The sequence below is a fragment of the Vibrio sp. genome (genome assembly GCF_984391705.1).
In genome coordinates this window covers 1-55,045 of sequence record NZ_CFHWOM010000024.1, presented here as the reverse complement: position 1 = coordinate 55,045, position 55,045 = coordinate 1, and the positions used below count along the sequence as shown (strand labels likewise).

Genomic DNA, 55,045 nt, shown 5'->3' with positions numbered 1-55,045 from the left:
CTCTATTAATAACAAACATAATTTAACATAATATACATAATGCGCACTGAGCTATGGCTTCATTAGGGCTGCCAATCCACATGGCTAACCCCACGCAAGCTATTGATATGCTGCGTAAATTCAGCCCGTTAAACTTTTTTGCAATGTTTGCCCAAAGCGCCTGTTCTTGTGGCGTCTTCGCTTTATCTGCTGCCAAGCCGATTAAAATCGATTCTTGGTCTTCTCCAATCTGCTCAGCAATCATAAGTGCCAGATTTTCTTTAAGAAATGCTCAGCCTTTTCGAATGTCCGCTAGCATTTGGTTGCTAATCCCTAAATCCGAAGCGACTTGCTTATATTGGATGTAATTCATGTGCTTTAGCATCCAGCGGCTGGATCATGAAGTTTCCACCTTGGTTTAGGCTCCGAGTCTAATAGATTCCATCGTCGACTTTAAAGTCATACTCTTTTAGAGCTCAAAGTCATTAAATCTACAATTCATACCATCAAACATTAATGTGGTTCTGAGATTTAATCTTCTGGGTGCGAACCTTGTACTTTAGACATGGTTTATTTTGTTCAAACCAAATGTAAACTTAGCTACTTGTAGGAGCGCGAATTTACCCTCAAAGGTTTACAATGGAACTTATCTTAAAATCAAGTGTTACAAGGTCACTCGCTTCTAGCTAATAGTCGCTCTATAGATACGTTAACTGTGAGCCACATGTTCTCTACTAATCATGCTTATACATGTGTCCATAAAACTTAGAAAGATGTTTTCAACCAATTTGTGACACTGTAATTTCATTAAACCTAGCTTTAATAGCTCATTAAAACAAGAAAACATTAGTTATAGTGCGTGATATTATGTGTGAATGGTTTGCATAACGACGCTATGCGCGTGATAAGCCGATGCTACCTGGTTGTTTAGCTCTTAGTAAATTCAATGCGTCTGGTGGCATCTGTACATGCGCAAACCAAAATGGTTTGTGTTTGTCTACAAATGCAGAGCTACGATCGAGCATATCAAAAATAGAATATGTCTGTCCCTGTGCTAACGCCGCTCCAAACTCACTTCGTTCTAGTATTGGGCGTTCTTCTAAGTCATCCAACAAAGCGTTTTTAAGGTGCACGGTGTGTGGACTCCACTCTATTTCTTCAATGACTTTACGAGTGATAACTGGCTCAAGATTGACCAGTAGCTTTGGTAACAGGTTTAGGTTGGGAGTAACTTCCGCACATGCGTAATACTGACTTCGCATGTTGTTCTCTCGGTAGTAACGCATTTTCTCTATGAGGGCATCTTCAAACAGCTGAGGAAACTGGTTTACGATTGAGAAGTTCGCCATCGTCCTAAGTACACCTAGTAATATACCCTGCTCCGGATTCTTGACCCCCGCCTGTTCTAGACGTAACCTCGTTACGTTTGCTGTTAGGATCATATGCTGCCAAAGCTTCGGCGCGATACTCTTAGTCAGCGGATTATGCCAACGTAATATAGGTTTAACCATAAGGATCGGCATCAAGAGCTTGCAATTGTCCACTCCTAATGTACCAATCGCAACCTGAGGTTCATTAATTCCGCGCGCCATTTTGCCTAAACGAGCGCAAAACTTAGGATCGTTAACAAGCGTAAGTAAGTTATTCTTTAACTGATTGTCATTTGTAGGAAGTACCGTTAGCTTGCTATAGCTGAGTGATGCAGAGTAAGCAATACTGATGAAATACGAAAAGTCAGGGAAGCGGCCAAACAGCTTTATAGTAGATAAGTTCGTTAAGGTTTCAGTAATAAGCTGCTCGGCATAGTTAGAGACATCCTTCACAACATCACCAAGGATTTTCTGTTTGTCTTCCGCAGCCTGTCGCCTTTCCTGAACGCGATCACTTTCACACTCAAGTAATAGACGCTGGTTGTTTGTGATACGCTCCTCTTCCTTTAAAATTACACTATCACAAAACTCATCTTGACGACTGAGCGTAGAATCTACATCAGACTGATCCAAAATGTACTTTTGGCTAACTAACCACTTGGCATGCCTCTCACGAGTCAGATGATTAACTTTTTGCGCAATTGCAAGTGCTTCACTGTTATATTTTTTATTTGTGACTAACAAAATGAGATTTCGGTTCAATAATCATATTAATAATTTAGCACACATTTTCTGTGCCTATTTATTCAATTGCAATATGTATCCGTAAATATTTTTCTGGCGTACGGTATTTATACTTTTCACCTTTCTTTATTGCGCTTTTGCTAGCCTTGCAAATTTTGTAATCGCCTGACGAAGTCACCTTCACAACAATTGCATACCTCTTTGTATGTTTAAGTTCAACAAAAACATTGCAATAACCAGGTAGGTTCAGATTAGAAACCTTTACTGTCGCTTTCTTTTTGAGCTGTTTAGCTACTGCGTTCCACTCTGAATCATCTTGAGCAAACGAAAGTGTTGAAAAGATAAACAATAGCGCCGTAGAAATATATTTCATATGCCACCTCCAACGTCACTGTAGCAGACGCCGGAAGTGATTCTAGACTGGATAGTTAGGACTCGAATGGGTTTGGTGAAGTTCAGTAATTAACATGTTTGTTAACCACGTTTTTTAGCTCCCTTACTCTTAAAGCCCTGATGAGGAAAGACGTTACGAATTCGCTGTTGCACCTTCTTAGGTACTTGTTTAGAGAAAACAAGCTTTGTGCCTGTACGTTGTTGATATACCTTAAGTTCGCCTGAAAATGGAGCATGTTCAGCAATATCAACAACATTGTGCTTAAAAGTTGGGGGAAAGTGTCCTTTTTCATGAGTAATCTTTCCGTCAGAAAACGTTACCTTCAGCACAGGCCTGTCTACAGCTACTAACCAAAATATAATAATTGCTGCAACTAGAATGACGTAAACCATAGATACTCCTTAGTCGAGTAATTTAGAAAGGTCTTCTTTAAGACTACTCACCGTCTTGCTTGCTTTTTCACTACGTGACGCTTCAGACAACAAGTATTCAATTGCATCCGACAATGTACACCCTAGCTCATTCGCACGATATGACAGTTTTTCCCAAACGCGGTAGTCAAGATCAATCGATTTCTTTTTAGTGTGGATTTGCTCGGCGTTGAAGTGTCTTTTTCGTTTTGCTCGTATCGCTTGTTTAAGCTTGTTATCAAGCTCAAGTGACATATGCGTTTCTATCCACTCCAAAACTTGAGTTGGTTCATGCTCAATCTTACGAAGTTCGTTCACCGCAGCTTCCGCTTCACTTGAATCAATGTGGCGAGTAATCGTTTCTCCTGCTTTCCATTTGTTGATCAAGTAGGTCCACTTCCAACCACATTCTAAGTTTTCAAGTTGCTGATATTTCATGAGTAAGAAAATTCCATTGACGTTCTAGGTGACAGCGTAACCCTAACTACCTTTGGTTACAATCCCCATTGTAATCGAAAAGCGATCCAGATCATCAGATAAAATTATCGGTATCTCATTATTGGCTTTTTCTATATAATTCAGACCATTTTGAGATTAACGAACCAATTAAATGAATCAAGAAAGCTGGTGTTCAGTAACGCCTCAGTACTCACAATTCGATGTGCTATTACAACAATTTAGCGAGCTAAAACCTGTTAGTTTCCTTGAGGTTCAGCCAAGATTACAGCAATCACTTTCTACGTTTTCTCGTATCAAGGGGTTTACACGGGCATTGATCGTTAACTCAATCGATAATTCCTTCTATCGTGAGCTAATTAAACAAGCAGTAGAGGCAGAAAATACCAAAGATCCGGTTTTCGTTACCGAATCACTCTCAGCAGAATCTCTACTGGGGTCTTATCTATGTAATGAAGAAGGTAAAATCATTACCCGTAATCAAGGCCTATTAGATAAAGCCGATGGTGGCTTCCTAATCATTCCTGTAACGTTAATTTTAGCAAACCCATCCAGTTGGCAAGCACTAAAAGCAGTATTGTTAGGACAAAGCTGCTCTCCTGTAAACGCAAATCCGCGTAAAATCGCTATTGAAGCGCCAAACCAGTTTTTTGACGTAAAGGTGATAATTGTTGGAGATCGTCATCAGATATCCGATTTAGAGTATCTCGACGATGAACTCTATGGCGGGTTAGCAATGTACACAGAGATTGAAAACGAGATTGCCTTTAACGAATCTACAGCGGAAAAACTTCTAGGTTTCTTAGCTTGGATTCTTCAAAACTATAAGCTCCCTACTCTGTCTTTCAAAGCGTTACACCGTCTACTTATCGCAGGTGCTCGTTACACCGAAGACCAAGACTACATGCCAATTGAGGTTTTATGGTACCTTGCACTGCTGCAGGAGGCGCTTTTAACGTCTGATAATAAAACCATAGATGCCAAAGATATCGATAATGCTGTAAATAGTAAGTATAACCGTGAATCCTACTTACCTGAACGCGCGCTTGCGGATATTACCGACGGCCAAGTGATTATTGAGACTCAAGGTGAATGCGTTGGCCAAGTTAATGGACTCACTGTAATCGATGTTCCAGGGCACCCAATGTCTTATGGTGAGCCGGCTCGTATCTCGTGCGTCATTCATTTTGGTGACGGTGATATATCGGATGTTGAGCGCAAAGCTGAACTCGGGGGCAACCTGCACGCTAAAGGCATGATGATCATGCAGGCGTTTGTAAGCAGCGCATTACAGTTAGATGAGCCATTACCCTACTCAGCTTCAGTTGTATTTGAACAATCATACAGCGAGGTTGATGGCGACAGTGCAACCTTAGCGGAACTATGTACCTTTGTTAGCGCATTATCCGAAATACCGATTAATCAGCAGATAGCCGTGACTGGTGCTGTCGATCAGTTTGGTCGTGTCCAAGCCGTTGGTGGTTTAAATGAGAAGATTGAGGGCTTTTACCATGTGTGTAAACACCAAGGTCTAACTGGCGAGCAAGGTGTCATTCTACCCAAATCTAACCTCAAACACTTGGCTCTGCATCAAGATGTTGTCGACAGCATTAAACAGGGACAGTTTCATATCTGGTCGGTGTCGACGGTGGATGAAGCAATCCCACTAATCATGGGTAAACCTTTCCGTGGTGACAATGAAGAAAGCGTCATCAACAAAATTGCAGAAAGAATTGAAAATTTTGAAAAACACGAACACCCGCAAGGAATTGTGGAACGCTTCAAAAACTGGTTTAGATAATGTAAATATTCATTAGAATCAGACTGGTTGGAGTTGTTTAGCGTACACGTGTTCACTAAGATGCGGCTATCAAATATTGGAGTCATTGATAATGCAAAACAAACGTGAATCATATAACCGTGAAGATCTTCTAGCATCAAGCCAAGGTGAGCTTTTTGGTCCTGGTTACCCTCAACTACCTGCGCCAAACATGCTGATGATGGATCGCATCACTAAGATGTCTGAAACTGAAGGCGATTTTGGTAAAGGTCTTATCCTAGCGGAATTAGATATCACTCCTGATCTTTGGTTCTTTGACTGCCACTTCCCAGGTGACCCGGTAATGCCTGGCTGTTTAGGTCTTGATGCAATGTGGCAACTTGTGGGCTTTTTCCTTGGTTGGGTTGGTGGCAAAGGTAAAGGCCGTGCTTTAGGTGTTGGCGAAGTTAAGTTTACTGGCCAAATCCTACCTACTGCGAAAAAAGTAACTTACGAGATCCACATGAAGCGCGTAGTAAACCGTAAACTGGTTATGGGCCTAGCGGATGGTCGTGTGCTTGTAGATGGTAAAGAAATCTACGTAGCAAAAGACCTTAAAGTTGGTCTTTTCCAAGACACATCAGCATTTTAATATAGATTTTCAAAAAGCGACTCATTTGAGTCGCTTTTTTTAACCCAAAACATTTAGTTATAGTGCATTATGTTTTAGTAATACTAGTTTCTCGGGGCGATAAAAACGGTTAAAGCCCCTTTCGGGGCTTTATTCCTATACTGTATGTGGATTTGAGTCGTTATTTGTAGAGACCAGATTGTTTATCTTCTCTGGCATCGCGCCAACCACCAAGCCAATAGGATCGAGCATCCATCTGCTGGTATGGACAAGCGTCCATAGAACGGCCATTTAGGCCTGCCTTGTAACCTTGAGATTGCGCTCTTTCCATGCGGTCACGCTTTTGTCTCTTCATAGTGTCGTCCTCATACAAGAAAGTGTTTCTAACGTACTACTATTAAACTAGTGTGGAGCTTTTATGACTCCACAATTAAGAATCGATCAAAACGGCCCTATTCTCAAGATATAAAAAAGGCACAGATCCAAAAATGTGAACCTGTGCCCTAGATTAAAAAATGAGCTATTTTCTACGGAACCCTAGAAGACCTAGAACTGTCAGAGCAAAAATACCAAAGCCCGCACCTTGTCGTTCTACTTTAGTAGTTTCACGAGGACGAGATTGGATGTCGCCAGTCGTAGCTCCATTAACAGGTACTAGTTTAACCGCCACTAAAGAAGCTCCCGCACTACAAGATGCATCAATCGCTGATGAATCAAATCCACCAGCACAGTAATATGCAGTACCAGCAATGACACCAGCATCGTTAATATCTGTAGCATCAATAACACGATAAGCATTGTTTGAAGCAATGCCGTAAGTTAGATCATCGATATACCAAGACTTGTTGCCCAAAGGTGCTTTTGCATCGTCAGACGATAACGGTGAAATAAATGCGCGTTTAGATCTCGGTTTTCCGCCATTTGACTCTTGGTGACGTTCGAAATCAATTTGGCCAACTACTTCACTATTGTTGTTAATTGCCCCCGCTAAGCCATTTGCACTAGCGAAGAAAATATCACCCGAGAAACTAGATCCACCCAGAGAACTTTTAGTTACGTCACCAACGTAGAAAAGTCGATTTGCGTATGCGCCATCGATAGGATTTCTGTACTTCACAGTACCTATTGCCACCCCTTTATCATTAACAGACGTTAATAATGAGTTGAGGTACTTTTCATCGTCGTTATAAGTGCCGACATAAGTTTTGGATACTGAAGTGCCGTTAATTTTAAACACGGCAGCAACAGGAATCTCATCACTATTCGCATCATAGCCAACAGCATATACTCCCGGAGTTTCTGCGTCGGTTACATCTGCGACATCACGCGCGCTACCTTGAGGAATTGAACGACTGCTAACACTACCACCAGATGCGATTAAAGTTTGTGTCGCGCCACCACTTGTCCAGATCGCAGCTTGAGAGCGGAAATCATTGGCTTCGCTTGTTGCGAAAGACACACTACCTACGTATAGATCTTGGTTTGGCAGCTTAGAGAACACCTTAGCTTGAACACCGGTGTCAACGACTGTCACATCCGCAAAAGGTTGTGTACGCTCTTTTAAGCTGTCGCCATAATATGTACCGATAGCGGAGTCTGTTGCAGGATCTATAATTTGATTGATTACAACGTTGTCTTTATCGCTTTGGATTTGTGTCCCTTCGATAAAAGCTAGAGAGTTGTTCAACGAACCTTCTGTAGCATAGCCACTTGAGTACTGTCTGCTCGCCCATTTCTTACATAGATCCGACGAGTAACCTAAATAATTATCACAATACTTACGGAAACCGTCGTAGCCATCTTCGAGGTACTCGTAACCATTCTCTAGTAGGAATGGCGCTTCATTACGGTAATTGAAACCTTCAGGGTTTTGCTTTTCTTCAAAGCCGATTTTATGTTCGCCCTCATGAACAATATCAATATTACAATTAATACCAGGATTAGTTGGATCATCAATATCAGTCCAACAATCACTAGAGGAGCTCTGGATGACAGAACCAAACGTTTCACCATCATTAGCTGGCTGATAGGCGTGGATCTGATAAATCGCGGCGCTTGCGCTAAATGATGCGGCAACCGTCGCCGCAACCATTGAAATCTTAAAAATCTTACTACTCATTAGACGTTAACTTTCCTGTTGCATTGCTTCGAGCTCTTCCCAGCGCTCAAAAGCAACTTCAAGCTCCTGCTCGGTGGCAGTTAGCTTATCTAAAATTGGTTGTGTCTGCTCTACTGGTTTTGAGAAAAACTCAGGATTGTTCACCTGCTCTTGCAAACTTTCAATCTCAGCTTCTAACTCTTCAAGCTTGGCCGGTAATGCCTCTAACTCTCTCTGCAGTTTATAAGATAACTTCTTTGGCTTATTCTTAACAGATGCAGTTTTGGGAGTTTCCTCAAGCTGTTTTTCCGTTTTCGTTGGTTTTTCAACCGTACGCTGGATATGCGCTTGGGCTCTTTGCTGCTGAGCGTCGTGGTAACCACCAACAAACTCCTCGATAATACCGTCACCTTCAAAGATCCAGCTCGTGGTCACCGTATTATCGACAAATTGGCGGTCGTGGCTAACTAATAGAAGCGTACCCTGATAATTGGCAAGTAAATCTTCTAAAAGTTCCAAAGTTTCAATATCTAAATCGTTGGTTGGTTCGTCAAGCACCAACAAATTGTTAGAACGCAGGAAAATACGCGCTAGAAGTAGACGGTTCTTTTCACCACCGGAAAGCGCTTTAACAGGTGTACGCGCACGCTTAGGTGCGAATAAAAAGTCTTGAAGGTAACTAAGAGCATGTCGCTGGCGCCCTCCGACCATCACTTCTTGTTTCCCATCAGCAAGGTTATCTATCACTGACTTTTCAGGGTCAAGAACCTCTCGGTATTGGTCAAAGTAAGCGACTTCTAATTTCGTACCACAGTGCAAACGACCGCTTTGAGGTTCAAGCTCATCAAGAAGTAACTTAAGTAATGTACTCTTACCACAACCGTTTGGCCCAATCAGAGCAATACGATCTCCGCGCATAATATTGAACGAGAAATCTTTAACGATGGTTTTGCCTTCGATTGCATAGTTGATGTTTTTCGCTTCAAAGACAATTTTCCCAGAACGAGCAGCATCATCAATTTGAATGTTTGCTTTACCTTGCACGTCTCTACGATTAGAGCGTTCTTCACGTAGCTTTTTCAACGCCCTTACACGCCCTTCATTACGAGTACGGCGAGCTTTAATGCCTTGTCTAATCCAAACTTCTTCTTGAGCAAGCTTTTTATCAAACTCAGCATTTTGCATCTCTTCTACACGAAGCATCTCTTCTTTTTCGATGAGGTAGTTATCGTAGTTGCCAGGGAAAGACGCAAGCTTTCCGCGATCCAGATCAACGATACGCGTCGCCATTGATTTAATAAATGCGCGGTCGTGAGAGATGAAGATAATGGAACCACGGAAGTCTCTGAGAAAATTTTCCAACCATTCAATTGTTGTAACATCTAGGTGGTTAGTTGGCTCATCGAGTAGTAACACATCGGGATCGCAAACTAAAGCACGAGCAAGTGCAGCCTTACGTTGCCAACCACCGGACAGGTCCGTTAGCTTTGTATGTCCATCAAGTTTAAGTGCAGTAAGAACATTCTTAATACGGTCCTCAAAGCGCCACGCACCTGAATGCTCGAGTTGCTCTTGGATACGAGCTAGCTTATTGATGTTCTGTTCAGAAGGGTCTGTCGCGATGAGATCTAGCTGATCTTGGTAGATCTTAAGTTGCTCACCAACTTCAGCTAAACCACCAGCAACGTAATCGAGAACTGTCCCTTCCTGGTTCCTTGGTGGATCTTGCTCTAGACGCGAAACAACGACATCTTGAGTAACAGTAAGTTTACCGTCATCCAGCAGAACTTCACCTGCTAACACTTTCATTAACGTCGATTTACCGGCACCGTTTCGGCCAACTAAACAGACACGTTCATTTTCTTGCAGCGCAAAATCTGCATGATCAAGTAAAGGGTGATCACCGTATGCCAGCAATCCATTATTGATGGTGAGTAATGCCATTATTATCTAACCAAATTTGTAATTCTTGTAAATCAAAGGGCCAGTTGATTTCACTTCCTTCGAAGTTCAGCACTGGTATGGTGACACCGTAACGAGAAAACAGTTCATCATCGAAAGCAATGTCTACAATTCGGACTTGGTCCGCAACACCAGCTTGCTGGCATAATTCAAATGCCATCTCACAAAGATGGCACCCTTCTGTACTATATAAAGTGATCACGAAACCTACTTATTCCTTGTGGGTTAAGATCCAACAGTTGTGAATGTGTTTATTGCGCGAAAAATCAAGAGGAAGCGTTTGATTAGAAATATTCTTCGCCTCTAAGCCTAACTCTTGTAGCCCTTCCATATCCATTTTGAAATGACGCTTGTTGTTTGAGAATACAATAGTTCCACCAGCTCGTAGAAGGCGTTTAAGGTTCTTCATCAGCTGGATATGATCTCGTTGGACATCAAATGACTGCTCCATTCGCTTAGAGTTAGAGAAAGTCGGTGGATCAATAAAAATAAGATCAAACTGTTCTGAACAGTTCTCTAACCACTGTAAGCAGTCTGCTTGCTCGTAGCGATGCTGACGACCGATTTGACCGTTAAGTTTCATGTTGTCTTTCGCCCACTCAAGGTAAGTCTTAGACATATCAACAGTCGTCGTTGATTTAGCACCACCGCAAGCTGCATGGACAGTACCCGAACCTGTGTAAGCAAAGAGGTTTAGGAAATCTTTCCCTTGTGCCATTTCTCCAAGCTTGCGACGGGTAATCTTATGATCTAGGAAAAGACCAGTGTCTAGGTAATCATGAAGATTGACCAACAGATTTACGCCATATTCGTTAACCTGCATGGTTTCAGACTCTTGAGATAGTTTCTGGTACTGAGAACGACCCTTTTGCTTTTCACGGACTTTTAGTACCACTTTATTTGCATCTGTACCTGTCACTTGAATAGCTGCGCGAATGATGTCTGTTAATCGACGCTTCGCTTTCTCTTCAGGGATGTTTTTCGGCGCTGCGTATTCTTGAATAACAAGGTGATCGAGGTAAACATCAATCGCCACGTTGTATTCTGGCAAGTCCGCATCATAAATACGATAACAATCAAGTTTCTCTTTACGCGCCCATTTGCCGATCTTACCTATATTCTTCTTCAGGCGATTTGAAAAGTCAGGCGCAACAATAGATTCAGTGACATTGTCACCTTTAGCCTCGACTGGGCGTTCAGAAATTGAATAATTTTTTTGGTGACAAGGTAACGCACCGTTATTCAACTTAAACTGTTTGTCCGCTCGCATACGAAGACAGCTTAATAACTCATCAGAACTCGAGAAGATTGAAGCTTGGCAACCACCGAAATGAGCTTTCAATTGAGCACCGAAGGCAGTGTATAAAGCGATCAAACCAGGGTGAGTACCAAGACGCTCACCATAAGGAGGGTTAGAGACGATCACTCCCTGCTCAAACCCAGCAGGACGAGTAACTTTAGCAGCATCACCTTCATTGAACTCAATCAGTGACTCTACACCTGCGCGACGCGCGTTATCTTTTGCTGTTTTAATTACGCGAGCATCGTTATCGAAGCCATAAAACTTAGCGTCAACTTTTTTGACACCTCTGCGAGCTTGTACTGATGCTTCAGATTTAATTTCTGCCCACAACTCAGGTTCAAAATCTTCTAACGATTCAAAGCCCCACTTTTTGCGGTTAACGCCAGGTGCCATATTTGCAGCCATCATAGCCGCTTCAATCAGCAAAGTACCGGAACCACACATAGGGTCTAGCATCGACTTAGTTTCATCCCACCCACTACGGAGAATAATGGCAGCAGCAAGTGTCTCACGTAGTGGAGCTCGACCAGACTCTGGGCGGTAACCGCGCTGGTGAAGACCGCCACCAACCATATCAATACCTAATAGAGCTTTGTCTTTATGTAGGCGAACATGAATTCGAAGATCTGCACGATCCTTACTGATCGACGGTCTTGGAAGGTTCTTCTTCTCATAACAGTCCACTACAGCATCTTTTACTTTCATTGCGCCGTATTGGCTATTGCGAATTTCTCGGTTAGTACCATTAAAATCGACAACAAACTTCTTCGAACTATGGAAATGATTAACCCAGTTAACCGAAGAAGTCGCAAGATACAGATCCATATCGTCGTTACATGTGAACTCAGATAGAACGCGAACAAAGCGTGATGCCAAACGACTCCAGAGACAGCAGCGATAAATCTGCTCATTAGATGCTTTAAAACGAACGCCTGCTTGAACAGGTTTCGCGTCGTTTATCCCTAGCTTTGTTAACTCTTCTACTAACAGGTTCTCCAAACCATTGGATGTAACCGCAAGATATTGATGCATAGTGAACTTTTATTCTGTTGAAAATGACCCCTCATTATACCTGACAACGCAACAACATCGTTAATCCAAATAGAGTTATTAACCATTTAACGAACCGTCTGTCGGTTTATTAGCCAAATATCCATTCTGTTAGTGGCTTACAGAGCATTCAACAAACCAAACCGTTATTACCGACTTTATTGGCCAGCAAGGAAAGTGAATACTTATTTACACTCAAATTGGTATATACCAGAGATGCGTTATTATGTAATTTAGTTACCAAACAAGGGTAAAATGGGGAATTTAAGTGTCTTTCAGGTGTGGGAAGGCATTAATTAGAGGGGAAACAAGAGTAAATTATTGTGTGAAAACCGAACTATTCTCACATTAGAACACTGGTTTCGCTTAAGGCTGTGAAGGAAGATTAGGGATTTTGAGCAAAAAAAATCGGCCAGAAGGCCGATGGGAAACTATAAAGGAACGAAAAATTTAGCCAACCATTGCAATTGGTTGAGCTTGAAACTGGTGGTTAATTAGCATCATACGGTCATGCATCACTTTTATAGCCTGACCAAAGCATAGTGCCTTTATACCGTTCAACTGGAACGCTTCAAGTGACACAGATGCACACAAGCTAGCGCACTCCCCGACTTCTAAAACAATAAAAGTGCTCTCGCCAGTCGAAGTGGCTAGTTGAACAAAATCTCCCTCTTCTAGCTCGAAATCACCATTCGAAAGTGATTCAAAGAACCAGCTCTTGGGTTGAACTGGCTTGTGGAAGCGCTTCGCTGCCACACAATAGAGTGCCAATTCAGCTTGACGAGGCTCCGATAGCCCCAATAATGCTATTTGTTCTTTATAAGTTTGATATGCCGATGCATCATCAACTGAAAATTCATTAATACCAATCGCACAATCGACGATTAGTTTGCGAGGAAGATTGGTCTTGAAAAGCATACCTTCACCCAAGTCGAGCATCAGGTGCCCTTCTGAGTCATCGTAGTACCAAGTCCATTTGTCACTGGGTTTAAGCATCGTTCCAATCTCTATTTAGTTTGAATGTAGGTAAAACGCTTAATTACCTTTCCAAGCAATAATCTGAATTCTATTCGCTGTTCCAATAAAAAAAAGAGGAAATGAAAACTCATTTCCTCTTCGAATATGTCAATTTTGAGTGTGATTATTTAATGTGACAATGTCACGATAATCAACACCTTATATATGGTCTTTATAGGTTTTTAACGATGTCTTTCACTAAACCTGGACCATGGTAAATGAAACCAGAATAGACCTGTACTAGTTGAGCACCAGCCATCATCTTCTCTTTCGCAGCTACATAAGAGTCAACACCACCTACCCCGATAACTGGGATCTGCTCACCAAGCTCCTCGTGCAAGCGACGAACAACTTCAGTACTACGAGACTGTACAGGACGACCACTTAAACCGCCCGCTTCATTAGCATGCTTCATCCCTTCAACGACGGTTCTGTCTAAAGTAGTGTTAGTCGCAATAACCGCATCAATCTTGTTCTTTAATAGTGATTCGCAGATCTGTTTGATCTCATCATCACTTAGATCCGGAGCGATCTTTAGAGCAAGCGGTACATACTTACCATGTTTCTCTTCAAGCTCTGCTTGTTTTTCTTTTAACTCAGCAAGAAGCTCATCTAACGCTTCACCATATTGAAGAGAACGAAGTCCTGGCGTGTTTGGAGAAGAAATATTAACCGCAATGTAGCCCGCGTATTCATAGACCTTTTCCATACAGATTAAGTAATCTTCTGCACCCTTTTCAATTGGCGTATCTTTGTTTTTTCCGATGTTAATACCCAGTACACATGAGTACTTTGAATTTTTAACATTCTCAACCAAATTATCAACGCCTAAGTTGTTAAAGCCCATACGGTTGATAATGCCTTCCGCTTCAACTAGACGGAACAAACGCGGCTTATCGTTACCTGATTGTGGTCGAGGTGTCACTGTACCGACTTCAACAAAGCCAAAGCCCATTGCGTCAAAAGCTTCAATACACTCACCATTTTTATCCAAACCAGCCGCTAATCCCACTGGGTTACGGAAAGTCAGTCCCATACATTCGACTGGGCGATGAGGTAATTGTTGGCGATAAAGAAGATCGACAGGAGTACCGGTGAAACGTTTGAAGTTTTGAATTGCTAGATCATGTGCCTTTTCGGCATCAAGTTGGAAAAAGCCAGCTCTGGCTAGACGGTAAAGCATTGTGCCTCCGAAAGAAAAAAGCCCCGTGTAAACGGGGCTGTATTATTAAGGGTTTTACCGAATAATTCAATTAATTATGGCAAACGTTTACTCATTTGCTGAACAATTCAAGTTTAGCAGCATAAGTTCACGCAACGCGACCGAGAATTTAGCGAACTCATGCACTGAACCAATCTTGAATTCATTCAAAATATTCTCCCAACGATGCAGTGACGTTTCATTGGTTGAGATCCAATCATCAAGCGCCTTCATCACATCAAGATCTTCTGGCGCGCAACTACAACTTAGCACTTGGCCAGTAAGTTGGCGTTGTTGCCAATCGAGATCTTCTCGGAAAGCAGCTCTTGCTAGCGCTTGCCAGTGGTTGTCTACCGCCTGCGTATTGATTTGTTTTAAGAACCAATGCAGTGATAAACGATCGCCTAAGTTATAGTACAGTTTAGCGCTCTGCTCGATAGATTTGCCCTTTTCACGAGACACTGTGGATATATCCAGTACTGAGTACAGACTTGATAAACGAGATACGTAGCTAGCAAGTTCAGGAGTAATCCCCTGGTCAATCCAAGCTTTCGCCATTTCGTTATGTTCTTCAACCTCTGCAGGCACTAGCATGTCATCGAGATTTGCCTTAATCACTTCTACATCTGATTGGTAAAGATCAATTAACGCCTTAACGCATTGACGACCATTACGATTACGAAGCAACCAACGAGACAAACGACGCAGTGTACGACGAACATAGAACATCATGTCGTATTGAGCTTCAGTTGTTGCTTGGTTATCTAAAGAACGAAGCTCTTCAAATACTTTACCTAAACCAAAGATCTCGCGAGAAGCAACATACGCATTGGCAATATCAACCACATGTGCACCTGTCTCCTCTTGCAGGCGAGTCACGAAGTTACAACCCATCTCGTTAACCATTTGGTTAGCGAGTGCTGTAGCAATAATTTCAGCACGCAGTGGGTGGTTATCCATCTGCGATGAGTAGTTACGGCGTAACTCTGTTGGGAAGTACTGAGTTAGTTGCTGCGCATGGAAGTCATCGTTAGAAATGTCTTCGTGTACCAACTCTTCCTTTAGAACCATCTTGCCGTAAGCAACAAGCACTGATAACTCTGGACGAGTCAACGCCATACCTTGTTTTTCACGCTCAATAAGTGTTTCATCATCTGGAATGTATTCTAGAGCTCGATCTAAATGACCTGCTTTTTCCATCGTATGAATAAAGCGGATCTGCTCTTTCACCAAAGATGTACCTTGCTGCTCAGTCACAGAAATGGATTCAGATTGGCAGTAAGCGTCATCAAGAACGATCTCACCTACTTCATCTTCCATTGATTCTAAGATCTGATTGCGCTGCTTAACGGTAAGATCGCCATTTGCTACTAAGCCATTTAGGAAGATCTTAATGTTGACCTCATTGTCTGAACAATCCACACCACCCACGTTATCAACAAAGTCGGTGTTAACTCGGCCACCAGTCAGGGCGTATTCAACACGACCTAACTGAGTCATACCTAAGTTACCACCCTCACCAACAACTTTGGCGCGAAGCTCACGACCATCAATACGAAGAACATCGTTAGCGCGGTCACCAACATCAGTATGTGTTTCAGATGAAGACTTCACATATGTACCGATACCACCATTCCAAAGAAGATCAACTTCCATTTTCAGGATCATTTTAATCAGATCATTCGGTGCCAGTGACGCTTTCTTTGTGCCTAGCATATTCTGAATTTCTGGAGTCAGGGAGATAGATTTAGCTCGGCGAGAGAAGATACCACCGCCTTGAGAAATCAGCTCAGCGTTATAATCTTCCCAACTTGAACGAGGCAAATTAAATAAACGATTACGCTCCTCCCAACCTGACGCAGAGTCTGGATTTGGGTCAATGAAGATGTGCATATGGTTGAAAGCTGCTTGTAAGCGAATATGCTTAGACAAAAGCATACCATTACCAAATACGTCACCCGCCATGTCACCAACCCCAATTGCAGTGAAGTCGGTCGTTTGACAATCAATCCCCATTTCACGGAAGTGACGCTTCACAGACTCCCAGCCACCTTTCGCGGTGATACCCATTGCTTTGTGGTCATAGCCATTAGAACCACCAGAAGCAAACGCATCGCCAAGCCAGAAGTTGTACTCTTCAGATACAGAGTTTGCTAGATCTGAGAATGTTGCCGTACCTTTATCGGCTGCAACAACCAAGTACGGATCGTCTTCGTCATGGCGAACAACACTCTTAGGTGGGATAACTTCCCCCTCAATGATGTTATCGGAAACATCAAGTAGCGCCCGAATGAAGCGCTTGTAACAACGTTGACCTTCAGCGAAGATCTCATCACGGCCACTAAAGTTGTGCTGGCGTTTACAAACGAAACCACCTTTCGCACCGACAGGAACGATTACCGTGTTCTTAACTTGCTGCGCTTTTACTAGACCAAGGATTTCTGTACGGAAATCTTCTTGACGATCTGACCAACGCAGACCTCCACGTGCTACCTTACCACCACGTAGGTGTACACCTTCAATATCCGGTGCGTAGACAAAGATTTCAAATGCAGGCACTGGTTGCGGAATCTCAGGGATTTCGCTCGGCTTCATCTTAAGTGACAACCACGGTTTTGGTAGCTTGTTACTGTCTAGCTGATAGTAGTTAGTTCGCAGCGTTGCAGAGATCATTTCTACGTAACGACGAATAATTCGGTCATCATCCAAGCTTTCAACATGATCAAGTTGTTCAGTGATCTTCTTAACGAGATCAGCTTGGCCCTTCTGGCTACCTTTGAACTTAGGATCAAAGCGTTTAGCAAACAGACCCACCAGCGCTTTAGCCAAATCAGGATAATGACTAAGTGTGTCTTCGATATATTGTTGACTGAATGGGAAACCAACTTGACGCATGTATCGCGCATATGCACGTAGAATTGAAATCTCGCGACCTGTTAATGATGCGCCAAGAACCAATCGGTTAAAGCCATCACTTTCCAAATCACCAGCCCAAATTGCTGCGAATGCTTGTTGGAAACGATCTCTTGCTTCACGAAGATCTACCGTTTTCTCACTCTTATGTAGCATCGAGAAATCAAGGATCCAATACACTTGGCCGTTGGCTTTGCGTACTTCATAAGGTGACTCACCAATCACACGTAGACCTAAGTTTTCCAGCATAGGCATGACGTCAGAAAGGTGAATTGGCTCATCACGATGATAGAGCTTCAAACGTACCGCTTTTGAATCAGCGCCTAGCTCTTGAGGACGGTAGAACAACATCCCCAGTTTATGGTCGTCGCTTAGCGCTTCTAATCGTTCAATATCAGCGACTGCAGATCCAGGCATGACATCTTCTTTGTATGAACGAGGGAAAGCTCGGTTGTACTCTTTCGACAACGGCAAGCCTTTGCTTTCACCGAAGTTTGCTACGATCGCACCAGAGAGACGATCATCCCAAGTTGAAGATGCTTCCATTAAGTTTTGCTCAATCGTTTTAACGTTAATATCTGAATTATTATTGTCAACACGCACGATATAATGCGTTCTAGCTAATGGGCTTTCAGAGAAGAAAGTCGTGAATTCTACTTCTTTATCACAGCCAAAATACTGCTTTAAAATACGTTGGGTTGTACGGCGTAACTCAGTGTTGTAACGATCTTTTGTTACGTAAACCATACAACTAAAGAAGCGACCAAACGGGTCTTTACGAACAAACAGACGCAACATATCGCGGTCTTGCATCTGCACAACACCCATTCCCACCTCTAGTAGCTCTTCTTCTTTTGCTTGAAGAAGTTCATCACGTGGGTAGTTTTCTAAAATGTTATGCAGTGCTTTGTATGAATACGATCCTTCACGGTAGCTACTTGCTTCAAGAATACGTTCGACCTTTTCTTGAATTAGCGGAATGCTCTCAACGCTTTGGTTGTATACGGCTGAGGTGTAAAGACCAGTAAAACGGTGCTCACCAATGACTTTTCCATTTTTATCAAACTTCTTGATACCAATGTAATCGGTATAAGCAGGTCTATGGATACGTGAAGGTGTGTTGCCTTTGGTCAAGATGAGTAAGAATGGCTTCTTCGCTTCAAGTCTTGCTGAGTCAGGGAAGTCAGATAACTTAACGCTTCGCACACGATCACGATTGGCAAATAAACCCAGCCCTTTATCCGGTGTTGGACGTAGTTCAGTATCACCATCCACAGACACAAGATCATATTCCTTGTAACCCATGAAAGTGAAATTATGACGACCTAGCCAACGTAAGAAGTTGATCGTTTCATCATAACGATCGCGCTCGACTTTCACTGTATCTTGCTGCGCTTCAACCTGATTCGTTACTTCTTCAAGTTTTTCAACCATCAGTAACCAGTCTTGAACAACAAGGCCTGTATCTTTCAAAATACTGAGTAGCTCCGCTTTTAAAGAAGTCATCGCTTCTTTGTCACTTAGGCGGTCGACTTCAATGTGGAAAAGTGATTGAAGTACTCCTTCACCTTCATTAATGCCCGTAATCTCACCTTTGTCATTTCGCGCAACTTGAGTGGGACCATGTAACATCAGGTGAGAAGCTAAGTCGAGACGACTGAGTGCCATTTTAATCGAATCAACCAAGAAAGGACTGTCTTGGACGACGATTTCAACAATAGTGTGTGTCGACTGCCAGCCCTGACGGCTAACGGTTGGGTTAAAGACGCGAACCGAAACATCTTCTGCACTCTTTTCGCTGATGTGGTGCCAAAGGCTTACCACTGCACCGTAAAGGTCAGATTCATTACGTTCGACTAAATCGTCCTGTGAAATATTGCTAAATAAATGTTGAGCAAGTTGAGTGACTAAAGGTTGATGAGCAAGCTCGAGTTTGTCTTGAATTAGTTGGTAGACTTTTTCAAGCAGAACCGGCATCAGTGTTTCACGCGCGGTCATAATCACACTCCACTATTATAGAATTGTATGTTTTTGTAGGGATGTTGTAAGCATAGTGCTTAACACGGGTAATGCCGCTTTATTGTAAAAGCTTTATTGATAAATAGTTAATTCTTTTAGGAGTGGTAAGAGGTGAAATGTTTGAGAATGTGATTAAGGTTCATTTAAACCACTATAAAATCAGTCGCTCACAGAACTTCCAACTTGAGAAACTTATTATTTTGGTCAGTTGTTAAACGAAAGCGCCCTTTAACGCCGATTTGATTAAGAAAAGGCCTGAACCTAGTTGCTGGTAATTGTAAACGTAAGCCATTGTCTGTCACCACTAAAATACTACTTGCAGCACCATTGTAGTGGGAAAGAAAAGTTTGATAAGAAATGTTGAGAGAGAAATAGTAGTAGTTCATGGTCAATAAAGTAGCATTTTTAATACAGACTTAAAAACACTGTATAAATAAACAGTAGCACACATTTGTGCTACTGTTTTAGCCGAATGATTAAGATTCAAGCGCTTTTGTTACTTTCTCAAATAAATCTTTAGCTAGATTGTCCATTGATTTAAGTGCTTCAAGTTCCACTTTGATTAGGGCTTGGCGCTCTTCATCGTATTTACGGAACTTAAGTAACGGGTCAATTAGACGAGAAGCCACTTGCGGGTTGCTGCTGTTCATCTCTTTTAGGATCTCACCAGCAAACTTATAACCTTCACCTGATTTAGCGTGGAAACGAACTGGGTTCATGTTTAGGAATGAACCAATTAAGCTGCGAGTACGGTTAGGGTTTTTCAAACTAAACGCTTCGTGACTCATCGTCTCTTTGATCACATCCAGGACATTCTCAGCTGGGTTACAACCCTGGAGTGCAAACCATTTATCCATGACAAGACCATCGTGCTTCCACTTATCGCTGTAATCAGCCATAAGTGTCTCACGACATGCTAATTGCGCACTGTTTGCAGCAGACATTGCAGCTACAGTGTCTGTCATGTTGTTTGCTTCAAAATACTGCTTACTTACAAGCTCATTACCCTGCTCGGTATATGCTAGGTAAGCTAGAGCCGTATTGCGAAGAGAGCGTTTACCAATTGCAGGGTGATCAACTGAGTACTCTGCCTGATTCAAGCTGTGGTATAGCGCTGATAGTTCATCTTCAAGCTCGACAGCAAGTGTTACTTTGATCGCTTTAAGCACCTTCGCAACTGCATCAACATCAACAGTTTTGTACCAACCCGACACTTCGTTATGATTAGGTACCGAGATCATTTCAGCAATAAATGCAGGCTCAAGCTTATCTGACAACAATACACCGCGGAAGGCATCGATCAGTGATTCTGGTAGCGTAACTTCTCCACCATTTTGCACGTTTTCCACATTACTACGAACATACTTAGCAAGTAACATCTGTCCAGCATCCCAACGTGCAAATTCATTGCGCGCATGGACCATCAAGAACATAAGTTCTTCATCACTGTATTCGTACTCTAAAACTACAGGAGCAGAGAACTCACGCAATAGTGATGGGACAGGCTTCTCTGTGACATTTTCAAACACAAATGTTTGCGTCGCTTCCGTCACGTCCAATACGTTTTGGACTTTTTCTCCGTTACAACGTAACTCAACCACATCACCGTTTGCAGTGTACAACTCTACATCAAACGGAATATGTAACGCTTGCTTCTCTTTTTGTTCGTGAGTAGGTTCTGTCGTTTGAGAAATTGTCAGCGCGTATGTCTGCTGCTCTGCGTCGTAAGCACTTTCAACAGAAACAGTTGGCGTACCCGACTGGCTGTACCATAAGCGGAACTGTTTCAGGTCAACACCAGAAGCATCTTCCATCGCAGCAACAAAGTCTTCACAGGTCGCAGCAGTGCCATCGTGACGCTCAAAGTAAAGTTTCATTCCCGCTTGGAAACCTTCCTCACCCAATAAAGTATGCATCATGCGAATAACTTCACTGCCCTTTTCGTAAACCGTTAAGGTGTAAAAGTTGTTCATCTCAATCACTTTCTCTGGACGAATCGGATGAGACATTGGGCTAGCATCTTCAGCAAACTGAGGACCACGAATGATACGCACATTGTTAATTCGATTTACTGCACGAGAGCCTAGATCAGATGAAAACTCTTGGTCGCGGAAAACGGTTAAGCCTTCTTTCAAGCTAAGTTGGAACCAATCACGACATGTTACTCGGTTACCAGTCCAGTTATGGAAATACTCGTGGCCAATTACCGCTTCAATACCTAGGTAGTCAGAATCCGTCGCTGTCTTTTCGTTGGCCAAAACGTATTTAGAGTTAAAGATGTTTAGACCTTTATTCTCCATTGCGCCCATGTTAAAGAAATCAACCGCTACAATCATGTAGATGTCTAAGTCGTACTCTAAGCCAAAACGCTCTTCGTCCCACTTCATCGAGTTAATAAGAGACGTCATTGCGTGTGGAGCGCGATCAAGGTTGCCTTTGTCAACGAAGATTTCTAGCTCTACATTGCGACCTGACTTGGTTACATAGTTGTCACGTAATACATCAAAATCACCCGCTACTAGAGCAAAAAGATACGCTGGCTTAGGATGCGGATCTTGCCATTGAACCCAGTGACGACCGCCTTCTAGATCACCTTCAGCAATACGGTTACCGTTACTTAGCAAGTATGGGTATTCCGCTTTGTCAGCGATCACCTTGGTCGTATATTTTGCCAACACATCTGGACGATCTAGGTAGTAAGTGATTCGACGGAAACCTTCCGCTTCACATTGAGTACAAAAAGCACCGCCGGATTTGTACAAACCTTCCAGAGCAGTGTTAGCTTCAGGATCGATTTCCGTTACGATAACCAACTCAAATTCAGGCGGTAGCGCGTTGAGTTCAAGTACGCCTTCTAGTTCTTGGTAATTTGACCACGTTTCGCCATTTACAGAAACGTTGACCAACTTAAGGCTGTCACCATCTAGGCGAAGTGAGGTTTCGTCTCTTAGTTGTTTAACCTGAGAAACAGCGGTCACCACTGTTTCTTTATCATGCAAATCAAACGTCAAATCCAAATCAGTAATGGTGTGTGACGGTGATAAATAATCTTTACGATACTTGGCTTGTGGAGTCTGAGCCATGTCGAAATCCTTCTGACTAATACAAATGAAGACACTCACATTCTATGAGCGTGGCGAATGATAAAAGATTCTCATCCGCAAAGTGGCGATTAGCTTACAACTCTAGATGAAAAAAAACGAGGTATTATCGTCAAATACCTCGTTTTTTGCCTATTGTTGAAACGTAAATCAAACTATATGGCTATAAAACCGTCAGAGTTCATATTAACTGACTGTCATATAACTGTAATTCAACGTATTCTATTGAGAACGGCATACATGCCACCTTCCTCGCCTTCTAAGGTGAGAACATCTCTATTCAATGTGTAGCGAGTATCATGCTCACCATCCTCATATAACAGTACTAACTGATCACCCTCAGTATAGTAAACACCTTGGTGGATTGATTCTTGCCCTTCTTCATTAGCAACACGGAAAGTAAACACGAAATCGGGCTGTAACACCAAATCCATGTGGTGTACATCACTCGCCAGAAGATCGTCGCCAGCAAGGTGGGCACTTGACCACATACCAGCTAAAGAGTTGGAGAGAGCCTTGGTAAAGGTAACGCCATTTAGGTTAAGAAGGTTGTGATTAGCCGAGTACTGATAAACCTGGGGCTCTGAAGTATTCAAACCCAAAATAATAGTATCGTCGTTGGCATTATAAAGCCCCTCCCAATGATCAACAGAGTAGTCTTTCTTTTGGATATCGATGACAAAACTATAGTTTGAATTCAGGGTTAGCTTAATCGCCAAAAAGTTTTCTTGAGAACTCTCTGGGTTAGGATTAATTAAGTACCAATCACCTAATAGGAATGGCTGATCAAATTGAGTCAAATCTGCATTGTCTTTAGTCTGACTCGCAGAGACCGAAATACTGAAGAACAGACAAAATAATCCAATCCATTTCATAACGCACCCCTCACTCTTTTTCTTTAAGCTTAGGCACGCTAAAACTATTTAGCTAAAAAAATTGATCTAAATCACATTAATTATTGGCATAAAAAAAGCGAACCAGTTAGGTTCGCTTTCTTAGCTTATTGATTTTATGACTTAATCATATCAACTGTAATCGCTACCGACTCATCTAAGTAGGCGTCTGGAGCTTCGTAATCTTTAGGAATATCGTCTAACGACTTAAATTCCACTTCTCCATTCGCTTTTTGACGCTGATTGATACGAGCCAGACGCTCTTGATCTGCCTTTTCACTTTCAGCTTTACGAGTTTTTTCGTTCAGTGAAAGCGTGTTATCGTCTTTTTCTGCCTTGTATTTTTCAATATCTTCAGCGATAAAACGAAACTCCAGATCTTTAGCAATACGAGCTTGGTGTTTAGCCGTCAATTTACCTATTAACGCTTCGTTACGGCGTAATACATCATATTTTGCTTTATCGATACTATCCCAAGGCAGTGCGTTGTCTTCTACACTCTCCCCGGTTTCACTTGGATCAACCGCAGTCGGGAACGCTATATCGGGAGCAACACCTTTATTCTGCGTACTGCCACCGTCAATTCGGTAAAACTTTTGAATCGTATACTGAACGTAGCCTAGTTCTTTATCGAACAAATCATAGATATGGTTTAGAGAACGATGCTGTTGAACAGTCCCCTTACCAAAAGAGTTCTCACCCAGCACTATCGCTCGTCCGTAATCTTGCAACGCCGCAGCAAAAATTTCTGAAGCTGATGCACTGTAGCGGTTAACTAAAACAGTTAACGGACCGTCATAGCTGATCTTTCCATCCGTATCGCTATTTACATTAACTCTGCCGTAGCTATCTCTAACCTGAACAACTGGGCCACTGGTTATGAATAAACCAGACAAAGCCGTCGCTTCAGTTAGTGCGCCACCACCGTTATTGCGTAAATCAACTACAATACCGTCGACACCTTTCTCTTTCAAATCAGCAATAAGCTTGTCGGTATCTTTGGCTAGACCTACATAGAAACTAGGAACTTCCAAAACACCAATCTTTTTACCATCTTTTTCGATGACTTCCGCTTTTACTGCACGATCTTCTAAGCGAATTTTATCACGCACTATGGTGACCACTTCTGCTTTAGTATCTTTGCCTTCAGGTAAGATTTGCAGGTTAACCTTGGTACCTTTCGGCCCTTTGATTAACTGAACAACATCATCAAGACGCCAGCCGATAACATCAACCACATCTTCGCCATCTTGCCCAACACCAATAATACGATCACCTTCAGCTAGCTGCTTACTTTTAGAAGCAGGGCCACCAGCAACCAAAGAACGAATCACCGTGTAATCATCTGTCATCTGAAGAACGGCACCAATCCCTTCTAGAGATAGGTTCATCTCTGTTTGGAACTGGTCTGCACTACGAGGAGAAAGGTAACTTGTATGAGGATCGACTTCGCGAGCAAATGCATTCATGTAAAGCTGGAATGCATCTTCATTGTGAGTTTGACTTAAACGCTTAAGAGCATTGTTATAGCGTTTGCCAAGTACCTCTTTGATCTCACTCCAATCTTTTCCTGTCAGCTTCAGGTTTAACGCATCATACTTAACGCGCTTGCGCCAAAGTTCGTCTAACTCTGCAGTATCTTTAGGCCATGCAGCTTCACTACGATCAAGCTCTATACTCTCATCGGTATCAAAAGTCATTTCTTTATCAAGAAGCGCTAGCGCATATTGAAAACGCTCGTAACGTCGTTTCATTGATAAATTGTAGGCATCAAATGCGATCTGATTCTCGCCAGATTTCAGTTGATCATCAATCCCAAATGCTGACTTTTCCATCTGATCAATGTCAGATTGAGTGAAAACATTACGGTTATAATCAAGCATCCCAATGTAGCGTTCGAAAATCGCTTTTGAGAACTGATCATTTAGTGTGAAGTGTTTATAGTGGGAGCGAGTAAAGCGAGATGTGACACGTTTACTTGCTGTCGCGTGCTGAGCTTCCGGTGCTAGCGTAGGTAAGTCTTCTAGACCGATATTTGCTTCAAGAGCATAGGCTGAAGACGCTGCTAGCCATAGGCTAGCAGCAATCAGCGACAATTTTGAACGGCATTTCATGCGTAGGAGTATCTCCTTTATGCGCGTAGGTGCTCCGCTTTCACAACCATTTGCAGGCCGTTAGACAGTTGAACACGCACATCTTCCTTATTGATTTCAACGATAGTCGCAGCCATATTTCCTTTGCCCATGTTCACGTTTACTGCATTGCCAACTTTTACTTCGTCAGCTGTCAGTGCACGTGTTTCCACTGGCTTCTTGGCTTGTTGCGGTTTGTTTTGTTGTGGGCGACGGCCTTGAGGCTTCTTCGCAGCTGGCTTAGCTTTCGCTTTACCTTCTTCGCGCGCTTTCTGAGCTTGCTCTTTACGACGAGCTTGTACTTTCGCTTTGCTTTCAGCTAACGCTGTTTTCGCATGTTCTACGTGTTCTTCTTCCAGTTCACCCGCTGGGTTACCATCTAAATCAACACGTACTGCACCAGGTTTAACACCGTGTAGGTAACGCCATGATGAAGTGTACTGTCTTAACGCTGCACGAAGTTGTGTTTTGCTTACTTTTGGATCATCACTTAGACGTTCCGCAAGATCTTGAAAAATACCAATTTTAAGTGGCTTCGCTTCACCTTCTAAAGTAAAGCATTTAGGGAAACATTCAGCAATATATGCGATAACTTCTTTGCTGTTTTTTAACTTTTCAGTGTTTTCCATGTGGGTTCCTGGTTATTGCGGACTGTCCGCGAGCATTAAGATAAATATTTCAGGTATTATAGTGACCTGCAAGGGAAAAACCACAGTGAAAAGCCAATTTATGCCTTGATAGCGTGTGAATTAAGCAGCTTTTCTACTTCTGCCATTAAAAACGTCAGCCCTTTCTCATCGATCTCGCTGAAACGGCCAACTTCTGGGCTATCAATATCGAGTACGCCCGATACTTCGCCATTGATTGAAAATGGAATCACAATCTCAGAATTACTCGCTGCGTCACATGCAATATGACCTTCAAACTCATGAACATCGTATACACGTTGAACACTGTTTGTTGCAACAGCAGTACCACAAACTCCGCGGCCTACGGGTATACGAACACAAGCTGGGTTCCCTTGGAATGGACCGAGTACCAACTCACCTTCTTTCATAAGATAGAAGCCAACCCAATTCAGTCTATCGAGCTCCATGTTCAGCAACGCGCTTAAGTTAGCTAGGTTAGCAATCATATCTTGCTCACCCTCTAGAAGTGCGACGGCTTGTTTGGTTAAACGTTGATACTGTTCTAATGTCATAGTTACTGCTGTTCCGTTTGAATTTAGAGACTTCCTAAATGAATTTACGTACAATTCTCATAAACCATTAAATAGTAAGCATTCTCATTATAATGAATCGTAGTACCAACACTATTAGCCGTTCTTGGTTGATAAAACAAGTAAAAATGCACAAGTCTAAACTTGTGTTTGCCAATCTTATTGCCATTTTAGCAACTTTAATCAGTGTCCCTATTCCACTATTAATGCCTCTTATGGTTGATGAGGTTCTGCTTAATCAGCCTGCAAGCGGCGTTGCTGCAATGGATGCTCTATTGCCTGAATCAATGCAGACCGCAACAGGCTACATCTTTCTGACCTTGATACTCGTCGTCATAATGCGTAGCGCAAGCCAAGCATTAAACATCTTACAAAGCCGACAATTTACCTTGGTATCTAAAACCATCACCTACCAGATGCGTAGCAAGATGATCGATAAACTCGGCCGCATTAGCATCCGACAATACGAAACACGAGGTAGTGGCGGGATCAACGCACATTTAATAACGGATGTAGAAACTATCGATCAGTTCATTGGTTCCACACTGAGCAAGTTTCTTATCAGCTTATTAACCGTCATCGGTACTGCTGGAGTCCTTTTGTGGCTAGATTGGCGTCTTGGCTTGTTTATCCTATTGGTTAACCCTGTTGTGATTTACTTCTCTAGAAAACTGGGCAGCAAAGTTAAGCACCTCAAGAAAAAAGAGAACCAATCATTTGAGAAGTTTCAAAATCGTCTAGTAGAAACCCTGGATGGAATTTATCAACTGAGAGCAGCCAACCGAGAGCGCGAATTTCTAAACCAACTAAAACAACAAGCCGATTCCATTCGAACCGATGCTGACAAATATGCTTGGCAGTCGGAAGCCGCGGGTCGAGTGTCATTTTTGCTCTTTTTACTTGGCTTCGAGTTATTCCGCGCAGTCGCGATGCTTATGGTGCTATTTAGTGACCTCACCATAGGGCAAATCTTCGCTGTATTTGGGTACTTGTGGTTCATGCTGGGCCCAGTTCAAGAATTATTGGGCATTCAGTTTTCTTGGTACAGTGCGAAAGCTGCACTGGGGCGTATCAATCAGCTGCTAGATCTCGAAGAAGAGCACCGCCCTGTAAGCAAAGTGAACCCATTTAGTGATGACACCAATGTCGAAATTACTCTAGAGAACGTCTGTTTCTCGTATAACGATGAGAATCAGGTCCTCAATAACCTGAGCTTACACATTCCTGCTGGGAAAAAAGTTGCTTTGGTTGGCGCAAGCGGAGGCGGAAAATCGACGCTAATTCAGTTGCTAATCGGCGTTTATCGCGAAAGTTCAGGCACTATTCGCTTCAATGGCGAAGCAGTAGACGATATAAGTTTTGAGGTTATTCGCGATCAAATTGCCGTTGTTTTACAACAACCTATACTTTTTAATGACACTTTAAGGCATAATCTTACACTTGGTGCAGAATACGACGATTTAAAGCTATGGCATGCTTTAGAAGTGGCTCAGCTGCAAGATGTGATAAACCAGCTAAGTGATGGATTAGACACTCAAATTGGTCGAAGTGGTATTCGCTTATCTGGTGGGCAACGCCAAAGACTGGCAATCGCTCGTATGATCTTAAGCGATCCAAAGTTTGTTATCCTTGATGAAGCAACGTCAGCACTCGACACTGCAACCGAAGCAGCGTTGCACAAGGCATTGACTGAATTTTTGAAAGGCCGCACAACATTGATTGTTGCTCATCGCCTTTCAGCGGTTAAACAAGCTGACCTTATCTATGTTTTAGAAGATGGTCAGGTGACACAAGCAGGTACTCATGGTGAGTTGGTTGAACAACAAGGCTTATATCAAACCTTATATGGAAGCGTACAATCGCACGCCTAAAACCGAGTACAACCGAACCTATAGAGGGCGTCTATGAGTCGCCCTCATTCATTAAAGCCACATTCACATCAAACAGAGCTAACCGCGCTGCGCTTATGCCAAGGCTGTGAACTTCCCGTCGATACTTATCCTTTAGAAAAAGGTAAAAACGCATACTGCCCTAGATGTGGAACACAACTATACAGGGGTGGCTCTCCATCACTGTCAGGTAATTTGGCCATCGCAATTACCTGTTTATTGCTCTTTATTCCTTCGCACTTTTTTGACTTTATTAGCATTCGACTCTTCGGAGTGATGATTCCAGCCACCCTTCCTCATGGTGTATGGACGTTAATGCAAGAAGGCTACGTGATGCTAGCCTTGTTAATTTTTTTCTGTAGTTCAATTGCTCCGTTACTTCTTGCCATATCTGTGGTAACCGCTCACATATCGTTAATTAATTGTGCGTTCCGTCCGTTAAAGATCTCTCTATCAATCATCCAACACCTCAAAGCATGGGTAATGATAGATGTGTTTCTAATCAGCGTGGCCATCTCTTGTTTTAAACTTCAGGACTATTCGGACATATTTGTCGGCCCCGGTTTGATTGGCTTAATATTTCTTCAAGTGGCGACCGTGTTACTGGTGACCCGCGTTAGCGTGCGACGTTATTGGGAAGTGTACATGCCTGAACGCCAACTGGTAACGGCGCATAAAAAGCTACACTGTCACACTTGTCACCTATCTCAACCAGAAGGTGAAGAATGCATTCGTTGTAATAGCCCAATACACCACCGAAAGCCTAACTCAATTCAAAAAACCTGGGCCTACTTATTTGCTGCAACGGTTGCGATATTTCCAGCTAACCTTATTCCTATTTCTATTTTAATGACCAATGGCAAACGCCTTGAAGATACGATTTTCTCTGGTGTGGCCGGATTGGTAAAAAATGGTATGCCAGGTATCGCAATCATTATCTTTGTCGCGAGCATTATAGTGCCCGTAGCCAAAATACTTGGCCTGTCATACATCCTCTTAGCCATCAAGTTTAAGCGTACTATTTTCCATAAGCAGAGAATGATGATTTACTTCTTAGTAAAATGGATTGGTCGTTGGTCTATGATGGACCTGTTTGTTATCTCTATCATGATGACATTAGTGGATAGAGGACAAATTCTTGATTTCACGCCCGGTTATGGCGCCGTAGCATTTGGTATGGTGGTCATTTTCACCATGCTAGCCGCTGAAAGCCTAGATCCCCGCTTGATATGGGATAACTACAAGCAACCATCGAACAATAGAGAATCGATTAATGAGTGACTCTTCTCCATCGCAAAATTCATATTCACCCGACATTAAACGGAGTCGCGGAATATCTCCTTTGTGGTTACTTCCCATTCTGACCGTCATTTTAGCTGGTTGGCTTGTTTTTAAAGCGATACAAGACGCAGGTGAACGTGTACAAATTTACTTCTCTGAAGCATCTGGGCTAGTCGCTGGTAGAACAACGATTCGCTATCAAGGCCTTGAAGTCGGTATGGTACGCGACATCAATCTCGCAGAAGACTTACAAAGTATCTATGTTGAAGCCGATATTTATCCTGAAGCAACCAAGCTGCTCAACAAGAACACTCGTTTTTGGATGGTCAAACCAACGGCAAGCTTGTCCGGCATTTCTGGACTAGATGCTCTAGTTTCGGGTAACTATATCGCAATAGCCCCAAGTGAAGAGCAAGCAGAGCCTGAAACCGTATTCCGCGCTTTGGAGCGTGCCCCTGCTGACCTGTTGGCGGAGCAAGGCCTTTCCATCACACTGCGAGCAAGAGATCTTGGCGGCGTTTCGATTGGCTCTCAAATCGTCTATCGAAAAATTCCTATCGGCGAAGTTTACAGTTATCAACTCGATAGCGACGCGAAGCATGTACTGATTAAAGCTGCGATTAAGGAAGAGTATCGCCACATTATCACCGACGATAGTCGTTTCTGGAACGTCAGTGGTATTGGTACCAAAATTGGTTTTGATGGTGTGGACGTCCGGCTAGAAAGCCTTAGTGCGTTGATTGGCGGTTCAATAGCCGTCGATTCACCCGATGGCGGAGAGCCCGTCAGCGAGAACACTGAGTTTCGCCTATACCCTGATCTAAAAACCGCGGGACGAGGTATCGCTGTAAAAATCCTATTACCTGATGACAACAATATTGGTTCTTCGGGTGCTCCAATTATGTATCGCGGAATTGAAATAGGTCAAATTACCGACTTACAGCTAAGAGACGGCAGGCAAAGTATTGTCGCGTTTGCTGCGATTCAACCTGCCTTCAGTGACATGCTTACGTCAGGCTCTCGCTTTATTTTAGAAGAGGCCGAAGTTTCTCTTTCCGGAGTAAAAAACCTGTCTAATCTAGTCAAAGGTAACTTCCTCACTATCGTCCCAGGAGAAGGAAAGCGCGCTCGTAACTTTACGGCGATTCGCCAAAATGACTTTGATCGTCAACAAGCTCGTTCAATCTCAGTAAAACTGATATCGGATAACTCTTTTGGCTTGGACAAAGGCGCAAACATTCTCTACAAAGGCATCACTGTAGGTTCTGTTGCAGGCGTGAAACTTATCGACGACAAGATCCATATTGAAACACTCATTGATGCAGAGTATTCGCATCTCATCAAGTCTAAAAACCGCTTCTTCGTTACCGGCAGTGCGAGCGCTGAGCTTACGGAATCGGGATTAAATATCAATGTCCCACCAGCTAAACAGCTGCTAACAGGTTCAATTAGTTTTGTTAGCGAAGGCGGCAATTCAGCTCAATCGCAATACCAGCTGTATCAGAGTAAGTCTCTGGCGGAACTTGCAAAATTTAACCTTTCGGGTTCAACAACGTTAACTCTTTACGCTCCTGAACTGCCTCCAATTAGTAAAGGAAGCCCACTGCTCTACCGTAACTTACAAGTCGGTTCGATAGCCAATTTTAATCTGGTTGATGGCGGTGTATTAATCACTGCGAGTATCGAAAATCAATACAAATACCTCGTCACGGAACAAACCGTGTTCTGGAATCGGTCAGGTATTGAGGTCGACGCCGGACTATCGGGTATTAGCGTTAAGGCAGCCCCTTTAAAATCACTTGTTCAAGGTGGAATTGCTTTCGATTCTCTGCCAGGCGTAGACAATCAGCAAAATGGTAAATGGGTACTATACAAAGATTTCAAAACTGCAAGAAAGTTTGGCCAGGTGATAACCTTAACCTTAGGTGGTGAAAACACATTATCGAAAGGGACTGCAATCAAATTTAACGGCGTTAAAGTTGGAGAAGTCACTCTCGTCACACCAAACTTTAAGCGTAAAAATGTGGAAGTTAAGGCGCGAATCTTACCTGAGTACGCGAATAAAATCGCAGTCAATGGCTCTTATTTCTGGTTAGCAAAAGCAGAAGTTGGATTAACTGGGGTTCGTAATCTGGAAAACCTTATCAATCAGTCGATAAGTGTCAGCCCAGGTAGTGGAAAAACAGAGACCAAATTCACTCTCCATTCCGAAGAACAAACCGAGCAAGGAGTCACTTTTACACTCCAAAGTGAAACCCGTGGCTCAGTCACGAAAGGAACGCCTGTACTATATCGAGACATGGAAGTAGGCAAAGTAACGAAAGTAGAACTAGGCAAATTTGCTGACCGTGTCGTAACAACTATTTCACTGCAACCAAAATACGCATACTTAGTTCGGAGTAATAGTATTTTCTGGAATACGTCAGGGTTAGACGTGTCAATTGGCATTGGTGGCGCGAATATCAAAGCTGGAACTGTTGACAGCCTGGTTCGTGGTGGTATCACTTTCTCTACACCAGAAGGTAAACAACTTCAGCCAATCGCAAACCAGGGCCAGTCTTTCTACCTATACCCACAAGGAGAAGATAAATGGAAGCAGTGGCGCACAGCGATACCTAAGCCATAGAACACAGTTACCTATTAAAAACGCAGCTCACCCGCTGCGTTTTTTGTCTCAATTCGTTATAATCCCTGCCCCTTTACCGTACTTAGAGATAGAACATTGCACTCTAACGTTTATCTGCCTCAAGCATTCCTTGATGAAATGTCTGCAATCCTTCCTGAATCATTGAACATGGAAGACTTCATTGCCGCTTGCCAACGCCCTCTACGCAAGAGTATTCGTGTCAATACGTTAAAAATATCGGTTGAGGAGTTTCTAACTCGAGCGAACGATAAAGGCTGGAAACTTAGCCCCGTGCCATGGTGTGAAGAAGGTTTTTGGATTGAAGCAGATGAGAGCGTTGTGCCGCTTGGCAACACTGCTGAGCATATGTCTGGGTTGTTCTATATCCAAGAAGCCAGCTCGATGATGCCAGTCGCAGCACTATTTAATTCAGAAGATGATGCCTTTGAGAGTGTGTTGGATATGGCTGCCGCTCCCGGCTCAAAGACGACTCAAATTGCAGCCAATATGCACAACACCGGTGTATTAGTTGCAAACGAATTTTCTTCAAGCCGAGTCAAGGTATTGCATGCCAACATTGAACGATGTGGAGTACGTAACGCAGCATTAAGTAACTACGATGGTCGAGTATTTGGTGGTTGGCTTCCTGAACAATTCGAAGCCGTTCTTATCGATGCTCCTTGCTCAGGCGAAGGGACTGTTCGCAAAGACGCCGATGCAATGAAAAACTGGAGCAAAGCTTCTGTCATCGACATTTCCAACACCCAAAAAGACCTCATTGAAAGCGCATTTCATGCTCTTAAAGTGGGTGGTAGTCTCGTTTACTCCACGTGTACGTTAAGTGTGGAAGAGAACCAGCAAGTGTGTCACCACCTTAAAGAAACGTTTGGAGACGCTGTAGAATTTGAAAACCTGACGGATTTATTCCCAGGCGCAGATAAATCAATAACACCTGAAGGCTTTTTACACATTTTCCCACAAACCTATGACTGCGAAGGCTTCTTCGTTGCTCGGTTGAAAAAAATTCAAGCTGTTGAAGCGCCGCAAGTAAAAAAACGACTTGGTAAATTCCCGTTTGAAAAAGCCGCGAAGAAAGTTCAGCTTGATATCGAAAAACAGCTGATAGAGACACTGGACATTCGCCTACCCGAAGGCAGCTCCGTGTGGCTACGCGACAATGATGTCTGGCTGTTTCCAAACGCCTTAGAGCCAATGCTTGGTGAATTTAAGTTCTCTCGAATGGGGATTAAAATCGCCGAAGCACACAAAAAGGGATACCGTTGGCAGCATCAAGTAGCTACAGCACTAGCGACAGGTCACGAGAGCAGCTGTGTAGCACTTTCTATTGATGATGCTCGAGAGTGGTTCATGGGACGAGATGTACGCCCAGAGGCTCAGCCTGGCAAAGGAGAAGTCATTGTAAAACTGGGTAACGATGTGATTGGACTGGGTAAGTGGGTCGGAAACCGAGTTAAAAATGGGTTACCAAGAGAGCTGGTCCGAGATAAAAACTTATTTTGATACCTAAGCCAATAGTATGAAATTCTACCAGAGTCTGGCTAACTCATCATGATGCACTACACTAAGAAGTAAGAAATGTTATGCATCAAATACAGTTAGCGCAGGCTCTGTAGGAGCCATTCCCCTAGGCCCGAAGCAGGATGAGCTTTGGGCCATTTTTTATTTCAGAGTATTTGCTGGCAAAGCGCTTAACACTCATTAATACTCAGATGGAATGCCCTAGTTACGCTAAACGAATACCTTCTTTATCTATTACGATCTTTCCTTGCTTATACAAACCGCCGATCGATTTTTTGAATGTACCTTTGCTAGTGCGAAATGCTGAGAAAATCGCTTCTGGCGAAGATTTATCGTTAAGAGGAAGAAAGCCTCCCTTCTTCTCAAGCAACTCAATGATTTTCTCACTAAGGTCGTCCATCTTGGCTACGCCTACTTTCTGTAAAGACAGGTCTATCTTGCCATCTTCACGTACAGACTTAATGTAGCCTTTTAGCTTTTTACCAATAAACAGCTTGCCGAACACATCGGATTTAAAGATCATGCCCCAATGCTCGCCTTCAACGATCGCTTTATAACCAAGGTCGCTACGTTCAGCAATGATCAAATCGACTTGCTGGTTACGCTTATAGTTTGCCGGGGTTTTATCTAGCAACTTATTGAACTTGGTTGTGCCGACGATACGACCAGACGCTTTATCAGTGTACACATAAACGAGAACATTCTGACCCGCACTAAAACGCGTACGCTGCTCACTAAATGGAATCAGCAGATCTTTTTCTTTGATGCCCCAACTCGCAAATGCCCCCGTACTATTAACGCCTTCGATCTTCATCAACCCCCATTCGCCGACTTGAGCAATAGGTGTTTCAGTTGTTGCAACTAGCTGGCTGTCAGAATCAAAGTACAAAAAAGCATCGACAAAATCGCCTACCGCGATCCCTTCTGGAACGTGGCGGTTTGGAAGTAATGTCGTACCGTAATCACCGGCATCCAGAAATACCCCAAAATCTGCTTTCTTTACTACTTCCAAGTGGTTTATCTGACCAACTTTAATCATTTCAACTGTCTCTTGCTAAATTTGCGGTGATTATAGCGAATCTCTGTTATGCTTGCGCCAGTTATTGTTACTTTTTTTAGGAGCTTTTCCTTGATCACCGTTGATAAGCAGGACGGCATCACTCTAAAAGTCTCTCATGCGATGGCTTCAACCAAGAAGTCCACTCTCGACCTCTATTTTTTCGTTCCTGGAGAGCTCGGCCTCTCTTCTGATGTGCTTAAAGAAAGCGAGTTCTATTATGAATCGTTGATACAAAAGCGCGCTTATTATAGTGACAAAACTCTCCTTCCACTTGTGCACAGCCGACTAGCAAAGCGAGGTAGACTTTCTTCTACTCAATATCGTGTGAGTTTGAGCTTGTTCGCATACCAGTACGTTATCGCGCTTGATAAAGCCGTTAACCAACTGAATAAACACAATGCGGATGCAGTAACGACGGATGAAGTTGATGATGTTATCGATCTGGCTTTAGACATCCTCAAAAAACTACGCCGCGGTACTCCGTACGAAGAAAACCTCAAACGCTATTACGCCAATATCGATAACTATCTTTCTTGGTATACGGGCCAACGCCTAATGTCGCTGGTGGCTCATATGCCACGTGAAGGAGACTACAAGTCGGTAAAAGAGAGTTTACTAGCGATTGTCGAGAAAGAAGCGGCGCACCGTAAGCTTAATAACTACAATTCAAAAAATGTACGTGACGACGTAACGCGACTCAGCAATAAAATGCGACTTCTACGTAGATTGATAGAGCACCCAGTTGTATTGCAGGAGAAAACTCAATCTCTGGGCAGCAACATGCAAAGAATGGTCAAAGGCGGAGCTACCGGCTTTGTCATGGTCTTCGTGACGATTGCCGCGATACTAGCCCGCGATTATTGGGGAGAAATCACCGTATCTTTCATCGTATTGATGTCATTTGTCTACGCATTACGTGAAATATTCAAAGATGACTTAAGAGACGTCTTGTGGCGTTGGTTACGAAAAGGTCGCCCAAAGTGGCGAAAACTCTACTTAGACCCAACGACAAAGAAAGCGGTTGGTCAAAAACTAGAGTGGCTTGACTACAAAAATTTAGAAAAGCTCCCTGATCGAATTAAGAACATACGTAAAAAACGCGTCGTTCAAAGAGAAGAGACGATTCTTCACTATCGAGCGGGAGTTGAAATGTCGACTTCTAAGTTTATGAGTGGCTATGAGGAGACGCGCGAGTCGCTTCTCATTAGTATGAGACCACTGATGCGCTTGATGGATAAAGGTTCGAACAAAGTTTATGTGTTGAACAATAATCAGGTCAGTAAAGAATCCGTAGAAAAACGTCACTTAGTTAACCTGATCGTTAAGGAAGATAACCATGACGGGGAGCCAAAGTACTATCGATGGAAAATCGTACTCAATCGAAGCAAGATTGTCGCCGTTGAACAAATCGACGTTGAGCCTGTTAGCCACCCTTTTTCTTCAGTGATAGAGTAAGTAAGAACTCCGCCATTGGCTCATCTCCATGCAACGATGGGCAGATGGCGGTAATTTTGACCGCTTTATTGACTCGCTCACCAGTTCTAAAGGTTTCATCTAGCATTTCGTCGATAAGCTGACCATCGTCACAAACAAAATGCACATCATCTTCAGGCCTTTTCAGAAACTTACCTTCGACTTCTTTAAACGCCAATGACACCCGCTCGCCCCGCTCCTGGGCTTTACTCATTGCCATAAAGCCTCCTGCGACGTCTGCGCCAACCGCGAGAACACCAAAGTACATACTATTAAGATGATTCTTGGTTTTCCTTTTTAATGGAATCTTTATCTCTACACTTTTATCGTCCAGTTTTAATATCTTGGGACGACAAAGCCAGATGAACGGTACTTTGAAGAAGCCAAACCACTTTAGATACATGTTGGCTTTTGTTATTGGAGAGAACATAAACTGGTCCGATTAGTTGTTTTAATCATCTCAGTTCATAACGAACAGGGCTCAATGTCAACAATTTGTTAACATTAAGCCCTGTAAACTTGATATCCTACGAGATTGAGTTACAACGTCACTACGGCATTAATGGACTGATGCTCTACTATGTATTCTTGAACTTTCCTGTACTCCATCAAATTTGATGAAGTCAAAAGAATAGGCTTGTTGCTTGCTTCTGCCGCCTTAACAACCGCGTCAACAAGCTCTAGGACAGCTTCACTTTGTGGATCGAAGAGATATTCAAGCGATTCACTCAACCTATCAACCCCCAGTGTATATTGGGCTAAGTTTTCAAGATTGATGACTACACCATCAAAATAATGAAGAAGTCGATCTGCGAGTAACGCTGAAGATGGCACGTCCACAGTGTAGAGAATCTTAAGCCCGTTCAAGCCTCTCGGCAAACCTTGCTCAGCCAGTAGGTCAATAACTTTTGCGGCATCTGATAACGCGCGAACAAAGGGGACAACGATGTCAACTGTTATTCCTTCATCCTGCAAAACTTTGATTGCCTGACACTCTAACGCAAACGTTGCACCAAACTGCTCGGATGCATAACGAGACACGCCTCGCAAACCAAGTGCGGGGTTTACTTCGACTGCTTCTACCTTACCGCCTAATAGGGAACTAAATGCGTAGCTGTCGCCGTTACTCAAACTAACTCTAATCGAAGTATGCTGAGGGGTTACCGCCGATTTAACGCTTTCAACGAGAGTTGATACGAAATGCTCCTCTACAGACTGCTCTCCTAAAATAGCATCGATTGAACTCTTCTCTACGTCTGAGAGTTCTCTAAGATGTTTTTTAAATTCAGGATGATAAAACACATTTTCCATGATCAACTCAGCAAATGACACATATAAATGTGTACCATTTTCAGCGACACCAGTACTTGGTAGCGAGCTACCTAAAGTCAACGCGGGATGCAAACCACTAGAAGTATCTAAACTCATTACTGCTCCGTGCAATCTATTATTATTTGCTTAGTTCGAACATACCCACACAGGCCGATTTACACAAGGGCTAAGTACATTTTTAGCCTATGAAAATGCATAATTTTTCATTTTTACACAATTGCAATATGAAGATTATCGATAAGTAGTTTATTCCTAGCAGCGTTTCCGTTATCTTTAGCGCTTCGCAATAAAAAGAACAGGTTATGGTATGCCACTCAAAACCGATGAATTAAGAACCCAACCACTGGGTCCAATGCCAACTCCGGCAGAACTTGGGAGCGCACACCCTATCACTGACGATGTTGCTGAACGCATTGCTAAATCTCGTCGTCAAATCGAACAAATTCTTACAGGCCAAGATGATCGACTACTAGTGATTGTTGGCCCATGCTCTGTCCACGATACAGACGCAGCGCTAGATTACGCTGAGCGCCTTGCTCAAATTCAAGAGCAATATAAAGACGAGTTGTTTATCGTCATGCGTACCTATTTTGAAAAGCCTCGTACAGTTGTCGGTTGGAAAGGTCTAATTACAGACCCTAACTTAGATGGCTCATACGCTTTAGAAGCTGGTTTGAACAAAGCTCGTAAACTATTACTTGATATTAATAAGCTAGGTTTGGCGACCGCTACTGAATTCCTAGACATGATCACCGGCCAGTACATTGCCGACCTAATCACCTGGGGAGCAATTGGAGCTCGTACTACTGAATCTCAGATCCACCGTGAAATGGCGTCAGCGCTATCTTGTCCGGTTGGTTTTAAAAATGGCACAAACGGCAACATTAAAATTGCTATTGATGCGATCCGTGCTTCTCAAGCTTCGCACTACTTCTATTCGCCAGATAAAAATGGCCGCATGACAGTTTACCGTACAAGTGGCAATCCATTTGGTCACGTTATTCTGCGCGGTGGTGACAAAGGTCCAAACTACGATGTAGATTCTGTTAATTCTGCATGTGAACAACTAGCAGAAGTTGGGCTCCCTCAACGTTTGGTTGTCGACTTCAGTCATGCTAACTGTCAGAAGCAACACCGCAAACAACTAGATGTTGCGAAGGTGCTTTGCGAGCAAATCAAATCCGGTAAAAATCAAATCGCTGGTATCATGGCAGAAAGCTTTATTGTTGAAGGTAATCAGTCTATGGCAGACATCAACAATTTAACTTATGGCCAGTCGATCACTGACCCTTGTTTAGGTTGGGAAGATACCGAACGAATGCTTGCCCTACTTGCTGACGCAGTAAAATCTCGCTAATTGAATCTGAGGAGTAATTAACAATGCCATCTTTTGATATTGTATCTGAAATCGATACTGTTGAACTGCGTAACGCAGTGGACAATGCTTCTCGCGAGCTTTCTACACGATTCGATTTTCGCGGTGTCAATGCCTCTTTTGAGCTGCAAAAAGACGAATCAGTTCGAATGAATGCTGAAGGTGACTTTCAGCTTAAGCAAATGCGTGACATCTTACGTGGAAACTTAGCTAAGCGTGGTGTTGACGCTAATGCGATGGACGCGAAACCTGAAGAAGCCACAGGCAAAAACTGGCATCAAATCGTGCTATTTAAGCAAGGTATCGAGACAGCAATGGCGAAGAAAATCGTTAAGCTAATCAAAGATAAAAAGATGAAAGTACAAGCGTCTATTCAGGGCGAAAAAGTTCGCGTAACGGGTAAGAAGCGTGACGATCTACAAGCGGTTATTGCCGTGATTCGTGAAGCTGAACTAGGCCAACCGTTCCAGTACGAAAACTTTCGCGACTAAACAGATAACCATGTAAAAACGAAAACCCGCTTATTTAAGCGGGTTTTGTTTATTGAACTGTCGCAAGCGCTAGATGCAAGTCGCGTTGCTTGAGTAAATTATATTGGTTCGAGTCTGGTGCGACAAACACCACTACTCTCAGTTGTTCTTCTCTTGCCCGAGCCAGGCGCTCAGAGAGCTCGGTATCACTCATAAATGGCTCTCTCTCTGCATCTCGACGGACTAAGTCAATAAAGCTATAGGGGCATTCCTGAGGATGCAATACCAGCTCAGCTTGTTGCATCAATCGAAGTGCTTTCATCGGCAACATTTCAACGTCATTACCAAAATCAATCCAAGTTACACTCCCTGTATCTTCAACTTCCTGAGAGAGTTGCGTCTGGTATTGTGCCTCAAGCTCGGCTCTATCTTTTGCGCCATCAACCACTGATGATGAAAAGAATCGCTCCCAAAACTTCCGGCGCAGATCTACGCTTGGAAGCGCATTTTTAATATCCGAGCGTTTAGAGGCACCGAAATCAGCTAGCAGAGACAAATTTTGCGGTAGAGCCGCTTCTAACTTTTCACGGATGTTACGCACTAAAACAGGTGAAGCTCCACCACTAGAAATTGCCAATTGAATACGACCTCGGTTAATCATCGAAGGCGTTATAAAGTCGCAATAAGGTTGATCATCGACGACATTCACTAATATACCCAGCGCCTTTGCGTGATGGTGCACCTGATGATTAAGATCAGGATTGTCGGTGGTAGCCCAAACTTGGATATATTTTGAGTCCATGAGCTCTTGCGAATAGAAGTTTTGAACCCAAAGACAATCTCCCTCATCCACAAGATTCTGCAGGAATGGCTCAATTTGTGGTGACACAATAGTTACGACAGCTCCTGCTCGAATTAAACCATCAACTTTACGGCTCGCTACCTCTCCGCCACCCACGACAAGAACTGGCTTACCTTTTAAATCGAGAAACAGTGGAAAATACTGCATTTCATTCCTTGAATAATTCAACTAACTAACTAGCAGATACTACCAAAGTTGGGGCACTCAAAGAAACACTTGATTAAATCCGTATAATTTATCACCAAATTTAATACTATTTATAGAATTATATCTTAGCCTGTTTTTTAATCACGCTACGTTACAACTATGTAAACATGACACTTTAGTCAGTAACTCCTATTGCACTATTTTTGTGAACTCTTGCACTATTTACATTCACGTAACATTTCGTCATTCTAGTTACTGAACGGGTTTGTGAGTTCAGTCAAAAATCTTTTTAAATTATACATTTGAGAAATCACAAATCCTTTCCTACGCTTATAAATGGTTGATTTCCAAACAGAGGAATCAACTTATAAATACAGAAACACAACATATTTTCATTCGTTGTATCAGGTGTCACCTGGTTTAACATGGATCATACAGGAAGGATACAAATGGCAAATAAACTAACACTTCTTGCTTCAGTTGTAGCTGCATCTACTGCTTTTATGGCAACTAGCGCATCAGCAGCAGACAGCACATTAGACAAAGTAACTAAACAAGGTTTTATCACTTGTGGTGTAAGTACTGGTCTGCCAGGTTTCTCTAACCCTAACTCAAAGGGCGAATGGGAAGGCATCGACGTTGAATACTGTCAGGGACTAGCCGCTGCTGTATTGGGCGATAAATCAAAAGTGAAATACGTACCGCTCACTGCAAAAGAACGTTTCACTGCACTACAATCTGGTGAAATCGATGTTTTGTCTCGTAACACAACTTGGACTCTACACCGTGATACTGCGCTTGGTCTCAACTTCGTAGGCGTGAACTACTACGATGGTCAGGGCTTTATGGTTAAAAAAGACCTTGGTCTTAAAAGCGCTAAAGAGCTAGATGGCGCATCTGTGTGTGTTCAATCTGGTACAACTACTGAACTAAACCTTGCTGACTACTTCCGTAACAGCGGCATGTCATACAAACCTGTAGTATTTGATACGGCAGCTCAAACATCGAAAGGCTTCGATGCAGGCCGTTGTGACGTACTGACTACTGACCAATCAGGGCTTTACGCTCTTCGTCTAAACCTTCAAGACCCGTCTTCAGCTCAAGTACTTCCGGAAATCATTTCTAAAGAGCCTCTTGGTCCTGTAGTACGTCAAGGTGACGACCAATGGTTCAACATCGCTAAATGGACGCTTAATGCAATGATTAACGCAGAAGAGTACGGTATTTCTTCTAAGAATGCTGACGAAATGCTGAAGTCGAAAGATCCAAACGTGAAACGTATTCTTGGCGTTGATGGTCCTAAAGGTAAAGGCCTAGGTATCCGTGACGATTGGGGCTACCAAGTTATCAAACAAGTTGGTAACTATGGTGAAAGCTTTGAGCGTACTGTAGGTACTGGCTCTCCTCTTCAAATCTCTCGTGGTGTCAACGCACTATGGAATGCGGGCGGCTTTATGTACGCTCCGCCAATCCGTTAAGCAACACATAACAACAAAATGGGCGGTTTAGGCCGCCCTTTTTACAAAATATGGATTTGAGGTTATAGCTGTATGAAACCTACTAATACTGTTGCGCCTAAAGCGGATAACGGACCGTCTTCAGGTGCTAGCCTTATTTACAATCCCACCTTTCGTTCAGTCGTGTTTCAGATTATCGCGATACTCGCACTGTTCTTTTTCTTTTACACTATTGTCAATAATGCACTTTCGAACTTAGAAGCACGTGGCATTGCTACGGGTTTTGGTTTCTTGGACCAAGAAGCAGGCTTTGGGATTGGCCTGACGCTGATTGAGTATGATGAAACCTATTCTTACGGACGAACCTTTCTCGTCGGCCTATTGAATACTGCGCTCGTTTCCTTTCTAGGTATTATCTTGGCGACAGTTATCGGCTTTGTTATGGGGATCGCTCGACTATCAAACAACTGGTTAGTAAGTCGACTTGCCGCGGTGTATATCGAGATCTTTCGTAACGTACCACTGCTACTGCAGATCTTTTTTTGGTATTTTGCCGTGCTTCAAGCATTGCCGTCAGCAAGGCAAAGCTTAAGCCTCGGTGAAGCTATCTTCCTTAATGTTCGTGGTCTCTATTTCCCTGCCCCGATATTCGAGGCGGGCTCTGGCGTGGTGGTAGCAAGCTTAGTACTTGGTATTCTTGCATCAGTGTTTATTGGGGTTTGGGCACGCAATAAGCAACGTTTAACTGGTCAGCAGACGCCAATGGGTCGAATTATTTTTGGCCTAGTCGTCGTGTTACCTGTTATCGCTTACTTCATAATGGGCTCGCCAATTTCTGCTGAGTTCCCTGAGTTAAAAGGTTTTAACTTCCAAGGTGGTATCAGTATCATTCCTGAATTAGCCGCACTTTTGCTCGCTCTCAGTATCTACACTGCATCCTTTATTGCAGAGATCGTACGTTCAGGTATTAACGCTGTTAGCCATGGTCAAACTGAGGCCGCCATGTCACTCGGTTTACCCAAATCGCGTACTCTCAAACTCGTAATTATCCCACAAGCTTTGAGAATTATTATTCCTCCATTAACCAGTCAGTATCTAAACCTAACAAAAAACTCTTCGCTAGCAATGGCGATAGGTTATCCAGATTTAGTATCTGTTTTTGCTGGTACAACGTTGAACCAAACAGGTCAGGCAATCGAAATTATTGCGATGACCATGGCGGTTTACTTAACACTAAGTCTGCTGACTTCTGCGTTAATGAACGTATACAACCGTAAAGTTGCTTTGGTGGAGAGATAATATGAAAGAGCATCAGTTTTTGCCCGACCTCCCACCACCTGCAAACACTGTAGGATTGGTTGGTTGGCTACGTAAAAACCTTTTTAATGGCCCGGTAAATTCAGTAGTTACCATCATTCTTGCCTATCTAGCAGCAATGCTTCTTTGGAACATTGTAGATTGGGCTTTTCTGAAAGCTGATTGGATTGGTACTACTCGAGACGCCTGTTCTCGTGACGGCGCTTGCTGGGTGTTTATCAGTGTGCGCTGGGAACAGTTCATGTACGGTTTTTATCCGCAAGAAGAGCTGTGGCGACCTCGCCTTTTCTACATCACTCTAGCGATCTTTACTGTGCTTTTAGCGTATGAAAAAACGCCGAAGAGACTTTGGATTTGGTTGTTCTTTGTTAACGTTTATCCATTTATCATTGCAGCACTACTTTATGGCGGCGTATTTGGATTAGAAGTCGTAGAAACGCATAAATGGGGTGGACTGCTTGTCACTCTAATCATTGCTCTAGTTGGTATTGTCGTATCACTCCCTATTGGTGTGGCATTGGCACTAGGTAGACGCTCTGAAATGCCAATTATTCGCAGTATCTGTACTGTATATATCGAAATATGGCGTGGTGTTCCATTAATCACCGTGTTATTCATGGCATCGGTTATGCTCCCTCTTTTCCTTTCCGAAGGTTCAGAGACAGACAAGCTTATCCGTGCACTTATCGGTGTTGTAATGTTCAGTGCTGCTTACATGGCAGAAGTGGTTCGCGGCGGATTACAAGCCATTCCCAAAGGGCAATATGAAGCTGCAGACGCGTTAGGGTTGAGCTATTGGAAAAAGATGGGACTCATCATCTTGCCTCAAGCGCTAAAGATCACTATCCCGTCTATCGTTAACACCTTTATTGGTCTCTTCAAAGATACCAGTCTTGTACTTATCATTGGTATGTTTGATGTTCTCGGTATTGGACAGGCAGCAAACACTGACCCTGAGTGGTTAGGATTCGCAACAGAAAGTTATGTATTTGTCGCGTTAGTGTTCTGGGTATTTTGTTTTGGCATGTCGAGATATTCGATCTGGCTTGAAAACAAACTTCATACCGGTCACAAACGATAATTAGAAAGCTCAAGGACGTATTATGACGCAGCAACAAGATTACATGATCCAAATTAAGGATATGAATAAGTGGTACGGTGAGTTCCACGTACTTAAAAACATCAATCTAGACGTAAAAAAGGGTGAAAAAATCGTTATCTGTGGTCCTTCTGGATCAGGTAAGTCAACGATGATTCGCTGTATCAATCGACTAGAAGAGCACCAAAAAGGCCAGATCATTGTATCCGGTAACGAACTGACTGAAGATCTGAAAAACATCGAAGCGGTACGAAGAGAAGTAGGAATGTGTTTCCAACACTTCAACCTATTCCCTCATCTCACAGTACTAGAAAACTGTACTCTCGCTCCAATCTGGGTTAAAAAAATGCCAAAAGAGGAAGCAGAGAAAGTCGCTATGCAGTATCTAGAACGCGTTAAGATTCCAGATCAAGCAGACAAGTTCCCAGGCCAACTGTCTGGTGGTCAGCAGCAACGTGTTGCGATCGCTCGTTCTTTATGTATGAGCCCGCAAGTAATGCTGTTTGACGAACCAACATCAGCTCTCGACCCGGAAATGGTTAGAGAGGTACTCGACGTTATGGTTGAGTTGGCTGAAGAAGGTATGACAATGCTCTGTGTAACTCACGAGATGGGTTTTGCAAAAGAGGTAGCAGACCGAGTCATCTTCATGGACGCGGGAGAAATCATTGAAGAGAACAACCCTGTCGACTTCTTTGAAAACCCTCAATCAGATAGAACACAAAACTTCTTATCACAGATTCTGAGCCACTAATCACGGTTTAATCAATCACAAAGAGGCGACTTAGGTCGCCTCTTTTATTTATGTTATATTGTGTTACATCTTAGAAATTACTTAACATTCTAATTCTATTATTATTTTATTTACTGCATATAGCTTGGGGGCTTGATCTTTTTGGTATTCAGCCTCATAAATGTAGTTATAAACATAAAACCTTATGAGGAAGATCATGAACAGCCCTATGTTTACCCGCACTTCTACTCAAGAAAGTGCATTGCAAACAAACAAAGTACTGCGTAACACCTACGCCCTACTTTCAATGACTCTACTTTGGTCAGCTATTGTTGCTGGTGTCGCTATGGTGATGAACCTTCCTCACCCTGGTCTAATCATTACATTGGTTGGTTTCTACGGCCTACTATTCTTAACGGAAAAAAACCGTAACAACGGGATGGGTCTTGTATTTACGTTCGCACTGACAGGCTTCATGGGTTACACACTTGGTCCTATTCTTAACGCTTATGTTGGCGCAGGAATGGGTGATCTGATCGTAACTGCACTTGGTGGTACTGCTCTTTCATTCCTTGCAGCATCAGCGTATGCCCTAACAACCAAACGTGACCTATCTACGATGGGTGGTCTAATGCTGTCATTATTTGTCGTTCTGATTGTTGGTATGATCGCGAGCTTCTTTATCCAGTCAACGATACTTCATCTGGCTCTAAGCAGCTTGTTCATTGTATTCTCTACAATGGCAATCTTGATGACAACTCAAAGTATTGTTCGTGGTGGTGAAACTAACTACATCTCAGCGACCGTAACTCTATACGTATCAATCTACAACATCTTCGTGAGCCTACTTCAAATCCTCGGTATCATGAACGATGATTAATTAGGTAATTCCTGATTAAACAAAGCCCGAAAGGATAACCTTTCGGGCTTTTTCTTTATTTGAGTATTGTCGAATTGCTATCGGCTAGGCTACCCTAGCGGGTATCGTTGATTTTAGGTGTATAGAGATGTTCGAATACAACGGCAAACAAATAGAAACTGACGCTCAAGGCTACTTGCTTGATTACACTCAGTGGGAAGAAGGCATGATTGAGCTCCTAGCTGAGCAAGAAGGTATAGAGCTAACGGAGGCGCATCTAGAGGTTGTTCATTTTGTGCGTGACTTTTACGAAGAATTTAATACCTCTCCGGCTGTTCGTATGTTAGTTAAAGCAATTGAAAAGGAACACGGTCCTGAGAAAGGTAACAGTAAATATCTATTTAAGCTTTTTAAGCAGGGGCCAGCTAAGCAAGCAACCAAATTAGCGGGTCTACCTAAACCAGCAAAATGTTTGTAAACCTATAGGATTTTGAATCCTTTATAAGGTTTAAAAGAAATAGGCTCTGAAACGATACTTTCGACGCGAGACGTTTTGGGGCCAGTCTGTAACCAAGTTGCCATCATCGCCACTTTCTCCTCCTCTCCACATACAACAACTTCCACATCGCCACTATTAAGATTCATTGCGTAACCGGTTAAACCCAACCTCATGCCTTGGTATGAAGTGTAATAACGGAACCCAACACCTTGTACTAGACCCGACACTGTGAACTTCTCGCATTTTTGAACCATATTTAATACCTCAATACGTCGTACAGTGATATATTTATCATGTGTTTTTTATAACCCTCTACGGAACAGACAGGGTTTTCACGGAAATATAATTATGAAAGAAATACCATTTCGCTGGATTGACAAATATCTCATTCATCTAAAAATTCAAGAAAAGTTCTACCTACTTTTCGTTCTCCCCGTAATTGCTCTCCTTGTGCTCACCTTGGTGCTAGACAACGCTGCTGACAATATGCTTGACCACCTATACAAGGACGAGTTAGTTCTGATGCGTGATCTTATTGAGTCGGGCAATTTAAACCGTACGCAAGTTTCAAGTCTAATCGCGGGCTCTGAAACTGTCGCTATTGGTTCAGGCGTGGGCTCGATCTCCGTCAACAACGGCGAATTTAGTTTAGTTGCAATCCATAGCCAAAACCTATGGACAGCACTATCGACAACTCATATAACAATAATCGCAGTCACGCTGTTTCTCATTGCAATGGGTGTCTACTACATTATGACGTTCATTGGTGGAGCGATGTTCACAATGAACAAAGCTTTAACTACGCTTTCAAATGGTGATCTAACCAGCCGAATGAACTTCTTCAGAGTACGTGACGAATTCAGTGAAATTGCCATTACTATTGATAAAGTAGCAGAACGCGAACAAAACATGGTTCTTTCTATTCAAGAGTCAATTGCGTTAATGCAACAAATTAGCTCTGACTTGAACCAATCGAATCAACACAGTGCAGACATTTCAAACAGTCAGCAAGAGCACTTAAATTCTTTAGCAAGTGCAACTGAGCAAATGGCATCTACCATTAGAGAAGTTGCAAACCTTGCTCACGACTCAAGTGCCCAGACCGAAAACGCCCGCTCTGTTGCCCAGCAAGGCCAACAAAAAGTTGGACATACCTTGTCTTCAATTTCTCAACTTTCTACCGAAGTTCAGTCTGCGTCAGAAGCCGTTGCAGAACTTGATGCTAACGCAGCCCAAATCGATGAAGTTGTGACCACTATCAATGGCATCTCTGAACAGACCAATCTTCTTGCACTCAACGCTGCTATCGAAGCAGCTCGTGCTGGCGAGCAAGGTCGAGGATTTGCGGTAGTAGCTGACGAAGTTCGTGCTCTAGCAGGACGTACTCAACAAGCCACAGTCGAAATTCAGACTATGATTGAAGCGCTACAACGTAACAGCCAATCACTCACCAAACTCATGGAAACGACTGTTATCAATGCGAGTGAAGGCCAAACTCTTATGTCCGAAGTTGACTCAGAAATTGCCTCTCTTGCAGATAAGAACCAATCAATCTCTGACAGCAGTGTCCAGATCGCTACCGCTGCAGAAGAGCAAGGCGTTGTTGCAGATAACATTGCGGCAAGTGTAGAAGAGGTTCGAGTCCAATCTAATCAAGTCTGCGAAATGATCAGTGCAACTAACAACAACATCGATCAACTTCGTCGCCAGAGTGACACGATGGAAGCTTTACTCACTGGCCTGAAAGCCTAAATATCGAGAGCCGCCAATTGGCGGCTCTTTTATTTGATTTTCCCCTACACTTCCAAGACAATACCCCTCCTTTCAAATCAACCTATTGAGTAAAGCAATGACTCCAGCTATCTATCTAGTAAAAGGCCGTGATAAATCCCTTCGCCGCAAACATCCTTGGGTTTTTTCTCGCGGTATTAGTAAAGTTGAAGGAGAGCCAGCACTTGGTGAGACAGTTGACGTATTTGCTCATGACGGGAAGTGGTTAGCTAAAGCCGCCTACTCTCCTAACTCACAGATACGAGCTCGTGTTTGGTCATTTGAAAAAGAGCAGATTAACAAAGCCTTTTTCGTCAAGCGTATTAGAGATGCCTATTTACTAAGAGAAGATATAATTGAGCGCGACGGGCTCACGGGTTTTCGCCTAATCGCAGCCGAGTCTGACGGGTTGCCAGGCATTACGATTGATAAATACCAAGACTTCTTAGTATGCCAACTCCTAAGCGCTGGTTCTGAATACAACAAGAAGGCGCTTGTAGCTGCTCTGCTAGAGGTATTCCCTGGGTGTAACATTTACGAACGCTCTGATGTGGCAGTTCGTAAAAAAGAAGGCTTAGAAGAAGTTACAGGCGTTTTACACGGTGAAGAGCCGCCAAAATCTGTTGTTATTGAAGAAAATGGCGTGAAAATCAGTGTTGATATCATTGGCGGCCACAAAACAGGCTTCTACCTTGATCAACGTGATAGCCGCCAACAAGCGATGAAGTACGTCAAAGATAAAGAGGTCCTTAATTGCTTCTCGTACACTGGAGGATTCGGGTTGTATTCTCTAAAAGGTGGCGCGAAACGTGTTATCAACGCAGATGTATCTCAACCGGCACTTGATACTGCAAAGTACAATGCTGAGTTAAATAACTTTGATATTTCCAAAAAACGTGCGGTCTTCCTAAACGCCGATGTATTCAAGTTATTACGTGAATATCGAGACCAAGGTACCAAGTTTGACGTTGTGATCATGGACCCGCCTAAATTCGTTTCGAGTAAGAATAACTTAACTTCAGGCGCTAATGGCTACAAAGACATCAACATGTTGGCGATGCAAATACTGAAACCTGGAGGCACGTTACTCACTTATTCATGCTCAGGGCTAATGAGCTCTGACCTTTTCCAAAAGATTATCGCAGACGCAGCGGTAGACTCAGGACGCCAGGTAAAATTCGTAGAACGTTTTGAACAAGCGGCTGACCACCCTATAGACTCTGCCTATCCAGAAGGCTTCTATCTCAAAGGCTTTGCTTGTAAAGTTTTATAATTATTGTTCTTCGTCTATGTAATCCGACAGTTACAACAAGATAAACAAATCGAAAAAAGCCTCGCTAATATAGCGAGGCTTTTTATTATGGATGTTAACTGGGCTAACAGCAGCCCAGTTGTCACATACCTAGTCTTTTAAGTGACTGAGATTATCCATAAGACTGTTAGTAACGTCAGCAGCTGATGCTCCATCAAAGTCGATAGTTAACGTTTGTCCACCTTTCACAATGGTCAAATGAGATGCGCTCTGATCGTCCGTTACCGTAATGGAAACATCACCAACTTGTCCGTGGAAGTCGCCACTTCCTAAATCAATTAGCAACTGGCTGATGTCATCATTAGATAAGTCTTCAAACAAGTCACTAACATCAATAGAGTCACCTTCAGTAACATTAAAATCAGTCACACGATCTGTTGATGATTCCATCTCAGTCCACATGAAGATATCCGCATCATCTCCACCGGTTAGGATGTCATTACCTAAACCACCGACTAAGATATCCTTGCCTTCACCGCCATCTAGGGTATCACTACCACCATGACCGAATAAGATATCATCACCTTCTCCGCCATTAAGAACATCTGACTTGTCTCCAGCATGGCTTTGATCAAACTCCTGGATGTTATCTTTTACATAGTTGTGAATATCTTCAGCATCAACTGTTGAGATGTCTTGACCTGTTTGGCTAGCAACATGTGATTGAATTGCGCTCAACCCTTGTTCGTTAGTACCAAATTCAATCAAATCACCTAACAAGATATCATCGCCTTCACCTCCACTTAGTGTATCTTCACCTTGTTTCAGTGGGACATCTTGACCAAGAATTGTCTCGGCAAGTTTAGTAACATCAATATGCGAGTCAACAACACCGTCTGTATCATATTGCTGTAGTGTGCTTTCGCTAACACCACTGCCAATACCAATTGCCTCTACCGTCGACAACGCTGCCAGCACTTGATACATATGCTGAGCTTGCACTGAATTAGTACCTTCATCGTCATAGTATAAATTGCCGTAAGATGAATCGATATCACCTATTTTCTGACCAGTAAATGGAGAGTAAATACGGCCGTAACTATCAATTAGAACGTTACCTTTGTAGTTAACGGTCTGACCATAGCTGTAGTTGAAGTCATTCACAATGTCCTCTAACGTCACCAATTCACCGTTTGCATCTACATCCAAAATCACTTTAGAGAATTGATTTTGAGGTATGTCGTCAAGATCTGTATGCCTATTCGGTTGTCCATCTGTAATAAAGTAAGTGATATTCTGACCGTTTGGATTCGGCTGCCCACCAAACCAATCTACCGCTGACTGCAAACCGGATTCATAGTTTGTCGCACCGTTACCCTGGTTTTCAATCGTATTAAGCTGCGTGACAAAATCTTGTCTTGCCGTTGGTGAGCTTAAATCCACAGAAACGATAAAGGTTGCACCTGTAGCGAACTCAGTTAATAGAACATTAACTGTACCTGGCTGAGAGCCCTGTGTCGCTGCAGCTTGTAGCTCATCAAATACATCTAGTATCTCTTGTTTTGCTGTACCAACCCAGCTACCCATACTACCTGATGTATCAAGTACAAACGCAATGTTGTAATCTTCACCAGCAATTATCTCAATACCCTGAACATCGCCAACAATCAAATCATGATCCGCAGTGCCTGCAATTGTATCATCGCCATGAGAGCCAGATTCCATTACGTAATCACGCGCTGTGACATCAACAGTTTCAGTGGTAGATGCACTATCACTATTTGATGACTCTACCGACGTTGCGGTTACACTTAGTGGGAAGTCGAGGCTACCCTCGTAGTCAAACGGTACCTTAATATCAAATGAAGCATTACCATTCGCATCGATTGGCACAAGGAACGTACCGTCTGCCTCAGCGTCAATAGCTTGCCCATTAACATAGACTTCAATGCCTTCAGGAAGGCCATCTACTGTAACTGTCTGAACCAAGCTTTCGCTTCCATCTGTATCAACGAGATCTACGTCAACATCAACTGGAATCATTCTGTCTTGAAGCACTTCGTATGTACCATCAGGATTAAGCTCAATAATCTTATCGGCAAATACAACACGTTCAATTTCATACAGATGGTCACCGCGGTCTTCTTGACCTGTATGGTCATTCACTGAGTCGACAGAATTAGTATCTAATACAATCCAGTATGGAACACCACCTCCATGGTTGTCTTTGAAGGTAAACTTGTAGTCTTCAAAGTTTCCAGATAGATAAACGGTGTCTGTACCATCATGGGCAGTGTTACTTGTCGCATCATCGCCATAGAATGAATCGTTTTGCGCACCACCAACGAACGTGTCATCACCACCACCACCATACATAGTGTCGACGTTGTTTCCACCTACAAAGAGCGTATCGGTGTCACTATAGTCAGTGTTACTACCTTGATGAGAAGGTAAAGAATTATCTAGACCCATTTCAATAGCAAGAGCGTTGTTTTCAGCTTCTGTGTTTCCTACCGCGGCAATTACATCAGCGTGATGGGATGAAGTCGCATCCGATTTAACCATTTCGCCAAGCGTAATCTTAACAGTTGGTGCATCAGCCACAGCGATAACGTCTATATCTAAGCTTTCTGTCGCTCCTGTATTCGTTGTGTAGGTAATCGTTGGAACATCACCAGACCAATGTGTTGATGGCTCGAAACTATAGCTACCATCTTGATTCATTACCAAGATACCAGCATCGATAGAAACCGTTTGGCCGGCCGCATAATCAGTTCCATCAACAGTAATAAAGTCAACCTGAAGAACATTGTCTCCATCAGTGTCATTTTCTAATACATTGCCTTGCAACGTATTATCTTCATTAACAGTTCCAGTATCAGCTACTGTATTCGTTGCCAAGTTCTCATGAACAATTACATTGATCGTTGCGTGTGACTGAGCTGAGTCTCCATTCGAATCCTCAGTGCTTGTCGCAGTAACGAATATAGTAAAGTCGTCGTGGCTTCCTGGAGGAGGAGTGACAGTAAGTGAGTCAAGTGACCACCCCGTAACATCTACTGCCTCATTCGCGCTACTGATTGTGACTGACGTATTACCATCCGAAATAGTTGCGCCAACAGGCAGCCCTGCCAACGTTACAGCTAATGATTCTGACCCGTCGGTATCACTCAAACTCGCACGGATTTCAGACAGCGGAATTTCAGTATCTTGAAGTCCTTCATTAACTTCATACGTTTCATAAAACTCGACACCGTTCACTTCCTTAAGCTCAGAAGTTCGGACGTCTGCGTTATCTAGCGCGCTCTCATCACTAACGATATAAAGGTTACTATTGCTCAAGTCGACAGGTGCATTACCGTCTATGGAAACATTTACGTTGTAGTTCCCTGCACCACTCTGGTTATGATGATAAATTTCTATTGGGTAGAAGCCAGATACCGAAGGAACGAAGGCTCCACCTTTAATGTCACCACTATCATTTCCCCATCTAGCTTCATCGACTAAAACTCCCCCAATCGTAATCGCCATGCTATCGTCAGCTGTTCCGACAAAATCATAGCTAGTTCCCGCTTCAAGGTATACCAACGCTGTAACTAACACAGCCTCATCTTGTAGTGTTGCGTTTGTACCAGTGTCTTCAACATTTGCAGTCGTTGATTGCACGCCGTTTGTTGGATCAAGTGCATCCATAGCATCAATGAGCACAAGACCAGCAACACCGAGGCCATTGTGTCCACCAATATTAACGTTATTCCAAGTTGTAACGTTAAACTCTTGTTGAGGTAACGCTAGCCCAGGCGTTACCGTAGCAAGGTTTGGTTTGTCTGCTACCGGTGTAACGTCAATAGTTAGTGTCGACTCTTGTCCTTCGTCTTGACCATCAGTTGGTTTAAACCCAATTTGCGCATAGTCAGATGATTGATCACCTACATTTGAACCACCGAAGCTATCATCACCAGATTCATTGTAATCAGGAGTGAAACGAACTTCATTTGAATCAAATTGATCTTTGCTCAGCTCTTGTCCCTGCTGGACTGCTTGCCAAACACCTTGAGCATCTTGATACTCCAACACGCCGTCAACTGGTAATGACGTTATAACAACTGATAAAGATGCTTCTGGCGAGTCAACGTCTGATATCCCGAATGATGACCATGCAAGAATCAAGTCCACACCTTGAGCATCCTCCGCAATTGTCACCGCTGAAGGTGAAGCTTCCGGCGCATCGTTAACATTCGTCAACGTAACCTCTACCACAGCGGTGTCTTCACCGCCAGTTCCATCGATGACTTTGACGTTTAACGTATAATCCCCCAAATGAGCATCATCGATTGTTTGATTTAGAGTGATATCACCACTTACAGGGTCGATATCAAATAATCCATTGCTCAACGAGCCATCGGCAAAACTATAGCGCAGGTCATCATTATCTTGATCTTCGGCCACGACAGTGCCAACAACTGTTCCACTTGTAGAGTTCTCATTTACAGACCCGAAATCATAACTATCAGCATTTGGCGCATCGCCGGCAGCGTCACCATCTGAAATGAATTCAGGAGCGTGTTGAGCGTCTTCCACGCTCACGGTTGCTTGAGACGCGTTGCTGTCAATCGTTGAGCCTGCGCCGCTGGTGCCCACTAGGGTGATGTCTAAGTCTTCCGCCCCTTCGTAGATGCCGTCATCCAGCGTCTCGATGTCTAATGGAGCCGACGTTTGACCCGCTGGGATCGTCACGGTGTACGTCGTTGGCGCCGTGTAGTCGTTGCCATCCACATCGCCACCAATGGTGAACGTCACCACCACGTCTTCCTCCGCCGCTTGGTCGATGCTCACCGTGAAGCTTGCATCGCTCCCTTCAGTCACGCTGTCAGCGTCGGCACTGATGCTCACTATTGGCGCATTCTGAGCGTCGATAATATTAGCTCCAGCTGTAGCCTGACCATTTGACGTCACGTTGTTCGATTCAGTCACCACAAGACCAAAGGTCTCGTCACCTTCGTAAACCGTATCGTCCGTGGTTGGGATGGTCACGGTAATGTCGGTGATACCCGCTGGAATGGTTACGTTACCGCTGCCATCCACCGTCAGAGTTTGCGTCTGGTTATTGCTATCGACGTAGGTCACGACCATATCGCCGATATCATCCGCTTCAGCCGTGTAACCGTCTGTGGTTGGAGCAAGGTTCACCACCACTGACGCTTCGGTTTCATTTGACAGCGATACAGTGAACACTGCGTCGGTGCCTTCATTCACGTCGCCACCACCGGTTACCGTCAGCTCAGGCTTATCGTTGTCAGGTGTACCCGGACCTGGGCCCGTACCGTCGTCTTTGATGGTCGCGGTACCCGTCG

The 55,045-nt window shown here is 43.2% G+C and carries 41 protein-coding genes and 1 pseudogene; 17 read left to right on the top strand and 25 right to left on the bottom strand.

Annotated features, from left to right (window positions below; genetic code table 11):
- Positions 1-22 precede the first annotated feature (22 nt).
- The 5 genes and pseudogenes from AC4MRV_RS13315 to matP form a co-directional block, all read right to left on the bottom strand.
- Positions 23-364: pseudogene (locus tag AC4MRV_RS13315) on the bottom strand (DUF3693 domain-containing protein).
- A gap of 508 nt (positions 365-872) precedes the next feature.
- Positions 873-2,093, bottom strand: a complete 1,221-nt coding sequence (locus AC4MRV_RS13310; protein WP_491187817.1) for an HDOD domain-containing protein — start codon at positions 2,091-2,093, stop codon at positions 873-875.
- Positions 2,094-2,151: 58 nt separating this feature from the next.
- Complete coding sequence (locus tag AC4MRV_RS13305) at positions 2,152-2,466, bottom strand: hypothetical protein (protein ID WP_491187816.1); 315 nt, start codon at positions 2,464-2,466, stop codon at positions 2,152-2,154.
- A gap of 101 nt (positions 2,467-2,567) precedes the next feature.
- On the bottom strand, positions 2,568-2,879 hold the full coding sequence (locus tag AC4MRV_RS13300) for a DUF3634 family protein (RefSeq protein WP_491187815.1): 312 nt from the start codon (positions 2,877-2,879) through the stop codon (positions 2,568-2,570).
- A 9-nt stretch (positions 2,880-2,888) separates the two neighbouring features.
- Complete coding sequence (gene matP, locus AC4MRV_RS13295) at positions 2,889-3,335, bottom strand: macrodomain Ter protein MatP (RefSeq protein WP_491187814.1); 447 nt, start codon at positions 3,333-3,335, stop codon at positions 2,889-2,891.
- A gap of 172 nt (positions 3,336-3,507) precedes the next feature.
- On the opposite strand from matP, the gene AC4MRV_RS13290 reads away from it, so the two are divergent.
- The gene (locus tag AC4MRV_RS13290; protein WP_491187813.1) at positions 3,508-5,154 is read left to right on the top strand and encodes an AAA family ATPase; all 1,647 of its coding nucleotides are present in this window, start codon (positions 3,508-3,510) and stop codon (positions 5,152-5,154) included.
- 91 nt (positions 5,155-5,245) lie between these two features.
- On the top strand, positions 5,246-5,764 hold the full coding sequence (gene fabA, locus AC4MRV_RS13285) for a bifunctional 3-hydroxydecanoyl-ACP dehydratase/trans-2-decenoyl-ACP isomerase (RefSeq protein ID WP_038141483.1): 519 nt from the start codon (positions 5,246-5,248) through the stop codon (positions 5,762-5,764).
- A 160-nt stretch (positions 5,765-5,924) separates the two neighbouring features.
- Here fabA and rmf read toward each other — a convergent pair whose 3' ends face one another.
- From rmf to AC4MRV_RS13215, 14 genes are all read right to left on the bottom strand, one after another.
- Positions 5,925-6,098, bottom strand: a complete 174-nt coding sequence (gene rmf / locus AC4MRV_RS13280) for a ribosome modulation factor (protein WP_008078149.1) — start codon at positions 6,096-6,098, stop codon at positions 5,925-5,927.
- Between the two features lie 165 nt (positions 6,099-6,263).
- A complete protein-coding gene (locus AC4MRV_RS13275; RefSeq protein WP_491187812.1) occupies positions 6,264-7,862 on the bottom strand; it encodes a DUF3466 family protein in 1,599 nt (532 codons plus the stop codon).
- 6 nt (positions 7,863-7,868) lie between these two features.
- Positions 7,869-9,785 (bottom strand): ABC transporter ATP-binding protein, encoded by a 1,917-nt coding sequence (locus tag AC4MRV_RS13270; protein WP_491187811.1) that lies wholly within the window; start codon positions 9,783-9,785, stop codon positions 7,869-7,871.
- The gene (locus AC4MRV_RS13265) at positions 9,763-10,005 is read right to left on the bottom strand and encodes a glutaredoxin family protein (RefSeq protein ID WP_491187810.1); all 243 of its coding nucleotides are present in this window, start codon (positions 10,003-10,005) and stop codon (positions 9,763-9,765) included. The genes AC4MRV_RS13270 and AC4MRV_RS13265 overlap by 23 nt, the downstream gene beginning before the upstream one ends.
- 9 nt (positions 10,006-10,014) lie before the next feature.
- Positions 10,015-12,138: a bifunctional 23S rRNA (guanine(2069)-N(7))-methyltransferase RlmK/23S rRNA (guanine(2445)-N(2))-methyltransferase RlmL gene (gene rlmKL, locus AC4MRV_RS13260; RefSeq protein WP_491187809.1), complete on the bottom strand. Its 2,124-nt coding sequence runs from the start codon at positions 12,136-12,138 to the stop codon at positions 10,015-10,017.
- Positions 12,139-12,606: 468 nt separating this feature from the next.
- The gene (locus AC4MRV_RS13255) at positions 12,607-13,152 is read right to left on the bottom strand and encodes a cell division protein ZapC (protein WP_491187808.1); all 546 of its coding nucleotides are present in this window, start codon (positions 13,150-13,152) and stop codon (positions 12,607-12,609) included.
- Positions 13,153-13,345: 193 nt separating this feature from the next.
- A complete protein-coding gene (gene pyrD, locus AC4MRV_RS13250) occupies positions 13,346-14,356 on the bottom strand; it encodes a quinone-dependent dihydroorotate dehydrogenase (protein WP_491187807.1) in 1,011 nt (336 codons plus the stop codon).
- 87 nt (positions 14,357-14,443) lie between these two features.
- Complete coding sequence (locus AC4MRV_RS13245) at positions 14,444-19,285, bottom strand: NAD-glutamate dehydrogenase (RefSeq protein ID WP_491187806.1); 4,842 nt, start codon at positions 19,283-19,285, stop codon at positions 14,444-14,446.
- A 188-nt stretch (positions 19,286-19,473) separates the two neighbouring features.
- On the bottom strand, positions 19,474-19,692 hold the full coding sequence (locus AC4MRV_RS13240) for a DUF2835 domain-containing protein (protein WP_491187805.1): 219 nt from the start codon (positions 19,690-19,692) through the stop codon (positions 19,474-19,476).
- Between the two features lie 90 nt (positions 19,693-19,782).
- On the bottom strand, positions 19,783-22,389 hold the full coding sequence (pepN, locus tag AC4MRV_RS13235; protein WP_491187804.1) for an aminopeptidase N: 2,607 nt from the start codon (positions 22,387-22,389) through the stop codon (positions 19,783-19,785).
- A 230-nt stretch (positions 22,390-22,619) separates the two neighbouring features.
- Positions 22,620-23,282 (bottom strand): hypothetical protein, encoded by a 663-nt coding sequence (locus AC4MRV_RS13230; RefSeq protein ID WP_491187803.1) that lies wholly within the window; start codon positions 23,280-23,282, stop codon positions 22,620-22,622.
- A gap of 134 nt (positions 23,283-23,416) precedes the next feature.
- A complete protein-coding gene (gene prc / locus AC4MRV_RS13225) occupies positions 23,417-25,414 on the bottom strand; it encodes a carboxy terminal-processing peptidase (RefSeq protein WP_491187802.1) in 1,998 nt (665 codons plus the stop codon).
- 17 nt (positions 25,415-25,431) lie between these two features.
- Entirely contained in the window at positions 25,432-26,061 is a 630-nt protein-coding gene (gene proQ, locus AC4MRV_RS13220) for an RNA chaperone ProQ (protein ID WP_491187801.1), read from the bottom strand.
- Between the two features lie 98 nt (positions 26,062-26,159).
- The gene (locus AC4MRV_RS13215) at positions 26,160-26,633 is read right to left on the bottom strand and encodes a GAF domain-containing protein (protein WP_491187800.1); all 474 of its coding nucleotides are present in this window, start codon (positions 26,631-26,633) and stop codon (positions 26,160-26,162) included.
- A gap of 92 nt (positions 26,634-26,725) precedes the next feature.
- Between AC4MRV_RS13215 and AC4MRV_RS13210 the strand changes: the two genes are divergently transcribed.
- The 4 genes from AC4MRV_RS13210 to rsmF all read left to right on the top strand — a co-directional run bounded on the left by AC4MRV_RS13210 (position 26,726) and on the right by rsmF (position 33,968).
- On the top strand, positions 26,726-28,522 hold the full coding sequence (locus AC4MRV_RS13210) for an ABC transporter ATP-binding protein (protein WP_491187799.1): 1,797 nt from the start codon (positions 26,726-26,728) through the stop codon (positions 28,520-28,522).
- A gap of 33 nt (positions 28,523-28,555) precedes the next feature.
- On the top strand, positions 28,556-29,821 hold the full coding sequence (locus AC4MRV_RS13205) for a PqiA/YebS family transporter subunit (RefSeq protein WP_491187798.1): 1,266 nt from the start codon (positions 28,556-28,558) through the stop codon (positions 29,819-29,821).
- Positions 29,814-32,447, top strand: coding sequence for an MlaD family protein (locus AC4MRV_RS13200; RefSeq protein WP_491187797.1), 2,634 nt, complete (start codon positions 29,814-29,816; stop codon positions 32,445-32,447). Before AC4MRV_RS13205 ends, AC4MRV_RS13200 begins: the two co-directional genes overlap by 8 nt.
- A 96-nt stretch (positions 32,448-32,543) precedes the next feature.
- Positions 32,544-33,968: a 16S rRNA (cytosine(1407)-C(5))-methyltransferase RsmF gene (gene rsmF / locus AC4MRV_RS13195; RefSeq protein WP_491187796.1), complete on the top strand. Its 1,425-nt coding sequence runs from the start codon at positions 32,544-32,546 to the stop codon at positions 33,966-33,968.
- 223 nt (positions 33,969-34,191) lie between these two features.
- Here the strand turns inward: rsmF and AC4MRV_RS13190 are convergent, their stop codons facing one another.
- Entirely contained in the window at positions 34,192-35,025 is an 834-nt protein-coding gene (locus tag AC4MRV_RS13190; protein ID WP_491187795.1) for a CvfB family protein, read from the bottom strand.
- A 90-nt stretch (positions 35,026-35,115) separates the two neighbouring features.
- Here AC4MRV_RS13190 and AC4MRV_RS13185 point away from each other — a divergent pair, with 90 nt between their 5' ends.
- Positions 35,116-36,501, top strand: coding sequence for a hypothetical protein (locus AC4MRV_RS13185; RefSeq protein ID WP_491187794.1), 1,386 nt, complete (start codon positions 35,116-35,118; stop codon positions 36,499-36,501).
- Here AC4MRV_RS13185 and AC4MRV_RS13180 read toward each other — a convergent pair.
- Together AC4MRV_RS13180 and AC4MRV_RS13175 are read right to left on the bottom strand one after the other, a co-directional pair.
- Positions 36,470-36,949 carry a PaaI family thioesterase gene (locus AC4MRV_RS13180; protein WP_491187793.1) on the bottom strand — a complete coding sequence of 160 codons (480 nt, stop codon included), beginning with the start codon at positions 36,947-36,949 and terminating at the stop codon, positions 36,470-36,472. The two genes, AC4MRV_RS13185 and AC4MRV_RS13180, sit on opposite strands and share 32 nt — an antisense overlap.
- Positions 36,950-37,059: 110 nt before the next feature.
- On the bottom strand, positions 37,060-37,947 hold the full coding sequence (locus tag AC4MRV_RS13175; protein ID WP_491187792.1) for a putative PEP-binding protein: 888 nt from the start codon (positions 37,945-37,947) through the stop codon (positions 37,060-37,062).
- Positions 37,948-38,158: 211 nt separating this feature from the next.
- On the opposite strand from AC4MRV_RS13175, the gene AC4MRV_RS13170 reads away from it, so the two are divergent.
- Positions 38,159-39,208: a 3-deoxy-7-phosphoheptulonate synthase gene (locus AC4MRV_RS13170; protein WP_491187791.1), complete on the top strand. Its 1,050-nt coding sequence runs from the start codon at positions 38,159-38,161 to the stop codon at positions 39,206-39,208.
- A gap of 23 nt (positions 39,209-39,231) precedes the next feature.
- Positions 39,232-39,717, top strand: coding sequence for a YajQ family cyclic di-GMP-binding protein (locus AC4MRV_RS13165; protein WP_491187790.1), 486 nt, complete (start codon positions 39,232-39,234; stop codon positions 39,715-39,717).
- A gap of 49 nt (positions 39,718-39,766) precedes the next feature.
- Here AC4MRV_RS13165 and AC4MRV_RS13160 read toward each other — a convergent pair whose 3' ends face one another.
- Positions 39,767-40,705 (bottom strand): precorrin-2 dehydrogenase/sirohydrochlorin ferrochelatase family protein, encoded by a 939-nt coding sequence (locus AC4MRV_RS13160; protein ID WP_491187789.1) that lies wholly within the window; start codon positions 40,703-40,705, stop codon positions 39,767-39,769.
- 449 nt (positions 40,706-41,154) lie between these two features.
- Here AC4MRV_RS13160 and AC4MRV_RS13155 point away from each other — a divergent pair, with 449 nt between their 5' ends.
- From AC4MRV_RS13155 to AC4MRV_RS13130, 6 genes are all read left to right on the top strand, one after another.
- Positions 41,155-42,183 carry an amino acid ABC transporter substrate-binding protein gene (locus AC4MRV_RS13155; protein ID WP_491187788.1) on the top strand — a complete coding sequence of 343 codons (1,029 nt, stop codon included), beginning with the start codon at positions 41,155-41,157 and terminating at the stop codon, positions 42,181-42,183.
- Between the two features lie 72 nt (positions 42,184-42,255).
- Entirely contained in the window at positions 42,256-43,461 is a 1,206-nt protein-coding gene (locus tag AC4MRV_RS13150; RefSeq protein WP_491187787.1) for an amino acid ABC transporter permease, read from the top strand.
- Position 43,462: 1 nt separating this feature from the next.
- Entirely contained in the window at positions 43,463-44,560 is a 1,098-nt protein-coding gene (locus AC4MRV_RS13145; protein WP_491187786.1) for an amino acid ABC transporter permease, read from the top strand.
- 22 nt (positions 44,561-44,582) lie between these two features.
- The gene (locus tag AC4MRV_RS13140; protein WP_491187785.1) at positions 44,583-45,332 is read left to right on the top strand and encodes an amino acid ABC transporter ATP-binding protein; all 750 of its coding nucleotides are present in this window, start codon (positions 44,583-44,585) and stop codon (positions 45,330-45,332) included.
- 196 nt (positions 45,333-45,528) lie between these two features.
- Positions 45,529-46,191 (top strand): Bax inhibitor-1/YccA family protein, encoded by a 663-nt coding sequence (locus AC4MRV_RS13135; protein ID WP_491187784.1) that lies wholly within the window; start codon positions 45,529-45,531, stop codon positions 46,189-46,191.
- 127 nt (positions 46,192-46,318) lie between these two features.
- A complete protein-coding gene (locus tag AC4MRV_RS13130) occupies positions 46,319-46,648 on the top strand; it encodes a TusE/DsrC/DsvC family sulfur relay protein (RefSeq protein WP_491187783.1) in 330 nt (109 codons plus the stop codon).
- Between the two features lie 2 nt (positions 46,649-46,650).
- Here the strand turns inward: AC4MRV_RS13130 and yccX are convergent, their stop codons facing one another.
- Positions 46,651-46,923, bottom strand: coding sequence for an acylphosphatase (yccX, locus tag AC4MRV_RS13125; RefSeq protein ID WP_491187782.1), 273 nt, complete (start codon positions 46,921-46,923; stop codon positions 46,651-46,653).
- 94 nt (positions 46,924-47,017) lie between these two features.
- On the opposite strand from yccX, the gene AC4MRV_RS13120 reads away from it, so the two are divergent.
- Both AC4MRV_RS13120 and AC4MRV_RS13115 read left to right on the top strand, forming a co-directional pair.
- Complete coding sequence (locus tag AC4MRV_RS13120; RefSeq protein ID WP_491187781.1) at positions 47,018-48,421, top strand: methyl-accepting chemotaxis protein; 1,404 nt, start codon at positions 47,018-47,020, stop codon at positions 48,419-48,421.
- 97 nt (positions 48,422-48,518) lie between these two features.
- A complete protein-coding gene (locus AC4MRV_RS13115; RefSeq protein ID WP_491187780.1) occupies positions 48,519-49,712 on the top strand; it encodes a class I SAM-dependent methyltransferase in 1,194 nt (397 codons plus the stop codon).
- A gap of 129 nt (positions 49,713-49,841) precedes the next feature.
- On the opposite strand, the gene AC4MRV_RS13110 is transcribed toward AC4MRV_RS13115, so the two are convergent.
- A partial coding sequence (locus tag AC4MRV_RS13110) for a cadherin domain-containing protein (RefSeq protein ID WP_491187779.1) occupies positions 49,842-55,045 on the bottom strand: 5,204 nt, incomplete at its 5' end.

What these genes read in the sequence shown, in the direction of transcription:
- fabA (WP_038141483.1), top strand. Translation starts at nt 5,246, where the DNA reads ATGCAAAACAAACGTGAATCATATAACCGTGAAGATCTTCTAGCATCA.
- AC4MRV_RS13115 (WP_491187780.1), top strand. Translation starts at nt 48,519, where the DNA reads ATGACTCCAGCTATCTATCTAGTAAAAGGCCGTGATAAATCCCTTCGC.
- AC4MRV_RS13190 (WP_491187795.1), bottom strand. Translation starts at nt 35,025, where the DNA reads ATGATTAAAGTTGGTCAGATAAACCACTTGGAAGTAGTAAAGAAAGCA.
- AC4MRV_RS13160 (WP_491187789.1), bottom strand. Translation starts at nt 40,705, where the DNA reads ATGCAGTATTTTCCACTGTTTCTCGATTTAAAAGGTAAGCCAGTTCTT.
- AC4MRV_RS13255 (WP_491187808.1), bottom strand. Translation starts at nt 13,152, where the DNA reads ATGCTTAAACCCAGTGACAAATGGACTTGGTACTACGATGACTCAGAA.
- proQ (WP_491187801.1), bottom strand. Translation starts at nt 26,061, where the DNA reads ATGGAAAACACTGAAAAGTTAAAAAACAGCAAAGAAGTTATCGCATAT.
- AC4MRV_RS13170 (WP_491187791.1), top strand. Translation starts at nt 38,159, where the DNA reads ATGCCACTCAAAACCGATGAATTAAGAACCCAACCACTGGGTCCAATG.
- AC4MRV_RS13210 (WP_491187799.1), top strand. Translation starts at nt 26,726, where the DNA reads ATGAATCGTAGTACCAACACTATTAGCCGTTCTTGGTTGATAAAACAA.
- AC4MRV_RS13275 (WP_491187812.1), bottom strand. Translation starts at nt 7,862, where the DNA reads ATGAGTAGTAAGATTTTTAAGATTTCAATGGTTGCGGCGACGGTTGCC.
- AC4MRV_RS13240 (WP_491187805.1), bottom strand. Translation starts at nt 19,692, where the DNA reads ATGAACTACTACTATTTCTCTCTCAACATTTCTTATCAAACTTTTCTT.
- pyrD (WP_491187807.1), bottom strand. Translation starts at nt 14,356, where the DNA reads ATGCTTTACCGTCTAGCCAGAGCTGGCTTTTTCCAACTTGATGCCGAA.
- AC4MRV_RS13290 (WP_491187813.1), top strand. Translation starts at nt 3,508, where the DNA reads ATGAATCAAGAAAGCTGGTGTTCAGTAACGCCTCAGTACTCACAATTC.
- AC4MRV_RS13215 (WP_491187800.1), bottom strand. Translation starts at nt 26,633, where the DNA reads ATGACATTAGAACAGTATCAACGTTTAACCAAACAAGCCGTCGCACTT.
- AC4MRV_RS13245 (WP_491187806.1), bottom strand. Translation starts at nt 19,285, where the DNA reads ATGACCGCGCGTGAAACACTGATGCCGGTTCTGCTTGAAAAAGTCTAC.
- AC4MRV_RS13140 (WP_491187785.1), top strand. Translation starts at nt 44,583, where the DNA reads ATGACGCAGCAACAAGATTACATGATCCAAATTAAGGATATGAATAAG.
- rmf (WP_008078149.1), bottom strand. Translation starts at nt 6,098, where the DNA reads ATGAAGAGACAAAAGCGTGACCGCATGGAAAGAGCGCAATCTCAAGGT.
- AC4MRV_RS13270 (WP_491187811.1), bottom strand. Translation starts at nt 9,785, where the DNA reads ATGGCATTACTCACCATCAATAATGGATTGCTGGCATACGGTGATCAC.
- prc (WP_491187802.1), bottom strand. Translation starts at nt 25,414, where the DNA reads ATGAAATGCCGTTCAAAATTGTCGCTGATTGCTGCTAGCCTATGGCTA.
- AC4MRV_RS13155 (WP_491187788.1), top strand. Translation starts at nt 41,155, where the DNA reads ATGGCAAATAAACTAACACTTCTTGCTTCAGTTGTAGCTGCATCTACT.
- AC4MRV_RS13150 (WP_491187787.1), top strand. Translation starts at nt 42,256, where the DNA reads ATGAAACCTACTAATACTGTTGCGCCTAAAGCGGATAACGGACCGTCT.
- matP (WP_491187814.1), bottom strand. Translation starts at nt 3,335, where the DNA reads ATGAAATATCAGCAACTTGAAAACTTAGAATGTGGTTGGAAGTGGACC.
- AC4MRV_RS13130 (WP_491187783.1), top strand. Translation starts at nt 46,319, where the DNA reads ATGTTCGAATACAACGGCAAACAAATAGAAACTGACGCTCAAGGCTAC.
- AC4MRV_RS13120 (WP_491187781.1), top strand. Translation starts at nt 47,018, where the DNA reads ATGAAAGAAATACCATTTCGCTGGATTGACAAATATCTCATTCATCTA.
- AC4MRV_RS13145 (WP_491187786.1), top strand. Translation starts at nt 43,463, where the DNA reads ATGAAAGAGCATCAGTTTTTGCCCGACCTCCCACCACCTGCAAACACT.
- yccX (WP_491187782.1), bottom strand. Translation starts at nt 46,923, where the DNA reads ATGGTTCAAAAATGCGAGAAGTTCACAGTGTCGGGTCTAGTACAAGGT.
- AC4MRV_RS13180 (WP_491187793.1), bottom strand. Translation starts at nt 36,949, where the DNA reads ATGTTCTCTCCAATAACAAAAGCCAACATGTATCTAAAGTGGTTTGGC.
- AC4MRV_RS13135 (WP_491187784.1), top strand. Translation starts at nt 45,529, where the DNA reads ATGAACAGCCCTATGTTTACCCGCACTTCTACTCAAGAAAGTGCATTG.
- pepN (WP_491187804.1), bottom strand. Translation starts at nt 22,389, where the DNA reads ATGGCTCAGACTCCACAAGCCAAGTATCGTAAAGATTATTTATCACCG.
- AC4MRV_RS13305 (WP_491187816.1), bottom strand. Translation starts at nt 2,466, where the DNA reads ATGAAATATATTTCTACGGCGCTATTGTTTATCTTTTCAACACTTTCG.
- AC4MRV_RS13205 (WP_491187798.1), top strand. Translation starts at nt 28,556, where the DNA reads ATGAGTCGCCCTCATTCATTAAAGCCACATTCACATCAAACAGAGCTA.
- AC4MRV_RS13165 (WP_491187790.1), top strand. Translation starts at nt 39,232, where the DNA reads ATGCCATCTTTTGATATTGTATCTGAAATCGATACTGTTGAACTGCGT.
- AC4MRV_RS13230 (WP_491187803.1), bottom strand. Translation starts at nt 23,282, where the DNA reads ATGAAATGGATTGGATTATTTTGTCTGTTCTTCAGTATTTCGGTCTCT.
- AC4MRV_RS13175 (WP_491187792.1), bottom strand. Translation starts at nt 37,947, where the DNA reads ATGAGTTTAGATACTTCTAGTGGTTTGCATCCCGCGTTGACTTTAGGT.
- rlmKL (WP_491187809.1), bottom strand. Translation starts at nt 12,138, where the DNA reads ATGCATCAATATCTTGCGGTTACATCCAATGGTTTGGAGAACCTGTTA.
- AC4MRV_RS13200 (WP_491187797.1), top strand. Translation starts at nt 29,814, where the DNA reads ATGAGTGACTCTTCTCCATCGCAAAATTCATATTCACCCGACATTAAA.
- AC4MRV_RS13300 (WP_491187815.1), bottom strand. Translation starts at nt 2,879, where the DNA reads ATGGTTTACGTCATTCTAGTTGCAGCAATTATTATATTTTGGTTAGTA.